The sequence below is a fragment of the Enterobacter cloacae complex sp. IR5401 genome (assembly GCF_049238425.1).
Taxonomy (GTDB): Bacteria; Pseudomonadota; Gammaproteobacteria; order Enterobacterales; family Enterobacteriaceae; genus Enterobacter; species Enterobacter hormaechei_C.
In genome coordinates this window covers 57672-111561 of sequence record NZ_JBMKHN010000015.1, presented here as the reverse complement: position 1 = coordinate 111561, position 53890 = coordinate 57672, and the positions used below count along the sequence as shown (strand labels likewise).

Below are 53890 nucleotides of genomic sequence, written 5' to 3'. Positions count from 1 at the left end.
GTGTTCACTCGTTGAGACTTGGTATTCATTTATCGTCCGAGGACGTTAAGAATCCATGTCACTTTGAGTGCCCACACAGATTGTCTGATAAATTGTTAAAGAGCAGTTGCAACGCGGCTTTCAGCTCATCGTTGCGAGGTCCCGTATATTACGTTTTCCTCATTCAGAGTCAAGCAATTATTTTCACTTTTCTCTGTTGGCGTTCATCTCTGAACCCCGCTGTCCCGGCGGCTTGTAAGCCGTTGTTCCGTGTCAGTGGAGGCGCATTATAGGGAGTTCTCAGACGTTGACAACCCCTCTTTGAAAAAAAACGTTCAACCGTCTCTTTTTTGCTCAAAACCGTGCTACAGCGCCAGTTTTTCGAGCGTTTCGAAGCCATAACGACGTAAAACGGGCAAAAGTTGTTCGGTTTCTTTTGTTATCGCCATACAAAAAGCGATGTTCGCATCCGCGGATTTCGCATCCGGCGCCTCGTGTTCCAGCAACCAGGCCGTCCGACGCGCAATCGCAGCACCGGAATCCACCAGCCGGGTCCCTTCAGGCAGAACCTTTAACAGCTCTTCCTGTAATAGCGGGAAATGGGTGCAGCCGAGAACAACCGTATCCGGTGGTTCCTGCATCCGCAGCCATGGACGCAGAATACGACGCAGCTCTTCAAGCGATACCGTCTCGCCGTGCAGTTTCGCTTCCGCCATTTCCACCAGCTCCGCGGAGCCGAGCATGGCGATCTGGCATTCATTGGCAAAGCGCTCAATAAGCTCACGCGTATAAGGACGTTTTACCGTACCGCGCGTAGCCAGCAACCCCACAATGCCGTTCGCCGTCAGACGCGCCGCAGGTTTGATTGCCGGAACAACGCCCACAACCGGGAACGGGAATTTTTCGCGCAGGGCAGGAAGAGAGACCGTGCTTGCCGTATTACAGGCAATGACCGCCAGCGCCAGGGGATAACGCTTTTGTACCGCGGTGACGATTTCAACCACACGCTCAACAATAAAGTCTTCACTCTTTTCCCCATACGGGAACGCGACGTTATCGAAGGCGTAGATGTAATGGAGATCCGGCAGGAGCTGCCGAATCTCATCATAGACCGAAAGCCCACCGACGCCGGAATCAAACACCAGCACGGTGGGACGCGGATCAGAAGGTGTAGCTGCCAGACAAGGTGTATTCCCGTCCTGCAGTTTGGTAGCCATAAACTGTCTCGTAATTTTTATCGAACAGGTTGGCTATTTTACCACGAACTGTGAGATGAGAGGTGACGGGATATGAAACCGCGACGTCCCACAGGCTGACGCCGCCCATTTTCACGCGTTCTGTTGCATAGGTATTCGGATCAACGGCAACGTCATAGCGAGTGCCCAGATAACGGTACGCCAGATTCCAGTCGAGATCCCACACCTGCCAGTCAAGCTGATACTTAACCTGCTGCTTTGAGCGACGTGCCAGGACTTCGTTGGTTTTCGCATTGCGCGGGTCAACGTAGTCATAGGAAATTTGGTGCCCTACCGGTCCGGTATCGAACTGCGCCGTCACCTCAATCCCTTTGATGCGAGCCTCATCCACGTTGTAATAACGGTAGGTCCGCGGGTCGCTGTTAATCAGGTTATCAATATCATTACGATAACCCGTCACGCGCCAGTTTACCGGCCCCGTCAGGCCTTCAAAGCCGCCTTCCCACTGCTTACTCTCTTCTGGCTTCAGGTCCGGATTGCCGTAATCCTTACTGTGGATCTGGCTCATGGTCGGCGCTTTATACGCTGTGCCGTAAGAACCGATGATGCGATACCCCTCGATGAACTCCCATGCGGCGCTGGTCTGCCAGGTGGCGTGATTGCCAAAATTAGAGTTATCGTCATTACGCGCCGCCGCTTCCAGCGTCACGCTGTTGAACTGCTGCATCGCCGAAAGGAACACGCCGGTATTACGTTGTTCGTAACCTTTTTCCAGATAGCCCGTACCCGCCTGGGTTTTCTGCTTCTGCCAGTCCAGACCCGCGCCGATATTGCCGTGCCCCACTTCAACCGTATTCAGCCACTGGGTGGTGTACTGCTTCACGTCATCCATGGTTGCGGAGTCAGCGTAGCGGCCTTTTTTCGGATCATAGTTCTGATCTTTGCTACGGCCATACCCTGCCACCAGCTGTGACTGGAAAATACCCTGGTTATAGCGCAACCCGGTGTCCCAGTTCTGGCTGTAAACCTGACGCGTGTCCGGCCGCCCATCAATGCCGGTCGCGCCATAGTGATCGTAACCGTCATACGCGGAGCGGTTATCGTAGCCAAAGCCACGGACGAATCCGCTGACGCTGTCGGTAAACTGCTGCTCCACCGAGCCAAACAGCGATTTACTCATAAAACCATCGCGGTCTGGCTGGCGCGGGGCATCTTTTGCGGCAATATCAAAACCACGGGTATAGGTATAATCACCGGCCATGGTGATTTTGGTTTTATCGAACACCTGCTGGAAGGCACCGTTATAGTTTTGATACCCCTTTGAACCGACACCCGCAGAAATTTCCGCACCCGGCTTGTCGCGCCCGGTAATGATGTTAATCACACCGCCAATCGCGTCGGAGCCATACAGCGCCGAACGTGGGCCGCGAATGTACTCAATACGCTGAATCAGCGACGTCGGAATTTGGCTTAAATCGGGAACGTTGCTGATCCCGGCATTATTCAGAGGGATACCATCAATCAGTACCAGAACATGGCGGGATTCCGTACCGCGAATAAACGTTGAAGAGGTCGACCCCATCCCGCCGCTTTGTGCGATGTCCACACCCGGCAGGCGTGACATGATTTCCACAACACTCGTTGCCTGCCAGCGTTCAATATCCTCACGCGTCACGACGGAGGTCGGAGCCAGAACGGTTTTTGCTGGTTGTTCGAAACGGTTTGCTGTCACCACCAACGAGTCGGCGCTTTCCTGCGCCCAGCCCGAAAATGCCGTGACGGAAAACACCGTCAACAGCGAAATTTTTTAATCATTGTTAAAGCATCCACAATATAAGAAGGATGCCGCAGGCCTCACCGATAGCACGCGATGATGAAACCAAATGCGACGTGATCCCGGCAGGTCTTCGGGCTGGGTGGCGTTATACGGATGAAGACTTCCCATTTTCACAGTGTCTACAACTCTCATCCCGCCAGTCTTTACCGCTGCGCGTCAGCTCCAGATTTGCACTGGATTCCCTTTTCACTCTCAGGAGACCGGAAACAGAATGCTACAATTAGACACGTATAGATGTCCAGATAGCTATTAGCCATTAAATCTGGACATCCACTGCACAATCCCTACAATCCCCGCGTAATTCTTTATCACTCAGGACGCATCATGACCCCCGAACACCTCCCGACAGAACAGTACGACGCACAGCTGGCAGAAAAAGTTGTCCGCCTGCAAAGTATGATGACGCCTTTCAACGCGCCGGTTCCCGAGGTGTTTCGTTCTCCGGTCAGCCACTACCGTATGCGCGCTGAGTTCCGCATCTGGCACGATGGCGATGACCTGTACCACATCATTTTCGATCAGCAGACGAAATCCCGTATTCGCGTAGACAGTTTTCCGGCGGCGAGTGAGCTCATCAACCAGCTGATGACGCTGATGATCGACGGTGTGCGCAACAATCCGGTACTGCGCAACAAGCTGTTCCAGATTGACTACCTGACCACCCAAAGCAATCAGGCCATTGTTTCTCTGCTCTATCACAAAGCACTGACCGACGAGTGGCGCGAGCAGGCAGAAGCCCTGCGCGATGCGCTGCGCGCGCAGAATATCAACGTGCACCTGATTGGCCGCGCGACCAAAACCAAAATCATGCTGGACCAGGATTACATCGACGAGCGTCTGCCGGTGGCAGGAAAAGAGATGGTTTACCGTCAGGTGGAGAACAGCTTCACCCAGCCGAATGCCGCCATGAACGTGCAGATGCTGGAGTGGGCGTTGAAGGCGACGGAAGGGTCTAAGGGCGATCTGCTGGAACTCTACTGCGGTAACGGCAACTTCTCGCTGGCGCTGGCGCGTAACTTCGAACGCGTGCTAGCGACGGAAATCGCCAAACCGTCGGTGGCAGCCGCGCAGTACAACATCGCCGCTAACCATATTGATAACGTACAAATTATTCGTATGGCGGCAGAAGAGTTTACCCAGGCGATGAACGGCGTACGCGAGTTTAACCGCCTGCAAGGGATTGATTTGAAGAGCTACCAGTGTGAGACAATTTTTGTCGATCCGCCGCGCAGTGGCCTGGACAGCGAAACCGAGAAGATGGTGCAGGCGTACCCGCGTATTTTGTACATCTCCTGTAACCCGGAGACGCTGTGCAAGAATCTGGAAACATTAAGCCAGACGCACAAGGTTGAACGTCTGGCGCTGTTCGATCAGTTCCCGTATACGCACCATATGGAGTGCGGCGTACTGCTTACTGCACGATAATCTTTAGGCCGGATAAGCGTAGCGCCATCCGGCATTTTTTGGCAGGTGGCGCTTCGCTTACCTGCCCTACAACGACTACAAAACCCTTCTCTACTCCGGCAACTCGCTCTTGCGGCTACGCATGCGAGAGCCAATCCAGAACACCAGCGCCACAGACAGTACCGCAGGCAGGAAGTTAGAGCCAATATCCGGATACTCCGCGCGCACCACCGTGCTATAAAGCAATACACCCAGAATAAAACAGGCTGCGGCCAGTCCCGGTAACCCAACTGGCATCGTGCGGTTCAGATAACGTTGATGCAGACAGTACACCGTCAGCACCAGCGCGATAATCGGGAAAATCGAGAACGGTACAATTGAGCTGAAAACCGCCGCAAACGTACCATTAATGGATAAGCCAGCGATCAATGCCAGCAACAGCGTTCCTTTATCCTGACCTGACTGTTTCATTACTCACCTTCACTCATCGTTTTGATGTGCCAACTTCTCTTGTTCACGGCGATACCAGTAGTACGCACCTTTAGAAATCATCCGCAGCTGCAATACCAGTCGCTCTTCGAGTTGCTTACGTTGTTCAATGCTGACATCCAGCGCTTCAGCACCCGCGCTGAACACAATCGTCACCATCGCCTCAGCCTGTGCTTCAGTAAACGCACGCGGCATATGGTTTTCGAGTTCAAGATAGTCGGCAAGTTCCGCGATGAAATGCTGAATTTCACGCGCGACGGCGGCACGAAACGCGGCTGACGTTCCGGAACGCTCACGCAACAGCAGGCGAAACGCGTTAGGGTTATTGCCGATAAATTCCATAAATGTCGACACGGAAGTGCGGATCACGCTGCCGCCCTTGGCGATACGCTGACGCGCCTGACGCATAAGCTGGCGCAGCATCAAACCGCTCTCGTCGACCATGGTCAGGCCCAGTTCATCCACATCACGGAAATGACGATAGAAGGACGTTGGCGCAATCCCGGCCTCGCGCGCCACTTCACGCAGGCTCAAACTGGCAAAACTCCGCTCAGCACTCAGTTGACTGAATGCGGCTTCCACCAGCGAACGCCGGGTTTTCTCTTTTTGTTGTGCTCTTACGCCCATCACGATAGTTGAATCCTTCCAAAGGCCCGTTGGCACTATACCAGAGAATAAAATTAATCTGTTTACCTGACTTTGTGAATGATTGTTTACGCGCGGTTTGTGCTCCACTGCCCGAAAAAAGCACAACGATAATTGGGTTACCCTGGCAATGATGTTATGATTCTGTTGCTTTTATGTATAAGAACAGGTAAGCCTTGCCATGCCACATTCCTACGATTACGACGCAATAGTTATTGGTTCCGGCCCCGGCGGCGAAGGTGCTGCTATGGGTCTGGTAAAACAGGGAGCCAGAGTAGCGGTTATTGAGCGCTACCATAATGTCGGCGGCGGTTGCACCCACTGGGGCACCATCCCTTCGAAAGCCCTCCGCCACGCCGTTAGCCGCATTATCGAATTTAACCAGAACCCTCTTTACAGCGACCACTCCCGACTTCTTCGCTCCTCCTTTGCCGATATCCTGAATCACGCAGACACGGTCATTAACCAGCAGACGCGCATGCGTCAGGGTTTCTATGAGCGCAACCACTGTGAAATTCTGCAAGGGAACGCGCATTTTGTGGATGAACACACCCTGGCGCTGGAGTGCCACGACGGTTCGGTTGAGACGCTCACCGCTGAAAAATTTGTGATCGCCTGCGGCTCCCGTCCTTACCATCCGGCAGACGTGGATTTCTCGCACCCGCGCATTTACGACAGCGACTCCATCCTCAGCCTGCACCACGAGCCACGCCATGTGATCATTTATGGTGCGGGGGTGATTGGCTGTGAATATGCGTCGATCTTCCGCGGAATGGAGGTCAAAGTTGATTTGATCAACACCCGCGACCGGCTGCTGGCGTTCCTCGATCAGGAGATGTCAGATTCCCTCTCCTACCACTTCTGGAACAGTGGCGTGGTGATTCGCCACAACGAAGAGTACGAGAAAATCGAAGGCTGCGATGACGGTGTGATCATGCACCTGAAATCCGGTAAGAAGCTGAAAGCCGACTGCCTGCTGTATGCCAACGGCCGTACCGGCAACACGGATTCATTGCAGCTGGAGAATATCGGGCTTGAAACCGACAGCCGCGGTCAGCTCAAGGTCAACAGCATGTACCAGACTGCGCTGCCGCACGTTTACGCGGTGGGCGACGTGATTGGTTACCCAAGCCTGGCCTCCGCCGCTTACGATCAGGGCCGCATCGCCGCACAGGCGCTGGTGAAAGGTGAAGCGACGGCGCATCTGATTGAAGATATCCCGACGGGCATCTACACCATTCCGGAAATCAGCTCTGTCGGCAAAACCGAGCAGCAGCTGACGGCCATGAAGGTGCCTTACGAGGTGGGTCGTGCCCAGTTTAAACATCTGGCGCGGGCGCAAATCGTGGGAATGAGCGTGGGTACACTGAAGATCCTGTTCCATCGCGAGACGAAAGAGATCCTCGGTATTCACTGCTTCGGTGAACGCGCGGCGGAAATCATTCATATCGGCCAGGCGATCATGGAGCAAAAAGGTGGTGGCAACACCATTGAGTACTTCGTTAACACCACCTTTAACTACCCGACCATGGCGGAAGCTTATCGGGTCGCTGCGCTGAACGGCTTAAACCGCCTGTTTTAACGCGCTGTCAAAATGGCCATCCATCGCACCGCGGATGGCCTCTGCCAGCTGCTCATAGCGGCTGCGCAGCGGTGACCCCGGACGATAAACCAGACCAATGGTGCGACGCGGCTCCGGCTTAATACACGGCAGATAGACCACGCCATCACGTTTACGCTCGTGCGGCACCGCCAGCGCCGGCAACAGCGTAATACCGCTTCCCGCCGCCACCATATTACGCAGCGTTTCCAGGCTGGTTGCGCGGAAATGGGTATCTTCATCGGCACCCGCTTCGAAGCAGAAGCCCATCGCCTGATCGCGCAGACAGTGGCCGTCTTCCAGCATCAGCAGTTTTTCACCGGCCAGATCGGCCATCGGTACGCGATCGCGGTTCGCCCACGGGTGATCTTCATAAATCGCCAGCATCATCGGCTCATCGAACAGCGGTACTTCAATAAACGCTTCACTCTCTTTAACGAGCGCCAGAATCGCACAGTCGAGCTTACCGCTGTCTAACTGCGCCAGCAGCTGATGGGTTTGCGCTTCATGCAGGTACATTTCGAGTTTCGGGAACGTCTGGTGCAGCATCGGAATGATGTGCGGCAACAGGTACGGGCCAACGGTTGGGATCAGGCCAATATGCAGCGGGCCGGACATCGCTTCCCCCTGCTGGCTTGCCATTTCCTTGAGCACTTTGACCTCGCGCAGTACGGTGCGCGCCTGATCCACCAGCAGCAGACCTGCCTGCGTGAACAGTACTTTACGACTGGTGCGCTCCAGCAGCATCACGCCCAGCTCATCTTCCAGCTTGCGGATCTGACCGCTCAGCGTTGGCTGGCTGACATGGCAGGAGTCTGCCGCGCGGCGAAAATGGCGATGCTCAGCTAACGCTACCAGGTATTCAAGATCACGAATATTCATTATTCATCCTCCGTCGCCACGATAGTTCATGGCGATAGATAGCATAGCAACGAACGATTATCCCTATCAAGCATTCTGTTGAATAATACATCACATAGACGAGGCGGCACGTGTTTGACCCTTGACGTCCCCGCACCGTCAGCGAGTTTCTCTCAAAACTCGAAAAACTAAAGCCAACGTGAACTTTTGCGGACCCCGTGGTCCGCTTTTTTTTGCGTAAAAAAAAGCCCAGCACTAAGCCAGGCTCCGTTTTTCTCCCTCTCCCAGTGGGAGAGGGCCGGGGTGAGGGCACCAGCCCGCACGGTTTAAACCAACCGGTTTTTCGCATCCGCAATCGCCTGCGCTACCTGCTTCGGTGACACGCCGCCTTTCGCTGCACGCTTATCCAGGCAGGATTGCAGGGCCAGAATCGGGTAGACATCATCCCCGATAACCGCGCTGAATTTTTGCAGGTCGGCAAGCGCCAGCTCTTCAAGGGCTTTACCCTGACGAATCGCTTCCACTACCGCTTCACCCACAATATGGTGCGCCTCGCGGAACGGTACGCCTTTCGCCACCAGGTAGTCCGCCAGCTCGGTAGAGTTAGCATACCCCTGCTGCGCCGCTTCCTGGCAGCGCGGACGTTTCACCTGAATGCCGTCCAGCACCAGCGCGCCCATATGCAGACAGTCCAGCCAGGTGTCGAGCGCGTCGAACAGCCCCTCTTTGTCTTCCTGCATGTCTTTGTTGTACGCCAGCGGCAGCCCTTTCAGGGTCATCATCATACCGGTCAGCGCACCCTGCACGCGGCCACATTTCCCGCGGATCAGCTCCAGCGCGTCCGGGTTTTTCTTCTGCGGCATCAGGGAGGAGCCGGACGTCACACGGTCGGACAGCTCCACAAACCCGGCTTCGCCAGAGTTAAAGAAGATCAGGTCTTCGGCAAAGCGCGACAGGTGCACCATCCCGATAGACGCATTTGAGAGCAGTTCCAGCACGTGGTCACGGTCAGAGACGCTGTCCAGACTATTGCGGGTGGCGGAGGCAAAGCCCAGCCAGCCTGCCAGCTGCTCACGGTCAATTTCATAAGCCGTGCCGGCAAGCGCGCCGCTGCCCAGCGGGCTCACGTCCAGACGCTTTAAGGTATCCTGTAAACGGCTCTCATCACGCGCCAGCATCTCAACATAGGCCAGACACCAGTGCGCGAACGTCACCGGCTGCGCGCGTTGCAGGTGGGTATAACCCGGCATCACCGCGTCCTGATTGTTCTGCGCGGTGTCCACCAGCGCGCCCTGCAACTGACGATTCGCCGCCAGCAGTTCGCCGACGGTCTCTTTGCACCACAGCTTCAGGTCGGTCGCCACCTGGTCATTACGGCTACGCCCGGTATGGAGCTTTTTACCCAACTGGCCGACTTTGTCGATCAGTTTGCCTTCCACCCAGCTGTGAATATCTTCAGCATCGCTCTGGAGGATTTGCTGCGGATCCAGACGCACCTCTTCCAGCAGATTGTTCAGCGCCTCTTCCAGCTGCTGCTGTTCGTCTGCGGTCAGCACGCCAACGGTCACCAGCGCTTTGGACCAGGCCACAGAGCCGACAATATCCTGTTCGGCCAGGCGGTAGTCGAAGCGCAAAGAGTCGTTGAACTGTTTGAACCGCTGATCCGCTGCCTGTGTAAAACGCCCACCCCAAAGTGCCATAACGAATTTCCTTAATGATGATATTTTTGCCCGGTGGCGCTGCGCTTACCGGGCCTACAAAATTCACGTAGGCCGGATAAGCAAAGCGCCATCCGGCACAGAAACTTAAGCCAGAATACGCGTACCAATCGGCGTACCGTTAAACAGCGCCGGGAGTTGCTCCGCGTGCCGCCAGGAGGCGATATCCACCGGGCGACCCAACGTGCGGGCCGCATCCAGCGCCGCATTCACTTTAACAATCATGCCGTCGGTGATAATGCCTTGATCGATCAGCTGCTCGGCTTTTGCGGCGGTCATTTCCGCAATACGCTGGCCTTTGCCGTCCAGTATGCCGCTCACGTCGGAGAGCAAGATCAGGTCTGCGCCCAGCGTGGCCGCCAGCGCGGTTGCCGCCTGGTCAGCGTTAACGTTCATCAGCTCGCCCTCTTCGGTCACGCCGATTGAGCTTACCACCGGCAGGAAACCGCCTTCCAGCAGGGTGTTAATCAGCTTAGGCGAACCCGGCTGCGCCAGTCCAACATGGCCAAGCTCTTCGTCGAGCTGGGTCACTTTCACGCTATCGCCATCGCCCAGACAGAGGCCAACGGAGGCGATATGGTGTTTCTTCGCCCACGCCAGCAGCGTTTTGTTCGCTGTGCCCGCCAGCGCGCCGGTAATGATGTCAATCTGGTCGGCAGGCGTCACGCGCAGGCCATTTTTCTTTTTCACCGGCAGGTTGAGCCCTTTCATCAGCTCATCCACCACACAGCCGCCGCCGTGCACAATCACCAGCGGACGTTGGTGTGATTCACGATAGTTCACCAGTGCGTTAAACAGGCGCTCCAGCGCTTCTTCGCTGTCCAGCAGTACACCACCGAGTTTGATAATTAATGGGTTCATCATCACACCTTAAATAAGAGCCTGCGTTTCAGGGAAGCCGAAACGAATATTTGCACACTGCATTGCCTGTGCGGCAGCGCCTTTGAGTAGGTTATCTTCTGCTGCCACCACGATGAGATGCTCACCCTGCACGGCAAAGCCGATATCGCAGAACGGCAGGCCGACCACATTTTTCAGCGCCGGCACGCCTTTGTCGTACAGGCGCACCAGCGGTTTGTCCGCATACGCCTGCGTGAAGACCTCGTTCACCTGTTCTTTGGTCACACCCGGCTTCAGGCGGCAGGTAATGGTTTCGAGGATCCCGCGCGGGAAGCTGCCCAGATGCGGGGTGAAAATGACGTCCGCGCCCAGATGCGTCGTGATTTCAGGATGATGACGGTGGTTAAACACGCCATACGGCTGAAGGCTCACTTCGCAGAAGCTGTTGGAGATTGCCGCTTTGCGCCCGGCGCCGCTCACGCCACTGGTGGCGTTGATCACCGGCCACTGGTTCAGATCCAGCAACCCGGCGTCGATCAGCGGCTTCAGGGAAAGCTGCGCCGCCGTCGGGTAGCATCCCGGAACGGCAATCAGGTTCGCTTCTTTCAGTTTATCTGCGCTCCACTCCGCCAGGCCGTACACCGCTTTTTCAAGCAGTTCCGGATGCTGGTGGGTGAAACCGTAATATTTTTCGTAGAACGCGCCGTCGTTAACGCGGAACGCGCCGGAGAGATCGAACACCACGCATCCGGCTGCCAGGAACTGCGGCGCCAGGTCGTGACTGACCTCGTGTGCGGTGGCTAAAAACACCACGTCAACGCCGTCGGTAAACTCGCTGATGTCAGACATGGGCTGCAAAGGCAAATCAACCACGCCCTTAAGTTGTGGATGCAAATCGGAAATTAACTTTCCGGCATCATTGCTTTGCGCTGACACGGTCAAAGCGGTTATGGTCATATGAGGGTGGCGATTTACGTAGCTTACAAGCTCTGCGCCCGCATAACCGCTAGCGCCTACAATCAGCGTATTCAACATCGGGTTCCTTTATGCTCAACGTTAATGTATTTTTATTCACATTTATTGCATGAATATTGATACTATCACGACCTAAGGTGTGTCAACAATGAAAATGAACTTACCGCCATTTATCGAGATTTACCGCGCCCTGATCGCCACACCCTCCATCAGCGCGACGGAAGAAGCCCTGGATCAGAGCAATGAGTCTTTAATCAATCTGCTGGCGGGTTGGTTTAGCGATCTTGGGTTTAACGTTGAGGTTCAGCCCGTCCCCGGAACACGCCACAAATTTAACCTGCTCGCCAGTACCGGACATGGCGCGGGCGGCCTGCTGCTGGCTGGGCACACTGACACCGTGCCGTTTGATGATGGCCGCTGGACGCGCGATCCGTTCACGCTGACCGAGCATGACAACAAGCTTTATGGTCTGGGCACCGCCGACATGAAAGGCTTCTTCGCCTTTATCCTCGACGCGCTGCGTGACGTGGACGTGACGAAGCTGAAAAAACCACTCTACATTCTGGCGACCGCCGATGAAGAGACCAGCATGGCGGGCGCACGTTATTTCTCTGAAAACACATCGATTCGTCCTGACTGCGCGATCATCGGCGAACCAACCTCTCTGCAACCGATTCGGGCGCACAAAGGCCATATTTCTACCGCGGTGCGCGTACTGGGCCAGTCTGGCCACTCCAGCGATCCGGCGCGCGGCGTGAACGCCATTGAGCTGATGCATGACGCGATTGGCCGCATCATGACCCTGCGCGACGATCTGAAAGAGCGCTATCACTACGAGGCGTTCACCGTGCCTTACCCAACGCTTAACCTCGGCAGCCTGCACGGCGGTGATGCGTCCAACCGTATCTGCGCCTGCTGCGAACTGCATATGGATATCCGTCCTCTGCCGGGTATGACGCTGAGCGATCTGGATGGCTTACTGAACGAAGCGCTGGCACCGGTCAGCGAGCGCTGGCCGGGCCGTCTGACGGTCTCCGAACTGCATCCGCCGATTCCAGGCTACGAATGCCCGCCTGACCATCAGCTGGTTCAGGTAGTGGAAAAACTGCTCGGCGAGAAAACCGACGTGGTGAACTACTGCACCGAAGCGCCGTTTATTCAGACGCTGTGCCCGACGCTGGTTCTGGGCCCTGGCTCCATCAACCAGGCACACCAGCCGGACGAATATCTCGAAACCCGCTTCATCAAGCCCACCCGCGAACTCATTACCCAGGTTGTGCATCACTTCTGCTGGCATTAAAACCGCACCGAAAAGTCCCCTCTCCCTGTGGGAGAGGGTTAGGGTGAGGGCAACAAATCGCATGATCACCGTCACATTTCCATAAGCATCTCTTATCTGACGCAATGCGAATTAAATTTCGTAAATTGCCCGCATTTATTCGTCTGCTGAACCGTTTTCGCAGCAATTGACGACGGGGGTTTTACGTGGCTTTATAAAGGGAGATGACAAAATAATGTCCAGAAGATTTTCGCCTGGGCATAAACAAAAATGATGGGGTGACTGGGTTTTTATGAACGAACAATATTCCGCGTTGCGTAGTAATGTCAGTATGCTCGGCAAAGTGCTTGGAGATACCATCAAAGACGCACTGGGGGAGAACATCCTCGACCGCGTTGAAACCATCCGCAAGATGTCCAAATCTTCCCGCGCCGGTAATGAGGCCAACCGTCAGGAGCTGCTTACCACCTTGCAGAACCTCTCCAACGATGAGCTGCTGCCCGTTGCCCGCGCCTTCAGCCAGTTCCTGAACCTGGCAAACACCGCTGAGCAATACCACAGCATTTCGCCAAAAGGCGAAGCGGCCAGCAACCCGGAAGTCATTGCCCGCACCCTTCGTAAACTCAAAGACCAGCCCGACCTCAACGAAGCGACCATCAAAAAAGCGGTGGAATCCCTTTCGCTGGAGCTGGTGCTGACCGCACACCCAACCGAAATCACCCGTCGTACGCTGATCCACAAAATGGTGGAAGTGAACAACTGTCTGAAGCAGTTGGATAACAAAGACATCGCCGACTACGAACGTAACCAGCTTATGCGCCGCCTGCGCCAGCTGATTGCCCAGTCCTGGCACACCGATGAAATTCGTAAGCATCGCCCAAGCCCGGTCGACGAAGCCAAGTGGGGCTTTGCGGTGGTGGAAAACAGCCTGTGGGAAGGGGTACCCAACTACCTGCGCGAGCTGAACGAACAGCTGGAAGAAAATCTGGGCTATCGCCTGCCGGTCGACTTTGTGCCGGTTCGCTTCACCTCCTGGATGGGCGGCGACCGCGACGGCAACCCGAACGTGACGGCGGAAATCACCCGTCACGTCCTGCTGCTGAGCCGCTGGAAAGCAACCGACCTGTTCCTGAAAGATATTCAGGTGCTGATCTCCGAGCTGTCGATGGTGGAAGCGACGCCGGAACTGCGCGCGCTGGCCGGTGAAGAAGGTGCCAGCGAGCCGTACCGTTTCCTGATGAAAAAACTGCGCGGTCAGCTGATGGCCACTCAGGCCTGGCTGGAAGCGCGCCTGAAAGGCCAGCGCCTGCCGAAGCCGGAAGGTCTGCTGAGCCAGAACGAACAGCTCTGGGAGCCGCTATACGCCTGCTATAAATCGCTCCAGGCCTGTGGGATGGGCATCATTGCCAACGGCGAACTGCTCGACACCCTGCGCCGCGTGAAGTGTTTCGGCGTGCCGCTGGTGCGTATCGACGTTCGTCAGGAAAGTACCCGTCATACCGAAGCGCTGGGCGAGCTGACCCGCTACCTCGGCATCGGCGACTATGAAAGCTGGTCAGAAGCCGACAAACAGGCGTTCCTGATCCGCGAGCTGAACTCCAAGCGCCCGCTGCTGCCGCGCAACTGGGAGCCAAGCAATGACACCCGCGAAGTGCTCAACACCTGTAAAGCGATCGTCGATGCGCCGAAAGGATCGGTGGCCGCCTACGTGATCTCCATGGCGAAGACCCCGTCCGACGTGCTGGGCGTTCACCTTCTACTGAAAGAAGCGGGCATTGACTATGCTCTGCCGGTAGCACCGCTGTTTGAGACTCTCGACGACCTGAACAACGCTAACGACGTGATGACCCAGCTGCTGAACATCGACTGGTATCGCGGCTTTATTCAGGGCAAACAGATGGTGATGATCGGCTATTCCGACTCCGCGAAAGATGCGGGGGTGATGGCAGCCTCCTGGGCGCAGTATCAGGCGCAGGATGCACTGATCAAAACCTGTGAGAAAGCCGGTATCGAGCTGACCCTGTTCCACGGACGCGGTGGCTCAATTGGTCGTGGCGGTGCGCCTGCACACGCGGCGCTGCTCTCTCAACCACCAGGAAGCCTGAAAGGCGGCCTGCGCGTGACCGAGCAGGGCGAGATGATCCGCTTCAAGTACGGCCTGCCGGAAGTGACCATCAGCAGCCTGTCGCTTTATACCAGCGCGATCCTCGAAGCCAACCTGCTGCCGCCGCCGGAGCCAAAAGAATCCTGGTGCCGGATTATGGACGAACTGTCTGACATCTCCTGCGATCTGTACCGCGGCTACGTTCGTGAAAACAAAGACTTTGTCCCTTACTTCCGCTCGGCCACGCCTGAACAGGAGCTGGGTAAACTGCCGCTGGGTTCGCGCCCGGCCAAGCGTCGTCCGACCGGCGGTGTTGAATCCCTGCGCGCCATTCCATGGATCTTCGCCTGGACGCAAAACCGCTTAATGCTGCCAGCCTGGCTGGGTGCCGGTGCGGCGCTGCAAAAAGTGGTGGAAGACGGTAAGCAGAGCGAACTGGAAACCATGTGCCGCGACTGGCCATTCTTCTCTACCCGTCTGGGAATGCTGGAGATGGTCTTCTCGAAGGCCGACCTGTGGCTGGCGGAATACTACGATCAGCGCCTGGTGAAGCCGGAGCTGTGGGCGCTGGGCAAAGAGCTGCGCGAACTGCTGGAAGGCGACATCAAAGTGGTGCTGGATATCGCCAATGACTCCCACCTGATGGAAGACCTGCCGTGGATCGCCGAGTCTATCCAGCTGCGTAACATCTACACCGACCCGCTGAACGTTTTACAGGCAGAGCTGCTGCACCGTTCGCGTCTGGCGGAAGAGGAAGGTAAAGAGCCGGATCCACGCGTTGAACAGGCGCTGATGGTGACGATTGCGGGCGTTGCGGCGGGCATGCGTAACACTGGGTAATGCTTTATGCCGGGCAGGCGTTTTTAGCGCCGCCCGGCACGTTTCGGTAGTCTTCTCATGTATTCCGATATCACCCGAATTTTGACTGACCTGGTGAACCGAACGTTACCGCTGGGCCAGATTCATTTCTCAGCGCTGGCTGAACAGCATCCCCGAACATCTCCCTGCCTCGTCATTACCCTTGCTCCCCCCTGTGAGGCGATATTTTCATCCTTTGGACACATCACGCTTCCACCGCCTAACGCCCTGAGCATACATTTCGGTAAGCAGCAGCTGACTCTCGATTTACAGCGTGACAACGCGCTTTTGCAGCAGCTGCAGGTTCCCCGGCGTGGCCCGAGAACGGGTGCTTTTCTTCTGCAAGCGCTCACCGAATTACAGATGCAGCCAGACGAGCAAGACACAGCCATGCTGGTGGTATTAAGCTTGCTCAGCCACTGCCGGGATCTGCTTGGGAGTGACATCCACACCGCTAACCGCAGCCGGGCGCTATTCGAAGCCGTTCGTAGCTATATCGAAGAAAATTACGCCTCTTCGTTAACGCGCGAATCCGTGGCACAGGCGTTCTACATCTCGCCGAACTATCTTTCCCATCTCTTTCAGAAGATCGGCCACGTGGGGTTCAACGAGTATCTGACACAAACGCGGCTGGAACATGCACGCCAGTTGCTGAAAGGCTACGATCTCAAAATTAAAGATATTGCCGCACGCTGCGGATTTCCTGACAGCAACTACTTTTGTCGCCTCTTTCGCAAGCACACCGAGCGTTCCCCTTCCGAATATCGTCGCCAGTATCACAGCCAGCTTATCGCCAAAAAATAGCATTGTGATCGCTATCGCACTTCGCTAAGGACATTACATTTGTCCAGTATTTGGCAAAATTGACCTGTATCCGCCGCACTCAGCCGGGCCTTACCCTTTATTCAACCTTTCTGACTTAAGGAAAAATAATGGAACTGTATCTGGATACCGCGAACGTGGCGGAAGTGGAACGCCTTGCACGCATCTTCCCCATCGCGGGCGTCACCACCAACCCAAGCATCATTGCCGCCAGCCGTGAATCCATCTGGGACGTGCTGCCGCGCCTGCAAAAAGCCATTGGGCCGGAAGGCATGCTGTTTGCTCAAACCATGAGCCGCGATGCCGAAGAAATGGTGGCGGAAGCAAAACGGCTGAACAATGCCCTGCCGGACATCGTGGTAAAAATTCCCGTCACTGCACAGGGGCTCATCGCGATTAAGGCGCTGAAGAAAGAGGGAATTACCACGCTGGGCACCGCCGTTTACAGCGCCGCTCAGGGTTTACTGGCCGCGCTGGCAGGCGCGAAATACGTTGCGCCGTACGTCAACCGCGTCGACGCACAGGGCGGCGACGGTATTGGCATGGTACAGGAGCTGCAGTCCCTGCTGGAACTGCATGCGCCGGAAAGCATGGTGCTGGCTGCCAGCTTTAAAACGCCGCGCCAGGCGCTGGATTGCCTGTTGGCAGGATGTGAGGCAATCACGCTTCCCTTAGACGTAGCGCAACAAATGCTCGACACACCAGCGGTAGAGTCAGCCATAGAGAAGTTCGAGCAGGACTGGAAAAACGCGTTTGGTAACCTCAACCTCTAAGGGAGAACTGTTATGGACCGTATTATTCAATCGCCGGGGAAATACATCCAGGGTGCAGATGTTCTTACTCGCCTCGGCGACTACCTGAAGCCGCTGGCGAATCGCTGGCTGGTGGTGGGCGATAAATTTGTGCTGGGTTTTGCTGAAGAAACCCTGCGTCAGAGTTTTAAAAAAGCCGGACTCCATGCCGAAATCGCACCGTTTGGTGGCGAATGTTCGCAAAATGAAATCGATCGCCTGAAAAAGCTGGCCGACAGCGCCGACTGCCTGGCGGTGCTGGGTATCGGCGGCGGAAAAACGCTGGATACCGCCAAAGCGCTGGCGCACTTTATGGACGTGCCGGTGGCTATTGCCCCGACCATTGCCTCCACCGATGCGCCGTGCAGCGCCCTCTCCGTGATTTATACCGACAGCGGTGAGTTCGATCGCTACCTGATGCTGCCGCACAACCCGAACATGGTGATTGTCGATACCAAAGTGGTGGCAGGCGCACCTGCGCGCCTGCTGGCCGCCGGGATTGGCGATGCACTGGCAACCTGGTTTGAAGCGCGCGCCTGTTCGCGCAGCGGCGCCACGACCATGGCGGGTGGCAAGTGCACGCAGGCAGCGTTAGCGCTGGCAGAGCTGTGCTACAACACGCTGGTTGAAGAGGGCGAGAAAGCGATGCTGGCGGCAGAGCAGCATGTCGTCACACCGGCGCTGGAACGCATTATCGAAGCCAACACCTATCTCAGCGGGGTGGGCTTTGAAAGCGGCGGGCTGGCGGCGGCGCACGCCATTCACAACGGCATGACGGCGGTGCCGGATGCGCATCATTTTTACCATGGTGAAAAGGTCGCGTTCGGCACACTGACACAGCTGGTACTGGAGAACGCGCCGGTTGAAGAAATTGAGACCGTCGCCGCGCTTTGCCACAGCGTTGGGCTGCCGATCACCCTGGCGCAGCTGAACATCAAAGAGGATATTCCGGCCAAAATGCGGCTGATCGCGGAAGCGTCCTGCGCCGAAGGTGAAACCATTCACAACATGCCTGGCGGCGTCACGCCGGATCAGGTCTATGCGGCGCTGCTGGTGGCCGACCAGTATGGACAGCGATTCTTGCAGGAGTGGGAGTAACGAAAAAAGCCGGGTGGCGCTGCGCTTACCCGGCCTACATGGCACTTTAATTTGTAGGCCGGGTAAGGCGTAGCCGCCACCCGGCACATGGGTTACTTCACGTCAAACCGGTCCAAATCCATCACTCGCGCCCACGCGGCAACAAAATCACGGACGAACTTCTCGTGTGCATCACTGCTGGCGTAAACTTCGGCCAGCGCACGCAGGACGGCGTTTGAACCGAAGACCAGATCGGCGCGGGTGGCGGTGTATTTCACTTCCCCGCTGGCGCGATCGCTACCGGCAAACAGCTCGTTTGAGTCATCGGTCGCTTTCCACTGGGTGTTCATATCCAGCAGATTAACGAAGAAGTCGTTGCTCAGCACGCCCTCGCGGTTGGTAAACACGCCATTCTTGCTGCCATCGAAGTTTGCACCCAGTACGCGCAGACCGCCGATTAGCACCGTCAGTTCCGGCGCGGTCAGGGTCAGCTGCTGGGCTTTGTCGATCAGCAGCGACTCGGTGGTGGACACATCCACCTGCGCACGGTAGTTGCGGAAACCGTCGGCAACCGGTTCGAGCAGGTTAAACATCTCGATGTCCGTCTGGTCCTGACGCGCATCTACGCGGCCTGGGGTAAACGGTACGTTGACGTAAACGCCTGCCGCTTTCGCCGCCTGCTCAACGCCCACAACACCTGCCAGCACGATGATATCGGCCAGTGAGGCTTTATTAGTGGTGCGCTGAATAGCTTCCAGAGCCGGTAACGCCCGTACCGCCGCGGCGTTCACATCCCAGTCGCGCTGAGGCGCCAGCGCCAGACGCGCGCCGTTAGCGCCGCCACGCTTGTCGCCGCCGCGGAAGGTCGATGCCGACGCCCAGGCCACGGAAACCAGCTCGCTCACGGAGAGACCAGAGGCCGCGATTTCCGCTTTCAGGCTTTCAATATCTTCCTGCGTCGGATGGAACACCGGCTGAGGCAGCGGATCCTGCCAAATCAGATCTTCTTTCGGCACTTCCGGGCCGATGTACCGCGATTTTGGCCCCATATCGCGGTGGGTCAGCTTGAACCACGCGCGCGCAAAGGCTTCGTTGAAGGCCTGCGGATCGTTCAGGAAGCGACGGGAAATTTTCTCGAATTCCGGATCAAAACGCAGCGTCAGGTCGGTGACCAGCATGGTTGGCTTGCGTTTTTTCGACGGGTCAAACGGGTCAGGCATAATTTCCGGCGCATCCACGGCTTCAAACTGAATGGCGCCCGCCGGGCTACGCGTCTGCACCCATTCGTATTTGAACAGGTTCTCGAAGAAGTAGTTGCTCCACTGGGTCGGGGTTTGAGACCAGATAACTTCCAGCCCGGAGGTGATGGCGTCAGCGCCAATACCGGTGCCGTGCGTGCTGGCCCAGCCCAGACCCTGCGCTTCAATCGGCGACGCTTCCGGGTCAGTGCCCACATGCGTGGCTTCGCCTGCGCCGTGCGTTTTACCGAGCGTATGGCCGCCTGCAATCAGCGCGACGGTCTCTTCGTCGTTCATGCCCATGTTGCCAAAGGTAGCGCGGATCGCTGCCGCCGCAGACAGCGGTTCACCGCTGGCGTTTGGCCCTTCCGGGTTAACGTAAATCAGGCCCATTTCAGTGGCCGCAAGCGGGCGCTTCGCCAGCGCTTCCGGGTCACGGTGGGTCAGCCAGGCTTTTTCATCGCCCCAGTTCACGTCCAGATCCGGTTCCCAGACGTCTTCACGCCCGGCACCGAAACCAAAAGTGCGGAAGCCGGAGTTCTCCAGCGCCACGTTACCCGCGAGGATAAACAGGTCGGCCCAGGAGATTTTTTGTCCGTATTTTTGCTTAACTGGCCACAGCAGACGGCGAGCCTTATCCAGGCTGACGTTATCAGGCCAGGAGTTCAGCGGCGCAAAACGTTGCTGGCCGCGCCCCGCGCCGCCGCGACCGTCAACGGAGCGATAGGTACCCGCACCGTGCCAGGCCATACGAATAAACAGGCCCGCATAGCTTCCCCAGTCGGCAGGCCACCACGGTTGTGAGTCGGTTAAAAGGGCTTTGAGATCGCCCTTAAGGGCGGAATAGTCGAGCTTGCTGAATTCTTTGCGGTAGTCGAAGTCTTCACCCAGCGGGTTCGAACGGTTGGAATGTTGGTTTAGAAGATCGATGCGGAGTTGTTTAGGCCACCAATCTTTGCTGCCGGTACCTGCACCCGCGCTGTGATCGACGCCGCCCTGGTGGAACGGACATTTGCCGGCGGATGCCGCGTTATTGGTCTCGTCTGACATGCTCATCGCTATGCTCCCTTTACAGTGTTACCGTTACGATATACACCACTAGCGATAAGAGATAGTTGAATTAATCCACAGATTCGATAGCTAATACCTTTTAACTCTCTGTTCGATTAAAAAGCCCTCGTTTTATGAGGGCTTTTTACTTTACAGCGCCGGGCGAACACCGAGCGTATGGCAAATGGCATAGCTCATTTCCGCGCGATTCAGGGTATAGAAATGGAAATCTTTCACCCCTTCGCGGCTTAAAATCTTCACCATGTCCATCGCGATATTGGCCCCCACCAGCTTGCGGGTTTCCGGGTCGTCGTCCAGCCCTTCATACATTTTGGACATCCACAGCGGAATGCGCACGTTGGTCATATCCGCGAATTTCTTCGCCTGTTTGAAGTTCGAGACCGGCAGAATACCAGGGATGATTTCGACATCAATACCTGCCGAGACGCAGCGGTCACGAAAGCGCAGGTAGCTTTCAACGTCAAAGAAGAACTGAGTAATCGCACGGTTAGCACCAGCCTCCACTTTACGCTTCAGGTTGAGCAGATCCGCCTGGGCACTTTTGGCTTCCGGGTGAACTTCAGGGTAGGCGGCCACGGAGATATCAAAGTCGGCAACGTCTTTCAGCAGGCCGACCAGATCGGCGGCAAACATCTCTGGCTTACCGCTGCCTGGCGGGAGGTCGCCGCGCAGGGCCACAATGTGGCGAATGCCGTTATTCCAGTAGTCCTGGGCAATGGCGCGCAGTTCATCACGGGTGGCGTCGATACAGGTCAGGTGCGGCGCCGCTTCCAGACCGGTTCGGTCTTTAATGCCCTTAATGATGCTGTGCGTGCGGTCACGCTCACCGGAGTTGGCGCCGTAGGTCACGGAGACGAACTTCGGCTTGAGGCTGCTCAGGCGATCGATAGAGCTCCACAGGGTTTGCTCCATTTCACTGGTGCGCGGCGGGAAAAATTCAAAAGAGACGTTAATCTGGCCGTTTACTTCGGCCAGGCTCTGGTTCAGTGCTTCCCGCTGGTTGGCGTGAAAAAAGCTCATACCCTACCCCTATCAATCGCGTGTCATTGTCTGTTGTGTTGTGAACTTCTATACGTTTAGACGTCCAGATGTAAAAATGACGGAAAAGCGGGATGACGTCAACAGAAATAATCAACATTAACGGTGAGGTTTGTTCAGGGAAGATGAAGGGCATTCATGATGGGGGTGAGTGCGGTCTGATACCCTCACCCCGACCCTCTCCCACAGGGAGAGGGAAATGCAGACGTTACAGCAGCTTAGCCAGACGATTAATGTCGGACTGAATGGCTCCGGCGGTGACATCGCGTCCCGCGCCCGGGCCACGGATCACCAGCGGGTTATCGCGGTACCAGCGGCTTTCGATGGCGAAGACGTTGTCGCATGGCAGGAGCGCCGCCAGCGGATGTTCAGGACGCACCGCCTCCACGCCCACGCGCGCTTTACCGTTCGCCTCGAAGCGCGCCACGTAACGCAGCACCAGCCCCATCTCGTTAGCCGCTTCCAGACGTTGCACCATCTGCTCGTTCAGCTCGTCGCCGTTCTCGAAGAAGTGATCGACGGACCCTTCCTCGCAGCCCGCAGGCACCAGCGACTCAACGCGTACCTGACCCGGCTCAATGTCGTAGCCGGCTTCACGCGCCAGGATCACCAGCTTGCGCATCACGTCTTTACCGGCAAGGTCAACGCGCGGATCCGGCTCGGTTAAACCCTGCTGCCACGCCTGATCCACCAGGTCGGTGAACGGCACGGTGCCGTCAAATTGCAGGAACAGCCAGGAGAGCGTGCCGGAGAAGATCCCGCTCAGCGCCAGAATGCTGTCGCCGCTTTCAATCAGATCGCGCACGGTATGGTTAACCGGCAGACCTGCGCCAACGGTGGCGTTATACAGCCAGTGACGACCCGTTTTTTCGAACGCGTCGTGGATCTGGCGATATTTATCAGTGCTGCTCGCGCCCGCCAGCTTGTTGGCGCTGATGACGTGGAACCCGTGGCTGGCGAAATCCAGATACTGATCGGCCAGCTGCTCGCTGGCGGTCACATCCAGCACTACCAGATCGTCATACGGGTGCGCACGCATCCACAGGAACAGCGACTCTTCATCTTGCTCGACGGCTTCATCATTAAAGAAGGCCAGCGCGCGGCTGGCATCCAGCCCTTCGTAGTTCAGCAGGCTGCGGCGGCTGTCCACCACGCCTGCGAGAATGAATTCGAACCCGGTACGCGCCGAGAGCGTGACCTGTTCGCGGGCGAACAGCTCCAGCCAGCGGGAACCGATGTTGCCTTTACCAAACAGCACCAGGCCGATGCGTTTTTCCGCACGGAACAGGGAGGTATGCAGGCCCTGAATCAGGCTTTCGGTTGGCCCTTTACGCAGAACGGCAACCAGGCTGATGCCCTCTTCCGACTGCCAGGTAAACTCAACCGGCTGGCCTTTCAGCTGCTGCCAGAAGCGGTGGCAGTGGAGCGGGTTACGGGTGACGCCCGCGCCCACCATCGCCACCAGCGCCAGCCCCTGACGCAGGCGAAGCTCGCCCGGCAGGCCCGCTTCATCCAGAATTTTCAGGGCGCTGTCCACCACTTCGGCGGTATAGCAGAACTGCAACAGCTGGCGATCGTTATGCACGCCAACGGCCAGCGGACGCACCTGAGCACGTTTCAGGATGGTGTCGATATCTTTGTGCGCCAGTTTGAAATCCTGGCCCGCAGGCACCTGGAACTCAATCAGGCAGATGTCATCGTGGCTGGTGACAATGCGCGCGCCCGTACCGGATGCCAGCACGCGCTCGATGCGGGTGGAACCCTGATCCGGCGTGTAACTACAGCGTAGTTGCAGGTCGATGTCGCTGCCGGAAACCGGCTGTAGCGTGCGCGCGTGCAGCACCGGGGCCGCCAGACGCGCCAGCTCGCTCGCTTCGTCGAGACGCAGCAGCGGCAGCAGGCAGGCATCTTTCACTTTGCGCGGGTCCGCGCTGTACACACCGGCCACGTCGCTCCAGATGGTGACGCGGGACACACCCGCCAGGGCACCAATCTGTGTTGCCGAGTAGTCAGAGCCGTTACGGCCCAGCAGAACGGTTTCGCCGGCATTGCTGCGGCTGATAAAGCCGGTGACGACAATACGTTTACCGGGATGTTGCACCAGCAGCTGTTGCAGCAGTGGGTAGGACAACCCTTCGTCCACCTGCGGCTGCGCGGCACGTTCGGCACGCAGGAAATCACGCGCGTCGAGCCAGGCGGCTTCCACACCCAGGTGTTGCAGCACGGCGGCCATCAGGCGCGCAGACCACACTTCACCGTGGCCAACCACTTCGGCATACACCGCATCGGTAATGCCGCTGTCCAGCAGAGCGGCCAGACGCTCAAGGTCGTGCGTAAAAGCGCTAATCAGCCCGTCCGCCACGTCCGCAGGCAGCAAACCGGCAATCAGTTCGCTCTGGTAACGACGTAAGGACTGTTGCACCTGATGCGCAGAGAGGCGATCGGTCTGGCTCAGTTTCAGCCAGCTAATCAACTGGTTGGTGGTGCTGCCTGCCGCAGAGACAACCATCATGTCCCCCGGCTGTGAATACTCGGTCATGATCCCTGCGACACGCAGGTAACATTTCACATCAGCAAGACTACTACCACCAAACTTGTGCAGCTGACGACCCTTCGCCCCTGCCTGCGCTATCACACTCATGATTACCCCTTGGCTGCGACCCGGAAGCCATTTTCCAGATCGGCAATTAAATCTTCAGAATCTTCAATACCGGTCGAGATACGCAGCAGCGTCTCGGAAATCCCGGCGGCGGCACGTGCTTCGGGTGCCATACCTGCGTGCGTCATAGTTGCGGCGTGGGAGATCAAGCTTTCTACTCCCCCTAAGGATTCCGCCAGCGTAAACAATGACAACCCGCTCAGGAAGCGACGCAGCGTTTGCTCGTCACCGTCCAGTTCAAAACTTAACATCGCGCCAAATCCTTTCTGTTGGCGCGCGGCAATCTCGTGCCCCTGGTTTTCCGGCAGCGACGGGTGATAAAGCTTTTTCACCAGCGGCTGGTTTTTCAGGAAATCCACGATCGCCTGGGCATTACGCTGCGCCACGTCCATACGCGGTGATAGCGTGCGAATACCGCGCAGCAGCAAATAGCTGTCGAACGCGCCCGCGGTGACGCCAATGTTATTGGCCCACCATGCCAGTTCGGTGACAACGTCGGGATCTTTGGCAATCACCACGCCCGCCACCACGTCAGAATGGCCGTTCAGATATTTCGTGCATGAATGCAACACCAGATCGGCACCCAGTGCCAGTGGGTTCTGAAGGGCCGGACTGAGGAATGTATTATCCACTACACTTATCGCTCCCGCATCCCTTGCGAGCTGACAAATTTTCGCAATATCGACTACGCGCAACAATGGATTGCTTGGACTTTCCACCAGAACCAGCTTCGGCTGCTCGGCAAGCGCCTGTTTCAGCGCCTGTTCGTCGTTTTGATCGACAAACAGCACACGGTAGCAGCCACGTTTCGCCAGGCTATCAAACAGACGATAGCTGCCGCCGTAACAGTCGTGTGGTGCCACCAGCAGATCGCCAGGTTTCAGGAACACTGTGGTTACCAGGTGAATGGCAGACATGCCGGTATTGGTTAATACCGCCCCTGCGCCGCCTTCCAGTTCCGCCAGCGCGCGCTGGGTGACGTCGCGCGTAGGATTGCCGCGACGCGAGTAGTCATGCGCGCGAGGTTCATTAAATCCGGTGAAATTATAGGTACTGGAGAGATGAATTGGCGGGACAACGCAGCCGTACTGCTCGTCATCATTCAATCCGCTACGCACTGCGATGGTGGCCTGTTTACGCGTCATGGTGAGGCTTCCTGGCGAATGAGGTGAAAAGTCAGGCACCAGAGTAAACATTGAAAGTATGGACGTCAATACATCTGGACATCTAAACTTCTTTGCGTATAGATTGAGCAATGCGCAAATAGCCGTTAAAATTATATGCTTTAGGACACGCTACAGCGGCAATATCCGTGCCTCGGTATCGTCTCTACGGTAAACTACGCAAGATTACGGTTCAAAACTGATGGTTACGGGTTTTGCACCTTTAGATTAATGACTGAGAGGATTAAAGGTATCTCATGGCTGAATGGAGCGGCGAATATATCAGCCCATACGCTGAGCACGGTAAGAAGAGTGAGCAAGTCAAGAAAATCACGGTGTCCATTCCTCTGAAGGTGTTGAAGATCCTCACCGATGAACGTACGCGTCGTCAGGTGAACAACCTGCGTCACGCCACTAACAGCGAACTGCTGTGCGAAGCGTTCCTGCATGCGTTTACCGGCCAACCGTTGCCGAACGATGACGATCTGCGTAAAGAACGCAGTGACGAAATCCCGGAAGAGGCGAAGGTGATCATGCGTGAACTGGGTATCGACCCGGAGACCTGGGAATACTAACAGCGATGCGGTCCCGCTGAGGGTGCTCAGCGGGATGGTTTCTCAGAAGTTGTAACCTAAGCCGACACGCAGACGCGTTTGTCGGTCGTCAGTGGTAGCAGTGTTATAGCCGGAAGAGACATTACCCACCTCCACGAATGGCACCCACGAATCGATGTTATACGCCACGCGGAAGTTATATTCGTAATCCTCTTTTTTGTTGTTATACAGATCTTCGTTGTCGGCGAATTTATAAATTCCGTTCAGCTCAAACATCCAGTTATCAATATTATATCCCAGCCACATTTCCGGGCGATATACCAGTCTGTCATCTTTACCGTCTGCATTACGGCGGGTATATTCGGTACGATAACGGAACGCCGCCCACCAGCTTTCATTAATATTATACTGTACGCGTAAATAGGGTTTATAAATAGCCATGTCGTCACCCATTTCAACCGCGACACCCGGCTGCCAGATAAATCCCTGCCAGGTAAACTGGTAGCTGGCAGTATATTCGTTGCTGTTACTTTCCATATTATTGAGCGCATCATTAGATTGCTTTTCGTCTGAGCGTGAGACGGCCTCTACGGCCACACCAAAGCCCGTCCCGAAACGGTGTGACATGTACACACGGTCATAGTTACGTCCATCGTCGTAATACTCGTGTCGGTAATCAACATATCCCGCCTGCGCCGCGCACGATAGTAATGGAAGCACGAATAAAAGTTGCTTCAGTTTCATCCTTTTTCCCTCAAAGTAAATACACCCTGAAAGCCATCGCTGTTGAAATGGCAAATAAGAATTTATGTCGAGCGCAGTGTAATTTTACACCCAGAGGGAAACCTTTTATTTATTGCCATATCCGGCAATAAAATGGCAAACAGGCCAAGAATACAGAGATAAAGCTCACTATCCGTATAAATAGGAATATATTAAGACACGGTGATTATTTTTCGGAAAAATTAAAATATATATTTGAAGAGAAAATATAAATACAGAATTAATTCAGGAGAGATATTACAGGCACAAAAAAACCGCCCGGAGGCGGTTTCTTCTGGATGCTTATTTAGCGCCCGGGATGCTGAAACGCTTGTTGAAGCGGTCAACACGGCCACCGGTTGCAACATCACGCTGCTTACCAGTGTAGAACGGGTGGCATTTGCCGCACACGTCCAGGTTCAGATCGTGACCCACGGTAGAGCGGATCTGGATAGAGTTACCGCAAGAGCAGTTTGCAGTAATCATTTCGTATTTCGGGTGAATATCTTTTTTCATGGGAGAACCTCAGTTAAGGCCGCGTCGCTCTTCCAGCCCTAACGCCAGACACCACGCGATGTTGAATGTAAGTTCTTTGGCGTAAAATACACCAAAGGCGGCGAATCATACAGAATTTGACCAACGTATGCAAACTGATCCGCACGCCGCTTTCACTAATGTGTATACTAACGCGCCACTTTTCAAGTCAGGAAGATTCGATGCCCGTCGCTCACGTTGCCCTGCCCGTTCCGCTTCCCCGCACCTTTGACTACCTGCTGCCCGACAGCATGAGCGCCAAAGCGGGCTGTCGCGTGACCGTGCCGTTTGGCAAACAGCAGCGCGTGGGGATCGTGGTGTCCGTCAGTAATAAAAGCGAACTGCCGCTAAACGAGCTGAAATCGGTTGTTGAGGTGCTGGACAGCGAGCCGGTTTACTCCACCAGCACCTGGCGACTGCTGCTGTGGGCGGCAGATTATTATCATCATCCGATTGGCGACGTCCTGTTCCATGCCCTGCCCATTATGCTGCGCCAGGGTAAGAGCGCCAGCCACGCGCCAATGTGGTACTGGTTTGCCACCGAGCAGGGCCAGGCGGTGGACATTAACAGCCTGAAGCGCTCGCAAAAACAGCAGCAGGCGTTGGCCGCGCTGCGCCAGGGAAAAATCTGGCGCCATCAGGTCGACGAGCTTGAGGTAAGCGAAACCGCGTTGCAGGCATTAAGGAAGAAAGGGCTGAGCGAGCTGGCCAGTGAAGCACCTGCCCTTCACGACTGGCGCGACGGCTTTTCCGTCTCGGGCGATCGTCTGCGTCTGAATACCGAGCAGGCCACCGCCGTAGGCGCGATTCACAGCGCTGCCGATCGTTTTTCCGCCTGGCTGCTGGCGGGCGTCACCGGCTCCGGTAAAACCGAAGTGTATCTGAGCGTGCTGGAAAACGTGCTCGCGCAGGGCAAACAGGCGCTGGTGATGGTGCCGGAAATCGGCCTGACGCCGCAAACCATCGCGCGTTTCCGTGAACGTTTTAATGCGCCCGTTGAGGTTCTGCACTCCGGCCTGAACGACAGCGAGCGCCTCAGCGCCTGGCTGAAAGCGAAAAACGGCGAAGCGGCGATTGTGATCGGCACCCGTTCATCGCTGTTTACGCCGTTTAAAAATCTCGGCGTTATCGTGATCGATGAAGAGCATGACAGCTCCTATAAACAGCAGGAAGGCTGGCGCTATCACGCCCGCGACTTAGCCGTGTACCGCGCCCACAGCGAGCAAATCCCCATTATTCTCGGGTCTGCCACCCCCGCGCTTGAAACGCTGCACAACGTTCGCCAGCGTAAATACCACATGCTGCGCCTGACGCGCCGCGCGGGAAATGCCCGCCCGGCCATTCAGCATGTGCTGGATCTGAAAGGTCAGCAGGTGCAGGCCGGGTTAGCGCCTGCGCTGATTAGCCGCATGCGTCAGCATTTGCAGGCGGGCAACCAGGTGATCCTGTTCCTGAACCGCCGCGGCTTTGCGCCTGCGCTGCTGTGCCACGACTGCGGCTGGATCGCGGAGTGCCCGCGCTGCGATCACTACTACACCTTCCACCAGGCTCAGCGCCATTTGCGCTGCCACCACTGCGACAGCCAGCGTCCGGTCCCCCGTCAGTGCCCGTCCTGCGGCTCAACGCACATCGTGCCGGTCGGTCTGGGAACGGAACAGCTTGAACAGGCGCTCGCGCCCTTCTTCCCGGATGTGCCCATCTCCCGTATCGACAGGGATACCACCAGCCGTAAAGGGGCGCTGGAGCAGCAACTGGCGGAAGTACATCGTGGCGGCGCGCGTATCCTGATTGGTACTCAGATGCTGGCGAAAGGGCACCACTTCCCGGACGTGACGCTGGTCGCCCTGCTGGACGTCGACGGCGCGCTGTTCTCCGCGGATTTTCGCTCCGCCGAGCGTTTCGCCCAGCTTTATACCCAGGTTGCCGGTCGCGCTGGTCGAGCGGGTAAGCAGGGCGAGGTGGTGCTGCAAACGCACCACCCTGAACATCCGCTGCTGCAAACCCTGCTGCACAAAGGCTATGACGCCTTCGCGGACCAGGCGCTGGCCGAACGTCAGACGATGCAGCTTCCCCCGTGGACCAGCCACGTTATCATCCGTGCGGAAGACCATAATAACCAGCAGGCGCCGCTGTTCCTGCAACAGCTGAGAAACCTCCTGCAAGCCAGCCCACTGGTGGATAATCAGCTGTGGATTTTAGGCCCGGTACCCGCGCTCGCCCCGAAACGCGGCGGCCGTTTCCGCTGGCAACTCTTACTTCAGCACCCCTCGCGTATCCGTTTACAGCAGATCGTCAGCGGCACGCTGGCGCTGATCAATACCCTGCCGGAAGCGCGAAAAGTGAAGTGGGTTCTGGACGTCGATCCGATTGAAGGCTGAAGACGGATCGAAAAATTTAATGCGCCTCACACTTTTTATGAAAATTCTGTAACCGATTCCATTAACTATCTGTAAAAATGGTGCGGTCCGCAGTTCGGTGTTCAGGCGAGGAGAAGACGTTGAAGTCCAGGAAAGAGGTTGCCTCGGCGACCATGAAAGACGTTGCCGAGAAAGCACAAGTCTCAACAGCAACCGTGTCCCGCGCATTGATGAACCCTGACAAAGTCTCCCAGGCGACCCGAAACCGGGTTGAAAAGGCGGCGCTTGAGGTCGGTTATTTTCCGCAAGCCATGGGGCGTAACGTAAAACGCAACGAATCCCGCACCATCCTGGTGATCGTGCCGGACATCTGCGATCCCTTCTTCAGCGAAATCATCCGCGGCATTGAAGTCACGGCCGCCGCCCAGGGCTATCTGGTGCTGATTGGCGATTGTGCCCACCAGAACCAGCAGGAAAAAACGTTCATCGACCTGATCATCACCAAGCAGATTGATGGCATGCTGCTGCTTGGCTCACGCCTGCCGTTTGATGCCAGCATTGAAGAACAGCGCAATTTACCGCCGATGGTCATGGCGAACGAATTCGCGCCGGAGCTGGAGCTGCCAACCGTTCATATCGATAACCTCACCGCCGCGTTCAACGCCGTGAACTATCTTCAGGAACTGGGGCATAAGCGCATCGGTTGTATCGCCGGACCAGAAGAGATGCCGCTGTGTCATTACCGCTTGCAGGGCTACGTTCAGGCGCTGCGCCGTACCGGGGCTATCGTCGATCCGCACTACATTGCGCGCGGTGATTTCACCTTTGAAGCGGGCGGGCAGGCGCTGGAAAAATTGCTGGCCTTGCCAGAACCGCCTACCGCGGTCTTCTGCCACAGCGACGTGATGGCGCTAGGGGCGTTATCCTACGCCAAACGTCACGGCCTGCGTGTGCCGCAGGACCTGTCGATAATCGGTTTTGATAATATTTCGCTTTCGGAGTTTTGCGATCCGCCGCTTTCGACCGTTGCACAGCCGCGGTATGACATTGGCCGGGAAGCGATGCTGCTTTTGCTGGATCAGCTGCACGGTCAAACAGTTAGCAGTGGGTCACGGCTACTGGATTGTGAGCTAATTGTGCGCGGCTCTACCCAGGCATTAACTTAAAGTAAATACCTTTCGACACCCTTATCTGGTCAAAGCCCCGTCGCTTAAGTAACATGGCGGGCTGACGAACGAATAAATACAGCGAAACGATAGTGGCACAACGAGATTATGTACGTCGCGGCCAGCCGGCACCTTCGCGACGCAAAAAGAGTAGTTCAAAAAGCAAGCAACGTAGCCTGTCTGCTGTCTCCCCAGCCATGGTCGCCATTGCTGCGGCCGTGCTGGTGGCCTTTATTGGCGGCCTCTACTTCATTACGCATCATAAAAAAGAAGAGTCTGAAGCCCTTCAGGGTAACAAGGTCCTCGGCAACGGCCTTCCTCCTAAGCCTGAAGAGCGCTGGCGCTACATTAAAGAGCTGGAAAGCCGCCAGCCTGGCGTACGTGCGCCTACCGAGCCTTCTGCCGGGGGTGAAGTGAAGAATGCCGATCAGCTGACGGACGAACAGCGTCAATTGCTCGCTCAGATGCAGGCGGACATGCGCCAGCAGCCTACGCAGTTGAACGAAGTGCCGTGGAACGAACAAACCCCGGCGCAGCGTCAGCAAACATTGCAGCGCCAGCGTCAGGCTCAGCAGCAAACGCAACAGCAGCAGTGGACGCAGACGCAGCCGGTACAGCAGCCGCGTTCACAACCGCAGCAGCAGACGCGTACCGTACAAACTCAGCCTGTCCAGCAGCAACCGAAGGCGCAGCCGCAGAAGCAAACGGCACAGCCGTATCAGGATCTGTTGCAGACGCCTGCGCATACCACTGCGCAACAGCCAAAAACGCAGCAGGCTGCGCCGGTCACCAAAGAGACCGAGGTGCCGAAGCAGACGGCTGAGAAAAAAGATGAACGCCGCTGGATGGTTCAGTGCGGTTCGTTTAAAGGCGCCGAACAGGCAGAAACGGTGCGTGCTCAGCTGGCATTTGAAGGATTTGACTCACGCATTACCACCAATAACGGCTGGAATCGCGTAGTGATTGGACCGGTCAAAGGCAAAGAAAATGCCGATGGCACCATTTCCCGTTTGAAAGTGGCTGGCCACACAAACTGCATTCGACTCGCCTCCGGGGGTTGAAACCCCCAAAATCCCCCCCATCTATCATTTAATTCAGCCCTGAGCACAGGCTCAGGGCTTCTGTTTCCCGAATCTGTAACCAGGGGGTCTGCTCGTGACAACAATAGTAAGTGTACGCCGTAACGGCCAGGTGGTAATTGCCGGTGATGGCCAGGCCACGCTGGGTAATACCGTCATGAAAGGCAACGTGAAGAAAGTACGTCGTCTTTATAACGACAAAGTGATCGCCGGTTTCGCAGGCGGCACGGCTGATGCCTTCACGCTGTTTGAACTGTTTGAACGCAAACTGGAAATGCATCAGGGTCATCTGGTGAAAGCCGCCGTTGAGCTGGCAAAAGACTGGCGTACCGACCGCATGCTACGCAAGCTCGAAGCGCTGCTGGCCGTGGCTGACGAAAACGCCTCGCTGATCATCACCGGTAACGGCGACGTAGTTCAGCCTGAAAACGACCTGATTGCCATCGGCTCTGGCGGCCCGTACGCCCAGGCCGCAGCCCGTGCGCTGTTGGAAAATACCGACATGAACGCGCGCGATATCGCGGTGAAAGCGTTGGATATTGCAGGTGATATCTGCATCTATACCAACCACAATCACACCATCGAAGAATTACCGTCTAAAGCGTAAGGATCGCCCATGTCTGAAATGACCCCACGCGAAATTGTCAGCGAACTGAACAAACACATTATCGGCCAGGACAATGCCAAGCGCTCCGTGGCTATCGCACTGCGTAACCGCTGGCGTCGCATGCAGCTCGACGAAGAGCTTCGCCACGAAGTGACGCCAAAAAATATTCTGATGATCGGCCCGACCGGTGTGGGTAAAACCGAAATCGCCCGTCGTCTGGCGAAGCTGGCTAACGCGCCGTTCATCAAAGTTGAAGCCACTAAGTTCACCGAAGTGGGCTATGTGGGTAAAGAAGTGGACTCTATCATCCGCGATCTGACCGATTCGGCGATTAAGATGGTGCGCGTCCAGGCGATTGAGAAAAACCGCTATCGCGCCGAAGAGATGGCCGAAGAGCGTATTCTCGACGTGCTGATCCCACCGGCAAAAAACAACTGGGGACAGGCTGAACAGCAGTCTGAACCTTCTGCTGCGCGTCAGGCATTCCGCAAAAAACTGCGCGAAGGCGAGCTGGACGATAAAGAGATTGAGATCGATCTCGCTGCCGCGCCAATGGGTGTGGAAATTATGGCGCCTCCGGGCATGGAAGAGATGACCAGCCAGTTGCAGTCCATGTTCCAGAACCTGGGCGGGCAAAAGCAGAAAGCGCGTAAGCTGAAAATCAAAGACGCGATGAAGCTGCTGATTGAAGAAGAAGCCGCGAAGCTGGTTAACCCGGAGGAGCTGAAACAGGAGGCTATCGACGCGGTTGAGCAGCACGGTATCGTGTTTATCGACGAAATCGACAAAATCTGTAAGCGCGGCAACGCGTCCGGCCCGGATGTCTCCCGCGAAGGCGTTCAGCGCGACCTGCTGCCGCTGGTGGAAGGGTGCACCGTCTCCACCAAGCACGGCATGGTTAAAACTGACCACATTCTGTTTATCGCCTCCGGTGCGTTCCAGATTGCCAGCCCGTCTGACCTGATCCCGGAACTCCAGGGTCGTCTGCCAATCCGCGTTGAGTTGCAGGCGCTGACCACCGAAGATTTCGAACGTATCCTGACTGAGCCAAACGCTTCTGTGACCGTACAGTATAAAGCGCTGATGGCGACCGAAGGCGTGAACATTGAATTTACCGATGACGGTATCAAGCGCATCGCCCAGGCCGCGTGGCAGGTCAACGAAACCACCGAGAACATCGGTGCGCGTCGTCTGCACACCGTGCTGGAACGCCTGATGGAAGACATCTCTTATGATGCGAGCGACCTTAACGGTCAAAGCATTACCATTGACGCAGACTATGTGGGCAAACACCTGGATGCGTTAGTGGCAGATGAAGATCTGAGCCGTTTTATTCTATAATCGCGTTCAATGCATTTTCATCACTGTTGATGGGGGCTATGGCCCCCATTTTTATTGGCTAAATAACTATGACTGATATCAGCCGTACACAGGCGTGGCTCGAAAGTCTGCGCCCTAAAACGCTTCCTCTGGCTTTTGCCGCCATTATTGTCGGTACCACGCTTGCCTGGTGGCAGGGTCATTTCGATCCGCTGGTAGCAGGCCTGGCGCTTGTCACCGCCGGGCTGCTGCAAATCCTCTCTAATCTCGCAAATGATTACGGCGATGCGGTAAAGGGCAGCGACAAGCCTGACCGTATCGGGCCACTGCGCGGGATGCAAAAAGGGGTGATTACCCAGGCACAGATGAAACGGGCGCTGATTATCACCGTGGTATTGATTTGCCTGTCCGGGCTGGCGCTGGTGACGGTCGCGTCGAAAACCACCAGTGATTTCATTGGCTTCCTGGTGCTGGGCTTGCTTGCCATTATTGCAGCCATTACCTATACCGTCGGGACGCGTCCTTACGGGTATATTGGCCTGGGCGACATCTCCGTGCTGGTGTTCTTCGGCTGGCTGAGCGTGATGGGAAGCTGGTACTTGCAGGCGCATACGGTGATACCTGCCCTGTTCCTGCCGGCGACCGCCTGCGGTCTGCTGGCGACGGCGGTGCTGAATATCAATAACCTGCGCGACATCGACAGCGACCGCGAGAACGGTAAAAACACGCTGGCCGTGCGTCTGGGTCCGGTGAATGCACGCCGCTATCACGCCTTCCTGCTCATCGGCGCGCTGGTCTGCCTGGCACTGTTCAATCTGATCTCTCTGCACAGCCTGTGGGGCTGGCTGTTTGTGCTCGCCGCACCGCTGCTGATTAAGCAGGCCCGCTATGTCATGCGTGAACGCAGCCCGGCCGCCATGCCACCGATGCTGGAACGTACGGTAAAAGGCGCGTTACTGACTAACCTGCTGTTCGTCATCGGGATTGTCTTAAGCCAGACGCTGAGTTAGCTGACAAATATCAATTAACAATTGATGATTTTGCCAACAACGCATTTCGCACGATATACTGAACACATTCGCAGCAACAGAGCGTTAAACCTATGAAATACGATACCTCCGAGCTTTGTGACATCTACCAGGAAGATGTCAACGTCGTTGAACCCCTGTTCTCCAACTTTGGTGGACGGTCGTCGTTTGGCGGACAAATCATCACGGTGAAATGTTTCGAGGACAACGGGTTGCTGTACGATCTGCTCGAAGAGAACGGTCGTGGCCGCGTTCTGCTAGTGGATGGTGGCGGTTCAGTGCGCCGTGCACTGATCGATGCGGACCTCGCCCGCCTTGCGGTGCAAAACGAGTGGGAAGGGATTGTGGTCTACGGCTCCGTGCGCCAGGTGGACGATCTGGAAGATCTGGATATCGGTATTCAGGCCATTGCCGCCATTCCGGTTGGCGCAGCGGGTGAAGGCATCGGCGAAAGCGACGTGCGCGTTAACTTCGGCGGCGTGACCTTCTTCTCGGGTGACCACCTTTATGCTGACAATACCGGCATTATCCTTTCTGAGGATGCGCTGGATATTGAGTAGTTAATCGGTAAGCGAGATGCATAAAAAAGCCGGGTGGCGGCTACGCCTTACCCGGCCTGTTCAATTCATTCCCAAGGAAATCAGACTTCTTCCATACGTCCCAGCAGCGCCTGCAAGCGTTCCTGCCAGCCGTTCTGCTGTTCGCGCAGCTGGTTGTTTTCGCGCTCCAGTTCTTCGCGGCTGTGCTGAGCATTCTGAACTTCCTGAGACAGGGAGTTGTTCTTCTCTTTCAGCTCTTCAATTTCCATTTGCAGCAGCGTGATGGTGTCAATCGCCTGCTGTACTTTCGATTCCAGTTTCTCAAACACTTCTAAAGACATGATCCTACCTCTCCTGAATTGCAAGGCGACGCTTTAACGTAAACGCGCACAACATATGTTCCGATTGTATGGAGCGCCGTCGCCCCTGTCCAGCGGCATGCCACGCAGATCGCGGTTTGCAACACTTTTCGGCCTCGTCCTGGTGCGTTCGCCGCATATACCCCTAAGTTGTTAACCCATAAGTTAAAGAAATGATTCAACCCACAATCATTACCTGATGCAAAAACGCGCCTTATGGCGCGAAAACGCTCATTTTATTGACACAGACCACACATTTCGATTTCGATATTTCTCGTTTGTGCTCGTTAACGATAAATTAACACTATGTCTACAGGGCATCGTGACTGTCACGGGCGGTCACGCAAACAATAAACATTACTCTTTTGCAGGATTCCGATTATGAGTCAGACATCAACCTTAAAAGGCCAGTGCATTGCCGAGTTCCTGGGTACCGGGTTGTTGATATTCTTCGGAGTAGGCTGTGTCGCTGCACTGAAAGTGGCGGGTGCCAGTTTTGGTCAGTGGGAAATCAGTATTATCTGGGGTCTGGGCGTGGCGATGGCCATCTACCTGACCGCAGGGGTTTCCGGCGCACATCTTAACCCGGCGGTGACCATCGCGTTGTGGCTATTCGCGTGCTTTGAAGGACGCAAAGTTGTTCCTTTCATCATTTCGCAATTTGCCGGCGCCTTTTGCGCAGCGGCGTTAGTTTACGGGCTTTATTACAATCTTTTCATCGACTTCGAACAGACGCATCATATGGTGCGTGGCAGTGTCGAAAGTCTGGATCTGGCAGGCATTTTCTCTACGTATCCGAATCCGCATATCAATTTTGTGCAGGCGTTCGCAGTTGAAATGGTGATTACCGCTATTCTGATGGGCGTCATTATGGCGCTGGGCGACGACGGAAACGGCATTCCGCGCGGCCCGCTGGCACCACTTCTGATTGGCCTTCTGATTGCGGTGATTGGCGCATCCATGGGTCCGCTGACCGGTTTTGCGATGAATCCGGCGCGTGACCTGGGTCCAAAAACCTTCGCCTTCTTTGCGGGATGGGGCGATGTCGCCTTCACGGGCGGCAAAGACATTCCTTACTTCCTGGTTCCGCTGTTCGGGCCAATTGTAGGGGCGGCACTGGGCGCATTCGGCTATCGCAAATTAATTGGTCGCCACTTACCGTGCGACACCTGTGTGGAAGAGGAAAAAGAGACAACTTCCACCACACAACAAAAAGCTTCGCTGTAATCTGACTACGGGACACATACCATGACCGAAAAAAAATATATCGTTGCGCTCGACCAGGGCACTACCAGCTCCCGCGCTGTCGTAATGGATCATGACGCGAACATTGTCAGCGTGTCTCAACGCGAATTTGAGCAAATTTATCCGCGTCCAGGCTGGGTTGAACACGACCCGATGGAGATCTGGGCGTCACAAAGCTCCACGCTGGTGGAAGTGCTGGCGAAAGCCGACATCAGTTCTGACCAGATTGCCGCTATCGGTATCACCAACCAGCGTGAAACGACTGTGGTCTGGGAGCGCGAAACCGGTAAGCCCATCTACAACGCCATCGTCTGGCAGTGCCGCCGTACGTCAGAGATCTGCGAACAGCTGAAGCGCGACGGGATGGAAGAGTACGTGCGCAGCGCCACCGGCCTGGTGGTTGACCCCTATTTCTCCGGCACCAAAGTGAAGTGGATCCTCGACCACGTGGAAGGTTCACGCGAGCGCGCACGTCGTGGCGAGCTGCTCTTCGGTACCGTCGATACCTGGCTTATCTGGAAGATGACTCAGGGACGCGTTCACGTCACCGACTACACCAACGCCTCGCGCACCATGCTGTTCAACATCAACACTCTGGAGTGGGATGACAAGATGCTGGACGCGCTGGACATTCCGCGAGCGATGCTGCCAGACGTGCGTAAATCTTCAGAAGTGTACGGCCAGACCAACATTGGCGGTAAAGGCGGCACGCGTATTCCTATCGCCGGTATCGCCGGTGACCAGCAGGCAGCCCTGTTCGGCCAGCTGTGCGTAAAAGAAGGGATGGCGAAGAACACCTACGGCACCGGCTGCTTTATGCTGATGAACACGGGCGAGAAAGCGGTGAAATCAGAAAACGGTCTGCTGACCACCATCGCCTGCGGCCCGCGCGGCGAAGTGAACTATGCCCTGGAAGGCGCGGTATTCATGGCGGGTGCCTCCATTCAGTGGCTGCGCGACGAGATGAAGCTGATTAGCGACGCGTTTGACTCCGAATACTTCGCGACCAAAGTGAAAGACACCAACGGCGTGTACGTGGTGCCAGCGTTCACCGGTCTGGGCGCACCGTACTGGGATCCGTACGCCCGCGGCGCGATTTTCGGCCTGACGCGCGGCGTGAACTCAAACCACATCATTCGCGCGACGCTGGAATCCATCGCCTACCAGACGCGCGACGTGCTGGAAGCGATGCAGGCTGACTCTGGCATTCGTCTGCACGCCCTGCGCGTGGACGGCGGTGCAGTAGCCAACAACTTTCTGATGCAGTTCCAGTCCGACATTCTGGGCACTCGCGTTGAACGTCCTGAGGTGCGAGAAGTGACGGCGCTGGGCGCGGCGTATCTGGCAGGTCTGGCGGTTGGCTTCTGGCAAAACCTCGACGAGCTTCAGGAAAAAGCGGTTATCGAACGCGAATTCCGTCCTGGCATCGAAACCACCGAGCGCAACTACCGCTACAGCGGCTGGAAGAAAGCGGTGAAACGTGCTCTGGCGTGGGAAGAGCACGACGAGTAAGCCTATATTCCCTCTCCCCTGGGGAGAGGGTTAGGGTGAGGGGCTCCAACCGCACCGGTCCCCTCGACCCTCCCCACTCTGTGATAAACTTCGTGCAATTCCTTTTGATTGTACGAGTACCTCATGAAACGTGAACTTGCTATCGAGTTTTCCCGCGTCACCGAAGCTGCCGCCCTCGCAGGCTACAAGTGGCTGGGCCGTGGCGACAAAAATACCGCAGACGGCGCAGCCGTCCACGCCATGCGCATTGTGCTTAACCAGGTCAACATCGACGGCACTATCGTCATCGGTGAAGGCGAGATCGACGAAGCGCCGATGCTCTACATCGGTGAAAAGGTCGGGACCGGCAAAGGCGATGCGGTGGATATCGCGGTCGACCCGATCGAAGGCACGCGCATGACGGCGATGGGCCAGGCCAACGCGCTGGCGGTACTGGCGGTGGGCGATAAGGGCTGCTTCCTCAACGCGCCCGATATGTACATGGAAAAGCTGATCGTCGGTCCTGGCGCTAAAGGCGCTATCGACCTTAGTCTGCCGCTGGACGCCAACCTGCGCAATATCGCTGCGGCGCTGGGTAAAGCGCTCAGCGAACTCACCGTGACCATTCTGGCGAAACCGCGCCACGACGCCACCATCGCGTACCTGCAAACGCTTGGCGTGCGCGTATTTGCTATTCCGGATGGCGACGTTGCCGCCTCTATTCTTACCTGCATGCCTGACAGCGAAGTCGACGTGCTTTACGGCATCGGCGGCGCGCCGGAGGGTGTGGTCTCTGCGGCAGTGATCCGCGCGCTGGACGGCGATATGCAGGCGCGTCTGCTGCCACGCCATGAGGTCAAAGGCGACAGCGACGAGAACCTTCGCATTGGTGCAGACGAACTGGCGCGCTGCGCGGCGATGGGCATCGAGGCCAATAAAGTGCTCGCGCTGAACGAGATGGCCCGCAGCGATAACGTGGTCTTCTCCGCAACCGGCATCACCAAAGGCGATCTGCTGGACGGCATCACCCGCAAGGGCAACATGGCCACCACTGAAACCCTGCTGATCCGCGGTAAATCCCGCACCATTCGCCGCATTAAGTCCATTCATTATCTCGATCGTAAAGATCCGGACGTACAGACGCACATTCTGTAAAACCGTTTGATCGATAGAGCTTTCCGGCCCGAATGGGCTGGAAATGTTTCCCACAAGTACGGAAGATAGAAGAGAGAAACAGCACAGGAGAAGATCATGGCGGACTGGGTAACAGGTAAAGTCACAAAGGTACAGTTCTGGACCGATGCGCTATTTAGCCTCACGCTGCACGCTCCCGTTCATCCGTTTACTGCCGGGCAGTTTGCCAAACTCGGGCTGGATATCGACGGTGAACGCGTACAGCGCGCCTACTCTTACGTTAATGCGCCTGATAACCCGGACCTTGAGTTCTATCTGGTCACCGTCCCGGACGGTAAGCTCAGCCCACGCCTCGCCGCGCTGAAGCCGGGCGATGAAGTGCAGATTGTCTCCGACGCGGCGGGGTTCTTCGTGCTGGATGAAATCCCCGACTGTGACACGCTCTGGATGCTGGCGACCGGCACGGCCATCGGCCCGTATCTTTCCATTCTGCAATACGGCAAAGATCTGGAGCGCTTTAAAAATATCGTGCTGGTTCACGCCGCGCGCTACGCCGCAGACCTGAGCTATTTGCCGCAGATGCAGGCGCTGGAACAGCGATATGGCGGAAAGTTAAAAATTCAGACGGTGGTCAGCCGCGAAACCGCAGCTGGCTCGTTAACCGGTCGCGTTCCGGCGTTGATTGAAAGCGGCGCGCTGGAAGAGGCGGTGGGTTTACCGATGAATACCGAAACCAGCCACGTGATGCTGTGCGGCAACCCGCAGATGGTGCGCGATACGCAGCAGCTGCTGAAAGATACCCGACAGATGACGAAGCACCTTCGCCGCCGGCCGGGCCACATGACCGCTGAACACTACTGGTGATCAGCGGTACTTCACCTCAAGGGTATCTTTTCCATATTTGTTCTCGCTCTGGGTGCCGATAAACGCGCCCAGCTCGACAACCATCATTACAAAGATAACCGTCGGCAGCAGTCTGCCCACCACCCATGGGAGGATTGAGGGCAGCAATGACCAGTTCCCCGCCACCAGCATCCACGCCAGAATAATCAGGAAAGCCCATGCGCCGGAGCGGCCACGATCGTGCAGACGTTTCACCACCACGGCGGCGGTTGGCCACAGTAAACAGACCAGCGCAAATGCCGCGGTTTGCGTGCTCAGCCATGCGTTGTAGGCAACAAAAAACAGAAGCAGCATGGCGACAACCCACGTTGCAATCCAGATCCAGAAGTCACGGCGCCCAATACGCCCTTTGAATGAAAACAGCCACTGCTGTATGGTCATGTAAGGTTCCTTATTATTGTTTAGCCCGCATTTTACCCTGGAGTTGTGACCTTTTGACAAGCCGACCAGATATCGTTTTAATCATGGGCAATGACGGCCAGGGGCAATGTTGATGAAAAGTTCGGCACACTCTCTTTATTTGTGTTTAGCGATGCTGAGCGCCAGTTTTTCCCTGTACGCCACGGAAACGGCTTCCCCGGTCACCGCCCCCTATCTTCTGGCGGGCGCTCCCTCTTTCGATCAATCTATCAGCCAGTTCCGCGAAGCCTTCAACAAAGAAAACCCCTCACTTCCGTTGGGAGAGTTCCGAGCGATTGACAGCGCCCGCGATACGCCGACCCTGACCCGCGCGGCCAGCAAAATTAACGAGAATCTGTATGCCTCTACCGCCCTTGAGCGCGGAACGTTAAAAATCAAAAGCATGCAGATCACCTGGCTGCCGATTCAGGGCCCAGAGCAGAAAGCGGCGAAAGCGAAAGCGCTGGAGTACATGAGCGCTATTCTGCGCGCCTTTACCCCCACCTTCACGAAAGCACAAAGCCAGCAAAAGCTGCAAAAACTACTTACCGCGGGGAAAAACAAACGCTATTACGCCGATACGGAAGGTGCCGTTCGCTATGTCGTCGCAGATAACGGCGAAAAGGGGCTGACCTTCGCGGTTGAACCGATTAAGCTGGCCCTATCAGACGCACTCGAGGGGGCGAATTAATGACAAAAAGCAAAGCCTTTCGAGGGAAAATCTCTATACTGATTCACAGACCATGCTGCCCTTAAGGGTGGCCATATTCCTTAATTCGCTTATTGAGCGTGGAGAATTGAAATGCGACATCCTTTAGTGATGGGTAACTGGAAACTGAACGGCAGCCGCCACATGGTAAACGAACTGGTTGCTAACCTGCGTAAAGAGCTGGCTGGCGTGACCGGCTGCGCGGTTGCTATCGCTCCGCCGGATATGTACCTGGATCTGGCTAAACGTGCCGCTGACGGCAGCCACATCATTCTGGGCGCGCAGAACGTTGACGTTAACCTGTCTGGCGCGTTTACCGGTGAAACCTCCGCTGAAATGCTGAAAGACATCGGCGCGAAATACATCATCATCGGCCACTCTGAGCGTCGCACCTACCACAAAGAATCTGACGAGTTCATCGCGAAGAAATTCGCTGTGCTGAAAGAGCAGGGTCTGATCCCGGTTCTGTGCATCGGTGAAACCGAAGCAGAAAACGAAGCGGGTAAAACCGAAGAAGTGTGCGCACGTCAGATCGACGCTGTGCTGAAAACCCAGGGCGCGGCAGCGTTCGAAGGCGCGGTTATCGCTTACGAGCCAGTCTGGGCGATCGGTACCGGCAAATCTGCAACTCCAGCGCAGGCACAGGCGGTGCACAAGTTCATTCGTGACCACATTGCAAAAGCAGACGCGAAAGTGGCGGAGCAGGTCATCATCCAGTACGGCGGTTCCGTTAACGCATCAAACGCAGCTGAGCTGTTCACCCAGCCAGACATCGATGGCGCGCTGGTTGGTGGCGCATCCCTGAAAGCAGACGCTTTCGCGGTGATCGTTAAAGCGGCAGAAGCGGCTAAGCAGGCGTAATTGCCTTTGGGGCGGGTGGCGCTTCGCTAACCCGCCCTACAAAACCACTACAAACGTCCTAATACGCTAAACCACAAATAATCCAGCGGCAGCAGCACCAGATACGTCGCAATCGCCAGCGCCAGGCAGAGCAGCATCCCCGCCTTCGCAGGCACTTTCCCTAAGCCCATCGCCACCACAATCGGCGACGCCTGATACGGCAGCAACGGTGTGGAATACCCCAGCACCTGAATCATGATCACCGACAGCAGCGGGAAGCCGGTCGCGTCGGAGAAGCTCTGCGCCAGCGTGGTGTACAGCGCCGGAACGCCATTGGCGGTCATAATGAAGTTGAGCGCCGTGGTGATCCCCGTCAGCGCCAGGAAGCTGGTAAACGGGCGATCTGCATCCAGCGGCATGATATGGAGCAACGCTTCACCTACGGTCGAACCGATACCGGTCTGCGTTACCGTAATGGCCAGCCCGAGTATACCCGCGACGTAAATACAGGTACGCATATTCACCCCCGCCGAGAACTCCTCCCCGGTGATAAAACCTATACGCGGCAGCATAACGACGACCGAGGCCGCCAGCCCTGTCCACGCTGGGCCCACGCCGTGCCAGCTCTCCGTCACCCACATCGTCAACACCACCGCCAGCAGCCAGGCGAGCCGTTTTTCGTCACGCCCCATCGGTTCCGATGGCCCGAGATCCTTCGCCGGTTTCGGGTTGCCGGGGAACAGCCAGCAGATCAGGCCAATCAGAATCAGGCCTTTGAGAATACCCAGCACCGGGGTGTGCAGCAGCAGATACGGAACATAGTTCAGGTGGATGCCGTATGAGCCTTCCGCCGCGCCGCTCATCACCAGGTTGGGCACGTTGGCGGGCAAAATAGTGGCCGAGAGCTGGAAGGTGCCAAACCCGACCGCCAGCGCCAGGCCAAACCAGGCCCGCGAGCCATCAGGAATGCCGGCCCGCTTCGCCATCGCGGCGACAATCGGCATCAGAAGCGCAATACGTCCCATGTTCGACGGCATCACGAATGCCAGGGCATAGCTCAGTAGCACAACGCTTGCCACCATCAGCACCCAGGAGTCGGTAAGCTTTGCCGACAGCGCCCGGGCGGCCCTGTCCGCCAGGCCGGTTTTCCGAATCGCCACACCCAGCACAAAGCCGCTGAACACCAGCCAGAAGGCAGACGAGGCGAAGCCGCCGAAGATTACTTCCGGCGGGGCGATTCTGGCGGTCATCGCCGCCGTGAAAAACAACAGCGCGGTGATAAATTCGGGCAACAGCGACGTCGCCCACAGCACGATGGTGACGCCGACGATCAGCGAGGGAAGCAGCAGAGGATGCGTTAACCAGAGCGACATACCTGTCTCCTGTAGAATTTTTCAGCAAGTCTACGGCGACAGGCAGGGCGAGTAAACGCTATTTATGGTGGGGTCACTTCAGGATATCGCATTGATGATCCTGCAATTCCTCAGCTGACGCGCGGTTAAAGGTAAGCAAATTACGCTCTGTCGCCAGCAATACAAACGAGCCGTCTGACTGCTGCGCCATCGCCAGCGCGAAGCGTCCCATATGGTCGCGCGCTTCTGGCAGCTCTTCCGCCAGCATCATAAACGGGCTGCGCTGCACCAGTTCGTTCTCCGTCACCCGACGGGCAAGGTATTCATGCCCTTCCAGCCCGCCCGGAAGCGGTAACCACTGGGTGCTGATTTGCCCCTGCGACGCGTTCAGCTTCTCGCGCACGTCTGGGCGCAGACAGGAGATGTGGATATGAAAATGGTTTTGCGTGCGCCCGGTCGGGGAGTTGATGGTTAGCGAAACGGCGCTGTCAGGCACGTCGGCCCCTCGTTTCATGCTCATAAAATGACGAGACTGCCATGCCAGCCAGAAGAAATTCGGTGTCTGCGGCTCTGTCAGCAGCGGGCTTTCAGTGCCGTTGATACGGTACGTGGGCATCAGCAGGTATTGCAACGGTCCGTTGCGGTCTTTGAACACCACGTAGCCCGCATCTGGCTTCACCTGCGCGCACGGTGCCGGGTTACGGTTATGCAGCTGGTTGGGCACACACTGGTCGAGAACGATATGACGCAACGCATTCGGATTACCCGCTTTCATCCAGTACACGCCGCCTGCGGCAAGGGCGATAACGATCAGAATCAGTAAGATAATTTTTTTCACAACGCGTTCCCTGTTTTCAATAGAGGCAAAAGAGTAACGCAAAATGATGACCAAATAAAAAACCCGGCGGATTTCTCACACCGGGTTACCGTGTCGTTCTTTGTAAAACGCTTAGCGCTTGCTGATCTGGTCGAAGGTGCCGCCGTTAGAGAAGTGCTCTTTCTGCGCTTTGGTCCAGCCGCCAAAAACATCATCGATAGTAAACAGCTTCAGTTTCGGGAAGGCGTTTTCGTATTTCTTCGCGACGGCCTCATCGCGTGGGCGGTAGAAGTTTTTCGCCGCAATTTCCTGCCCTTCCGGTGAGTAGAGGTACTTCAGGTAGGCTTCCGCCACCGCTTTGGTGCCCTTCTTATCAACAACCTTATCGACGACGGAGACGGTCGGCTCAGCGAGGATGGATTCGCTCGGGGTGACGATCTCGAACTTGTCTTTACCCAGCTCGTTGGTCGCCAGCAGGGCTTCGTTTTCCCAGGCGATCAGCACGTCGCCGATGCCGCGCTCGACGAAGGTGTTGGTTGCGCCGCGCGCGCCGGAGTCCAGCACTTCGACGTTTTTAAACAGTGCTTTGACGAAGTCCTGTGCTTTGGCCTGATCGCCGTTGTTGTGGTGCAGCGCGTAGCCCCAGGCCGCCAGGTAGTTCCAGCGTGCGCCGCCGGAACTTTTCGGGTTCGGGGTAATGACAGACACGCCAGGCTTAATCAGGTCGTTCCAGTCTTTAATCTGTTTCGGGTTGCCTTTGCGCACCAGGAAGACGATGGTCGAGGTGTATGGCGCAGAGTTGTCCGGCAGGCGCTTGATCCAGTTTTTGTCGATACGGCCACGCTCCGCGATCGCATCCACGTCATAAGCCAGCGCCAGGGTCACCACGTCGGCTTCGATACCGTTGATCACCGATGTCGCCTGCTTACCGGAACCGCCGTGAGACTGGCGAACCACCACGTTATCGCCGGTTTCCTGTTTCCAGTGCGCCGCGAAAGCTTTGTTGTACTGGTCGTACAGTTCACGCGTCGGATCGTACGACACGTTCAGTAACTGAATGTCCTTTGCCAGAACGCTGGTTGATGCCAGCAATAATGTTAACCCCACGCCCCATTTATTCATCGCCCAGCTCTCTTGTGTAGTGTTTTGATGAATGCAGCGTGCCAGAAAGCTAATCGATGATTAAAGAATAAAAAAAGATTGGCTATAACGTGAAGGAATAAAAAAATGAATGAGCGGCCTGATGCCCTCACCCCAACCCTCTCCCACGGGAGAGGGAGCAACCATAAAAAACGGTAACCCAAGGGTTACCGTTTTGCATTTACCTTGCCGCCACCGGGCAACAGAGCCAATCAGTACAGTTTTTTCGCGCAGTCCAGCCAGTCACCTTTGAACGGACGCTTCATGTTTTCAATGGCGTCGATGATGTCATGGTGAACCAGTTTCTCGTTCTGGATACCGACGCAGCGGCCGCCGTGGCCCTGTAGCAGCAGCTCGATCGCGTACGCGCCCATGCGGGACGCCAGGATACGGTCGTACGGGCCTGGGGAACCGCCACGCTGAATGTGACCTAGAACGGTCGCGCGGGTTTCGCGTTTGGTTTCGGTTTCGATGTACTTCGCCAGCTCGTCAACGTCACAGATGTGCTCGGTGATGGCAACGATCGCATGTTTTTTGCCTTTCGCGATACCAGCTTTGATTTCAGCGACCAGATCTTCACGGCTGAATTCCACTTCCGGCACCACCACGAACTCACAGCCACCGGCAATTGCCGCCGCCAGAGTCAGGTCACCGCAGTAACGGCCCATCACTTCAACAATGGAAATACGCTGGTGAGAGGAAGAGGTGTCACGCAGGCGGTCAATCGCTTCCACAACGGTACCCAGCGCGGTGAAGTAACCGATGGTGTAGTCGGTGCCTTTAATGTCGTTGTCGATGGTGCCAGGCAGGCCGATGCACGGGAAGCCCATTTCAGTCAGACGTTTTGCACCCATGTAGGAGCCGTCGCCGCCGATAACCACCAGCGCATCCAGACCCCGTTTTTTCATGTTTTCGATAGCCACTTCACGGATGTGTTCGTCACGGAATTCCGGGAAGCGTGCAGAACCGAGGAAAGTACCGCCACGGTTGATCATGTCAGACACGCTGTAGCGGTCGAGCTGAACCATGCGGTCTTCATACAGACCCAGGTAACCGTCATAGATACCAAAAACTTCCAGACCTTCCGTCAGCGCTGCACGGACAACCCCACGGATTGCCGCGTTCATGCCCGGCGCATCACCGCCGCTTGTCAACACACCGATTTTCTTAATCATGACTACCTCTGAACTTAGGAATGCAAAATTGAAATCTGCTGCCGGAAGAAACTGTTCAACCGTCGAATACTGCAAATAGTATATCAATCCCTTCCAGCTGAATTGATTCAGGTCAGGCCATATGGTGGTAATTTATCCACAAAATGCTGCTCTGGCTCACTTTTTTACAACGAATTACGAAAGCTCAAAACGCCCTGGGTACGACAGAGCATGGGTCCTGGTGAATAATGACGTCTGACCCAGGGAAACGCTGCAAAATCGCCTGCTCCACCTGTTCAGCGACCATATGCGCCTGAACCAGTGGCAGGTTGTCTTCCATTTCCAAATGAATCTGAATAAAGCGGGTCGGCCCTGACTGCCGCGTACGAAGATCGTGAGCACCACTGACGCCGGGCCAGTTGGTCACGATGGCATAAATTTCATCACGTTCTGCATCCGGAAGCGCACGGTCAAGAAGCGACTGTACCGCGTCATACCCCATCCGCAAGGCGCTGTATAAAATATAGATCCCTATCCCTAACGCAAACAACGCATCGGCCCGATGCCAGCCATACCAGGCCAGACCAAGCGCAATAAGAATAGCCCCATTCATCATAACATCAGACTGATAATGAAGCATATCGGCCCGTACAGCCTGGCTTTGTGTTTTGCGTACAACCCAGCGCTGGAACGTTACAAGAACAAGTGTGCTTATAAGTGCAACTACCGTTACGACCACGCCAACGCCCGGATCGTTCATTGGTGACGGCGAAACAAGATGCTGAATGCCTGTCAAAAACAGGAAAAGCGCAGAGCCCGAAATAAACATGCTTTGTGCCAGCGCGGCCAGCGATTCCGCTTTGCCGTGGCCAAACGTATGCTCTTCATCCGCCGGTTGCAGCGAGTAGCGCACCACCAGCAGGTTGGTCAGCGAGGCGGCAATATCCACCAGTGAGTCCACCAGCGCCGCCAGAATACTGACCGATCCGGTGTACCACCACGCGAAAATTTTAATGATCAGTAAACACGACGCCATCACCGTCGCGGCTATTGCGGCCCGGCTTACCAGCCGTCCATAGGATTGATTCATAAACACTCCTGTCATGCCATGGCGCTAGTATAACGGATGGTGGTGGAGTGAAAGGATGAATAAAGCGTTAACAAACCGGAACGATGGGCAAAAAAAACCCCCACATCATGTGGGGGAAGACAGGGATGGTGTCTATGGCAAGGAAAACAGGGTTTACTGGTTACTACGGGTACTGCTATTGCTACTGAAAAGCGTCATATCTGAGCTTCGCTGCATCCGTGCAACCTCACGCAACTGGTTCATACGTTGCTGATGTTTGGTATTCAAAACCGCTTGCTGCTCGGGCGTTAGCAGGTGGAACATCTGGTTGCGAACCTTCGCCATCTCTACCTGGCGGGCAACCTGTTCCTGCGCCATTTTTTCGGCCTGAGCGCGTACAGCGCTTTCGTCAAAATTTTCTGCGGTGACAAGGCGATGCATTGTCTCCATTTCGCTAACATTAACAGGGGGCTGGTCGTGTCTTGCCCTCTGCATCAGATCTCGCATCTGTTGACGCTGATGTTCGGTTAAACTTATGCCGTCAAACATATGGCTTTGGCTGCTGTGCTGCGTTGCGCCCTCTGCTGAGGAACCGTTATCGCTGATGATAGCTACAGCAGCCTGGCTAAACGCACTGAAGGCCAGCGTTGAGGCCATGACGGCAGCGGTAACTTTGCGCATCACTTGCTCCCAAAATCTTTCGTGTCGCGATTCAACGAGAGACAGTCTACGATTCAGGCTGCAAACATGCGTCAGGGGGTGTAAAACAACGTAAAGTCATGGATTAGATAGCCTTGATGTCGTAATTTCTGCCTCGGAGGTATTTAAACAATGAATAAAATCCTGTTAGTTGATGATGACCGAGAGCTCACATCTCTTTTAAAGGAGTTGCTCGACATGGAAGGTTTCAACGTCCTGGTTGCCCATGATGGCGAGCAGGCGCTGAGTCTCCTTGACGACAGCATCGATTTACTTTTGCTCGACGTCATGATGCCGAAGAAAAACGGTATTGATACGTTGAAAGAGCTTCGCCAGACACACCAGACCCCCGTCATTATGCTGACCGCACGCGGCAGCGAGCTTGACCGCGTACTCGGCCTTGAGCTGGGTGCGGATGACTATTTACCTAAGCCGTTCAACGACCGTGAACTGGTGGCCCGTATTCGCGCGATCCTGCGCCGCTCTCACTGGAGCGAGCAGCAGCAGAATACCGACAACAGCTCACCTACGCTGGAAGTGGACTCCCTGAGCCTGAACCCGGGCCGCCAGGAAGCGAGCTTCGACGGTGAAACGCTGGAGCTAACCGGCACCGAGTTCACCCTGCTGTATCTGCTGGCGCAGCATCTCGGCCAGGTGGTGTCGCGTGAACACTTAAGCCAGGAAGTGCTGGGCAAACGCCTCACCCCGTTTGACCGCGCCATCGACATGCATATCTCGAACCTGCGCCGTAAGCTGCCGGAGCGTAAAGACGGTCATCCCTGGTTCAAAACCCTGCGTGGTCGCGGTTATCTGATGGTTTCCGCTTCATGATAGGCAGCTTAACCGCCCGCATCTTCGCCATCTTCTGGCTGACGCTGGCACTGGTTTTAATGCTCGTTTTGATGTTGCCAAAACTCGACTCACGCCAGATGACGGAGCTACTCGACAGCGAGCAACGTCAGGGCGTGATGATCGAGCAGCACGTGGAAGCGGAGCTGGCAAACGATCCGCCGAACGATTTAATGTGGTGGCGCAGGTTGTTTCGCGCTATCGACAAGTGGGCGCCCCCCGGACAACGTCTTTTACTGGTCACCAGCGAAGGTCGCGTGATTGGAGCCGATCGCAATGAAATGCAGATTATCCGCAACTTTATTGGCCAGGCGGATAACGCCGATCACCCACAGAAAAAGAAATATGGTCGGGTAGAGATGGTTGGTCCTTTCTCGGTTCGGGACGGGGAAGACAATTATCAGCTCTACCTGATTCGCCCTGCGAGCAGTTCCCAGTCCGACTTCATCAACCTGCTGTTTGACCGTCCGCTTTTGCTGTTGATTGTCACGATGCTGGTCAGTTCCCCGCTGCTGTTATGGCTGGCGTGGAGCCTGGCGAAACCGGCGCGTAAGCTGAAAAATGCGGCGGACGAAGTGGCGCAGGGCAACCTGAGGCAGCATCCGGAGCTGGAATCCGGGCCGCAGGAGTTCCTGGCCGCCGGGACCAGTTTTAACCAGATGGTGAGCGCGCTCGATCGCATGATGACGGCCCAGCAGCGCCTGCTGTCGGATATCTCGCACGAACTGCGTACCCCGCTCACGCGCTTACAGCTGGGTACCGCCCTGCTGCGTCGCCGCAGCGGAGAAAGCAAAGAGCTGGAGCGCATCGAAACCGAAGCGCATCGTCTGGACAGCATGATCAACGATCTGCTGGTCATGTCGCGCAATCAGCAGAAAAACGCGCTGGTGAGCGAAACGGTGAAAGCCAATCATCTGTGGCATGAGGTGCTGGACAACGCGGCGTTTGAAGCGGAGCAGATGGGCAAATCCTTCACCGTTAACTTCCCGCCGGGGCCATGGCCGCTGTACGGTAACCCCAACGCGCTGGAAAGCGCGCTGGAAAATATCGTGCGTAACGCCCTGCGCTACTCGCACACGAAGATTGAGGTGGCGTTCTCGGTGGATAAAGACGGGATCACCGTCATCGTCGACGACGACGGTCCTGGCGTCAGCCCGGAAGACCGCGAGCAGATATTCCGTCCGTTCTACCGCACCGACGAGGCGCGCGACCGGGAATCGGGCGGTACGGGACTGGGGCTGGCGATTGTGGAAACCGCCATGCAACAGCACCGTGGCTGGGTGAAAGCCGATGACAGCCCGCTGGGCGGGCTCAGGTTAACGCTGTGGCTGCCGCTGTATAAGCGTTCGTAACCGTATGTGCCGGGTGGCGGCTTCGCCTTACCCGGCCTACTTTCTGCGGGAACTATTTCCCCCATAATCTCCGCGAACTGCTCTCGATCTTGCCGCTTATCCGCCGCTTCTGCATCGTTCTGGTCCAGCTGGTGGATAATCCCGCCGCTGACAGCAGACGGTGATACTGATCGTCATCAAACGGCATATGCCAGGCAATTGCGCAGGCCTCGTACACCGACACCTCACTCAAACGCGAAGCCAGCTCAAGCGGCGCATCCGCCGAAACCTGTCCCGCCTGCACAACGCGATACAGCCAGCCGGTTTTACCCGCGTTTTGCAACTGGGCCGACATATCCTGAATGCCGAAATGGTAATTAAGCTTAAAGCACGGTGAGCGCGGCTGGGTGACCTGAATCAAAGCATCGCCCCAGCGGTAAATATCGCCGATAAAGACGTTCTTCTCCGTCAGCCCCTCCGTTGAGAGATTTTCGCCAAACGCGGGGGCGACGAAGAGGTCAGCCTGTTCAGGAAATTCGGTTTTCCAGTGCTGATAGTGCTCGCGCGGATAATGGCACAGCGCGCGATCGGGCCCGCCGTGGATTTTCTTTTCAGCCTGCTGGTCACCCGCAAGCCCGAGATCGGTCAACGTCAGCTCACCGTCGACCTGCACTTTGGCGATGGCACTCGGGCGGCTGCCTTCGTACTCCCTTACCTTGCCTGTAAACACATTCACCGGGTAATGCATCTCCACTCCTTCAGATACAAAAAAAGCGAGTCATCAGACTCGCTTCTCACAGGCGTCAATGCAACCTTATTTTTTAGCGGCGAAACGCGCTGCTGCTTCGTCCCAGTTCACTACATCCCAGAAGGCTTTGATGTAGTCAGGGCGACGGTTCTGGAACTTCAGGTAGTAAGCGTGTTCCCACACGTCCAGACCCAGAATTGGGAAGCCGGATGCGCCAGAGATAGCTTCACCCATAAGCGGGGAATCCTGGTTAGCGGTAGAAACGACCGCCAGTTTGTCACCTTTCAGAACCAGCCACGCCCAGCCAGAGCCGAAACGGGTTGCAGCGGCTTTTTCGAATTCCGCTTTGAAGTTGTCAACGGAACCGAAGTCACGCTCGATAGCCGCTTTCAGGTCGCCCTGAAGGGTGGTGCCGGTTTTCAGGCCTTTCCAGAACAGGCTGTGGTTAGCGTGACCGCCCGCGTTGTTGCGCAGCACGGTTTTCTTGTCTGCTGGCAGCTGGTCCAGTTTGGTGATCAGCTCTTCAACAGGCAGATTAGCGAACTCTGGCAGGCTTTCCAGCGCAGCATTCGCGTTGTTCACGTAGGTCTGGTGGTGTTTAGTGTGATGGATTTCCATCGTCTGCTTGTCGAAATGCGGTTCCAGTGCGTCGTAGGCATACGGCAGGGATGGCAGTGTATAACTCATAATCCTCTCCATTATTGTCGGGCGGCACAGCTGTTAATGCCGCGTAAGCAGTTGGTTCATTATAGTTAATTAAATGATATTGAAAATGATTATCAATGCCGTAGTTTTTATAAGGTTATTCGGTTTTTGAGAAATGAAGGAATTGTGAGTCTGCTCACGCGGTTAACGTGCTGATTGCCATTCAAAACAAAAGTGCGGCAACCTTCTGAAGGTTCCCAAACCGCCTCATTTTTACACTCATCAAGTCGGCGGGAAGCCTCCGGCTATAAAAACGATGAGGATGTAAAAATGAATCATGCGATTACGATGGGTATCTTCTGGCATTTGATAGGCGCGGCCAGTGCAGCCTGTTTCTATGCCCCGTTTAAAAAGGTGAAAGGCTGGTCATGGGAAACCATGTGGTCCGTTGGCGGTACCGTGTCCTGGCTGATTTTGCCGTGGACAATCAGCGCCATGCTGCTGCCCGATTTCTGGGGCTACTTCTCCTCCTTCAACGCCTCCACCCTGCTGCCGGTATTCCTGTTCGGCGCGATGTGGGGCATCGGTAATATCAACTACGGCCTCACCATGCGCTACCTCGGCATGTCGATGGGGATTGGCATCGCGATTGGCATAACGTTGATTGTTGGCACCCTGATGACGCCAATCCTCAACGGCAACTTCGATGTGCTGATCAACACCCAGGGAGGGCGAATGACCCTGCTGGGCGTGCTGGTGGCGGTGATCGGCGTGGGCATCGTCACCCGCGCGGGCCAGCTGAAAGAACGCAAGATGGGCATCAAAGCCGAAGAGTTCAACCTGAAGAAAGGGCTGCTGCTGGCGGTGATGTGCGGCGTCTTCTCGGCGGGCATGTCGTTCGCCATGAATGCCGCCAAACCGATGCACGAGGCCGCTGCGGCGCTGGGCGTCGATCCGCTGTACGCTGCCCTGCCAAGCTACGTGGTGATCATGGGCGGCGGCGCGCTGGTAAACCTCGGCTTCTGCTTTATTCGTCTGGCAAAAGTGAACAACCTGTCGGTAAAAGCCGACTTCTCGCTGGCAAAACCGCTGATCGTCACCAACGTCCTGCTCTCCGCCCTTGGCGGCCTGATGTGGTATCTGCAATTCTTCTTCTACGCCTGGGGTCACGCCAGTATTCCGGCGCAGTATGACTACATGAGCTGGATGCTGCACATGAGCTTCTACGTGCTGTGCGGCGGGCTGGTTGGGCTGGTGCTGAAAGAGTGGAACAACGCCGGGCGTCGTCCGGTTGGCGTGCTGAGCCTGGGCTGCGTGGTGATTATCATTGCGGCCAATATCGTCGGCCTCGGCATGGCGAACTGATTACGCTGCCTTTCGACTGCGATGACGCCACTGAACCGGCGTCATCCCCAC

The 53890-nt window shown here is 56.2% G+C and carries 49 protein-coding genes and 1 riboswitch (1 of these 50 running past the window's edge); of the genes, 24 read left to right on the top strand and 25 right to left on the bottom strand.

The annotated features are described in order from the left end of the window. Positions 1-344: 344 nt before the first annotated feature. The gene (gene murI / locus ACOTX1_RS19420; protein WP_003862067.1) at positions 345-1196 is read right to left on the bottom strand and encodes a glutamate racemase; all 852 of its coding nucleotides are present in this window, start codon (positions 1194-1196) and stop codon (positions 345-347) included. After that, positions 1141-2979 carry a TonB-dependent vitamin B12 receptor BtuB gene (gene btuB / locus ACOTX1_RS19415; RefSeq protein ID WP_421766864.1) on the bottom strand — a complete coding sequence of 613 codons (1839 nt, stop codon included), beginning with the start codon at positions 2977-2979 and terminating at the stop codon, positions 1141-1143. The genes murI and btuB overlap by 56 nt, the downstream gene beginning before the upstream one ends. A gap of 77 nt (positions 2980-3056) precedes the next feature. Next, positions 3057-3232: riboswitch (cobalamin riboswitch) on the bottom strand. A gap of 104 nt (positions 3233-3336) precedes the next feature. On the opposite strand from btuB, the gene trmA reads away from it, so the two are divergent. After that, positions 3337-4437 (top strand): tRNA (uridine(54)-C5)-methyltransferase TrmA, encoded by a 1101-nt coding sequence (trmA, locus tag ACOTX1_RS19410; protein WP_003862063.1) that lies wholly within the window; start codon positions 3337-3339, stop codon positions 4435-4437. A 90-nt stretch (positions 4438-4527) separates the two neighbouring features. Here trmA and ACOTX1_RS19405 read toward each other — a convergent pair whose 3' ends face one another. Both ACOTX1_RS19405 and fabR read right to left on the bottom strand, forming a co-directional pair. After that, the gene (locus ACOTX1_RS19405) at positions 4528-4887 is read right to left on the bottom strand and encodes a YijD family membrane protein (RefSeq protein ID WP_003862061.1); all 360 of its coding nucleotides are present in this window, start codon (positions 4885-4887) and stop codon (positions 4528-4530) included. A gap of 9 nt (positions 4888-4896) precedes the next feature. Beyond that, positions 4897-5535, bottom strand: a complete 639-nt coding sequence (fabR, locus tag ACOTX1_RS19400) for an HTH-type transcriptional repressor FabR (RefSeq protein ID WP_003862059.1) — start codon at positions 5533-5535, stop codon at positions 4897-4899. 196 nt (positions 5536-5731) lie between these two features. On the opposite strand from fabR, the gene sthA reads away from it, so the two are divergent. Beyond that, positions 5732-7132: a Si-specific NAD(P)(+) transhydrogenase gene (sthA, locus tag ACOTX1_RS19395; protein WP_003862057.1), complete on the top strand. Its 1401-nt coding sequence runs from the start codon at positions 5732-5734 to the stop codon at positions 7130-7132. Here sthA and oxyR read toward each other — a convergent pair. From oxyR to argC, 4 genes are all read right to left on the bottom strand, one after another. After that, positions 7115-8032: a DNA-binding transcriptional regulator OxyR gene (gene oxyR / locus ACOTX1_RS19390; protein ID WP_008501786.1), complete on the bottom strand. Its 918-nt coding sequence runs from the start codon at positions 8030-8032 to the stop codon at positions 7115-7117. The two genes, sthA and oxyR, sit on opposite strands and share 18 nt — an antisense overlap. 305 nt (positions 8033-8337) lie before the next feature. Further along, complete coding sequence (gene argH, locus ACOTX1_RS19385) at positions 8338-9711, bottom strand: argininosuccinate lyase (protein WP_003862053.1); 1374 nt, start codon at positions 9709-9711, stop codon at positions 8338-8340. A gap of 105 nt (positions 9712-9816) precedes the next feature. Next, positions 9817-10593: an acetylglutamate kinase gene (argB, locus tag ACOTX1_RS19380; RefSeq protein WP_086527949.1), complete on the bottom strand. Its 777-nt coding sequence runs from the start codon at positions 10591-10593 to the stop codon at positions 9817-9819. Between the two features lie 6 nt (positions 10594-10599). After that, positions 10600-11604, bottom strand: coding sequence for an N-acetyl-gamma-glutamyl-phosphate reductase (gene argC / locus ACOTX1_RS19375; RefSeq protein WP_023315030.1), 1005 nt, complete (start codon positions 11602-11604; stop codon positions 10600-10602). A gap of 88 nt (positions 11605-11692) precedes the next feature. On the opposite strand from argC, the gene argE reads away from it, so the two are divergent. From argE to gldA, 5 genes are all read left to right on the top strand, one after another. After that, the gene (argE, locus tag ACOTX1_RS19370) at positions 11693-12844 is read left to right on the top strand and encodes an acetylornithine deacetylase (RefSeq protein ID WP_003862050.1); all 1152 of its coding nucleotides are present in this window, start codon (positions 11693-11695) and stop codon (positions 12842-12844) included. A gap of 271 nt (positions 12845-13115) precedes the next feature. Next, entirely contained in the window at positions 13116-15767 is a 2652-nt protein-coding gene (gene ppc, locus ACOTX1_RS19365) for a phosphoenolpyruvate carboxylase (protein ID WP_023315031.1), read from the top strand. Between the two features lie 57 nt (positions 15768-15824). Next, positions 15825-16589, top strand: a complete 765-nt coding sequence (locus ACOTX1_RS19360; protein WP_023315032.1) for a helix-turn-helix transcriptional regulator — start codon at positions 15825-15827, stop codon at positions 16587-16589. Positions 16590-16717: 128 nt separating this feature from the next. Further along, positions 16718-17380, top strand: coding sequence for a fructose-6-phosphate aldolase (gene fsa / locus ACOTX1_RS19355; RefSeq protein WP_023315033.1), 663 nt, complete (start codon positions 16718-16720; stop codon positions 17378-17380). Between the two features lie 12 nt (positions 17381-17392). After that, positions 17393-18496, top strand: a complete 1104-nt coding sequence (gene gldA, locus ACOTX1_RS19350) for a bifunctional L-1,2-propanediol dehydrogenase/glycerol dehydrogenase (protein WP_023315034.1) — start codon at positions 17393-17395, stop codon at positions 18494-18496. Positions 18497-18588: 92 nt separating this feature from the next. Here the strand turns inward: gldA and katG are convergent, their stop codons facing one another. The 4 genes from katG to metB all read right to left on the bottom strand — a co-directional run bounded on the left by katG (position 18589) and on the right by metB (position 25626). After that, positions 18589-20769, bottom strand: a complete 2181-nt coding sequence (gene katG / locus ACOTX1_RS19345; protein WP_023315035.1) for a catalase/peroxidase HPI — start codon at positions 20767-20769, stop codon at positions 18589-18591. Between the two features lie 144 nt (positions 20770-20913). Further along, complete coding sequence (gene metF, locus ACOTX1_RS19340) at positions 20914-21804, bottom strand: methylenetetrahydrofolate reductase (RefSeq protein WP_003862045.1); 891 nt, start codon at positions 21802-21804, stop codon at positions 20914-20916. Positions 21805-22030: 226 nt separating this feature from the next. Continuing rightward, a complete protein-coding gene (locus tag ACOTX1_RS19335; protein ID WP_003862044.1) occupies positions 22031-24463 on the bottom strand; it encodes a bifunctional aspartate kinase/homoserine dehydrogenase II in 2433 nt (810 codons plus the stop codon). Positions 24464-24465: 2 nt separating this feature from the next. Next, positions 24466-25626: a cystathionine gamma-synthase gene (metB, locus tag ACOTX1_RS19330; protein WP_003862043.1), complete on the bottom strand. Its 1161-nt coding sequence runs from the start codon at positions 25624-25626 to the stop codon at positions 24466-24468. Between the two features lie 275 nt (positions 25627-25901). Here metB and metJ point away from each other — a divergent pair, with 275 nt between their 5' ends. Further along, complete coding sequence (gene metJ, locus ACOTX1_RS19325) at positions 25902-26219, top strand: met regulon transcriptional regulator MetJ (protein WP_003862042.1); 318 nt, start codon at positions 25902-25904, stop codon at positions 26217-26219. A 42-nt stretch (positions 26220-26261) separates the two neighbouring features. On the opposite strand, the gene ACOTX1_RS19320 is transcribed toward metJ, so the two are convergent. Further along, a complete protein-coding gene (locus ACOTX1_RS19320; protein ID WP_023315036.1) occupies positions 26262-26942 on the bottom strand; it encodes an oligogalacturonate-specific porin KdgM family protein in 681 nt (226 codons plus the stop codon). Positions 26943-27263: 321 nt separating this feature from the next. Then, positions 27264-27476: a 50S ribosomal protein L31 gene (gene rpmE, locus ACOTX1_RS19315; protein ID WP_003862040.1), complete on the bottom strand. Its 213-nt coding sequence runs from the start codon at positions 27474-27476 to the stop codon at positions 27264-27266. A gap of 200 nt (positions 27477-27676) precedes the next feature. Between rpmE and priA the strand changes: the two genes are divergently transcribed. From priA to rraA, 7 genes are all read left to right on the top strand, one after another. Then, positions 27677-29872 (top strand): primosomal protein N', encoded by a 2196-nt coding sequence (gene priA, locus ACOTX1_RS19310; RefSeq protein ID WP_023315037.1) that lies wholly within the window; start codon positions 27677-27679, stop codon positions 29870-29872. A 119-nt stretch (positions 29873-29991) separates the two neighbouring features. Beyond that, positions 29992-31017, top strand: coding sequence for a DNA-binding transcriptional regulator CytR (cytR, locus tag ACOTX1_RS19305; protein WP_003862038.1), 1026 nt, complete (start codon positions 29992-29994; stop codon positions 31015-31017). Between the two features lie 92 nt (positions 31018-31109). Further along, positions 31110-32078 carry a cell division protein FtsN gene (gene ftsN, locus ACOTX1_RS19300; RefSeq protein ID WP_032634335.1) on the top strand — a complete coding sequence of 323 codons (969 nt, stop codon included), beginning with the start codon at positions 31110-31112 and terminating at the stop codon, positions 32076-32078. A gap of 94 nt (positions 32079-32172) precedes the next feature. Next, positions 32173-32703 carry an ATP-dependent protease subunit HslV gene (gene hslV, locus ACOTX1_RS19295; protein WP_003862036.1) on the top strand — a complete coding sequence of 177 codons (531 nt, stop codon included), beginning with the start codon at positions 32173-32175 and terminating at the stop codon, positions 32701-32703. Positions 32704-32712: 9 nt separating this feature from the next. Then, positions 32713-34044, top strand: a complete 1332-nt coding sequence (gene hslU / locus ACOTX1_RS19290; RefSeq protein ID WP_023315039.1) for an HslU--HslV peptidase ATPase subunit — start codon at positions 32713-32715, stop codon at positions 34042-34044. Between the two features lie 68 nt (positions 34045-34112). Next, the gene (gene menA, locus ACOTX1_RS19285; RefSeq protein ID WP_022652060.1) at positions 34113-35033 is read left to right on the top strand and encodes a 1,4-dihydroxy-2-naphthoate polyprenyltransferase; all 921 of its coding nucleotides are present in this window, start codon (positions 34113-34115) and stop codon (positions 35031-35033) included. A gap of 92 nt (positions 35034-35125) precedes the next feature. Further along, on the top strand, positions 35126-35611 hold the full coding sequence (rraA, locus tag ACOTX1_RS19280; RefSeq protein WP_003862032.1) for a ribonuclease E activity regulator RraA: 486 nt from the start codon (positions 35126-35128) through the stop codon (positions 35609-35611). Between the two features lie 80 nt (positions 35612-35691). Here rraA and zapB read toward each other — a convergent pair whose 3' ends face one another. Beyond that, the gene (zapB, locus tag ACOTX1_RS19275) at positions 35692-35931 is read right to left on the bottom strand and encodes a septal ring assembly protein ZapB (RefSeq protein WP_003862031.1); all 240 of its coding nucleotides are present in this window, start codon (positions 35929-35931) and stop codon (positions 35692-35694) included. 399 nt (positions 35932-36330) lie between these two features. Here zapB and ACOTX1_RS19270 point away from each other — a divergent pair, with 399 nt between their 5' ends. The 4 genes from ACOTX1_RS19270 to fpr all read left to right on the top strand — a co-directional run bounded on the left by ACOTX1_RS19270 (position 36331) and on the right by fpr (position 40683). Then, a complete protein-coding gene (locus tag ACOTX1_RS19270; protein ID WP_023315040.1) occupies positions 36331-37176 on the top strand; it encodes an MIP/aquaporin family protein in 846 nt (281 codons plus the stop codon). A 21-nt stretch (positions 37177-37197) separates the two neighbouring features. Then, on the top strand, positions 37198-38706 hold the full coding sequence (glpK, locus tag ACOTX1_RS19265) for a glycerol kinase GlpK (RefSeq protein WP_003862028.1): 1509 nt from the start codon (positions 37198-37200) through the stop codon (positions 38704-38706). A 123-nt stretch (positions 38707-38829) separates the two neighbouring features. Then, positions 38830-39840 carry a class II fructose-bisphosphatase gene (gene glpX / locus ACOTX1_RS19260; RefSeq protein ID WP_023315041.1) on the top strand — a complete coding sequence of 337 codons (1011 nt, stop codon included), beginning with the start codon at positions 38830-38832 and terminating at the stop codon, positions 39838-39840. A gap of 96 nt (positions 39841-39936) precedes the next feature. Next, entirely contained in the window at positions 39937-40683 is a 747-nt protein-coding gene (gene fpr, locus ACOTX1_RS19255) for a ferredoxin--NADP(+) reductase (RefSeq protein ID WP_003862024.1), read from the top strand. On the opposite strand, the gene ACOTX1_RS19250 is transcribed toward fpr, so the two are convergent. Beyond that, positions 40684-41103, bottom strand: coding sequence for a DUF805 domain-containing protein (locus ACOTX1_RS19250; RefSeq protein ID WP_003862022.1), 420 nt, complete (start codon positions 41101-41103; stop codon positions 40684-40686). It abuts the gene before it with no gap. 112 nt (positions 41104-41215) lie between these two features. Here ACOTX1_RS19250 and ACOTX1_RS19245 point away from each other — a divergent pair, with 112 nt between their 5' ends. Together ACOTX1_RS19245 and tpiA are read left to right on the top strand one after the other, a co-directional pair. After that, on the top strand, positions 41216-41812 hold the full coding sequence (locus ACOTX1_RS19245) for a DUF1454 family protein (protein WP_003862020.1): 597 nt from the start codon (positions 41216-41218) through the stop codon (positions 41810-41812). Positions 41813-41923: 111 nt separating this feature from the next. Beyond that, positions 41924-42691: a triose-phosphate isomerase gene (gene tpiA, locus ACOTX1_RS19240; RefSeq protein ID WP_003862019.1), complete on the top strand. Its 768-nt coding sequence runs from the start codon at positions 41924-41926 to the stop codon at positions 42689-42691. 47 nt (positions 42692-42738) lie between these two features. Here tpiA and ACOTX1_RS19235 read toward each other — a convergent pair whose 3' ends face one another. The 6 genes from ACOTX1_RS19235 to cpxP form a co-directional block, all read right to left on the bottom strand. Further along, entirely contained in the window at positions 42739-44043 is a 1305-nt protein-coding gene (locus ACOTX1_RS19235) for an SLC13 family permease (protein WP_023315042.1), read from the bottom strand. A 73-nt stretch (positions 44044-44116) separates the two neighbouring features. Next, entirely contained in the window at positions 44117-44860 is a 744-nt protein-coding gene (locus ACOTX1_RS19230) for a CDP-diacylglycerol diphosphatase (protein ID WP_003862014.1), read from the bottom strand. 111 nt (positions 44861-44971) lie between these two features. Continuing rightward, positions 44972-45961, bottom strand: coding sequence for a sulfate ABC transporter substrate-binding protein (locus ACOTX1_RS19225; protein ID WP_003862012.1), 990 nt, complete (start codon positions 45959-45961; stop codon positions 44972-44974). Positions 45962-46191: 230 nt separating this feature from the next. Next, entirely contained in the window at positions 46192-47154 is a 963-nt protein-coding gene (gene pfkA, locus ACOTX1_RS19220) for a 6-phosphofructokinase (RefSeq protein ID WP_003862009.1), read from the bottom strand. A gap of 184 nt (positions 47155-47338) precedes the next feature. After that, the gene (gene fieF, locus ACOTX1_RS19215) at positions 47339-48223 is read right to left on the bottom strand and encodes a CDF family cation-efflux transporter FieF (protein ID WP_022652064.1); all 885 of its coding nucleotides are present in this window, start codon (positions 48221-48223) and stop codon (positions 47339-47341) included. Between the two features lie 153 nt (positions 48224-48376). Next, positions 48377-48883, bottom strand: coding sequence for a cell-envelope stress modulator CpxP (gene cpxP, locus ACOTX1_RS19210; RefSeq protein ID WP_003862006.1), 507 nt, complete (start codon positions 48881-48883; stop codon positions 48377-48379). A gap of 150 nt (positions 48884-49033) precedes the next feature. Between cpxP and cpxR the strand changes: the two genes are divergently transcribed. Together cpxR and cpxA are read left to right on the top strand one after the other, a co-directional pair. Then, positions 49034-49732 carry an envelope stress response regulator transcription factor CpxR gene (gene cpxR, locus ACOTX1_RS19205; protein WP_003862004.1) on the top strand — a complete coding sequence of 233 codons (699 nt, stop codon included), beginning with the start codon at positions 49034-49036 and terminating at the stop codon, positions 49730-49732. Further along, positions 49729-51102, top strand: a complete 1374-nt coding sequence (gene cpxA / locus ACOTX1_RS19200; protein ID WP_003862003.1) for an envelope stress sensor histidine kinase CpxA — start codon at positions 49729-49731, stop codon at positions 51100-51102. Before cpxR ends, cpxA begins: the two co-directional genes overlap by 4 nt. A 52-nt stretch (positions 51103-51154) precedes the next feature. Here cpxA and yiiM read toward each other — a convergent pair whose 3' ends face one another. After that, a complete protein-coding gene (gene yiiM / locus ACOTX1_RS19195; protein ID WP_003862001.1) occupies positions 51155-51829 on the bottom strand; it encodes a 6-hydroxyaminopurine reductase in 675 nt (224 codons plus the stop codon). Positions 51830-51895: 66 nt separating this feature from the next. Next, complete coding sequence (sodA, locus tag ACOTX1_RS19190; protein ID WP_003861999.1) at positions 51896-52516, bottom strand: superoxide dismutase [Mn]; 621 nt, start codon at positions 52514-52516, stop codon at positions 51896-51898. 288 nt (positions 52517-52804) lie between these two features. Here sodA and rhaT point away from each other — a divergent pair, with 288 nt between their 5' ends. Further along, positions 52805-53839 carry an L-rhamnose/proton symporter RhaT gene (rhaT, locus tag ACOTX1_RS19185; protein WP_023315043.1) on the top strand — a complete coding sequence of 345 codons (1035 nt, stop codon included), beginning with the start codon at positions 52805-52807 and terminating at the stop codon, positions 53837-53839. Here rhaT and rhaR read toward each other — a convergent pair whose 3' ends face one another. Next, positions 53840-53890 carry the end of an HTH-type transcriptional activator RhaR gene (gene rhaR / locus ACOTX1_RS19180; protein WP_022652067.1) on the bottom strand. 798 nt of this gene lie beyond the right edge of the window, so 51 of the gene's 849 nt are visible here — the last part of the coding sequence; its start codon lies beyond the right edge, outside the window; it ends in the stop codon at positions 53840-53842.

What these genes read in the sequence shown, in the direction of transcription:
- argC (WP_023315030.1), bottom strand. Translation starts at nt 11,604, where the DNA reads ATGTTGAATACGCTGATTGTAGGCGCTAGCGGTTATGCGGGCGCAGAG.
- yiiM (WP_003862001.1), bottom strand. Translation starts at nt 51,829, where the DNA reads ATGCATTACCCGGTGAATGTGTTTACAGGCAAGGTAAGGGAGTACGAA.
- trmA (WP_003862063.1), top strand. Translation starts at nt 3,337, where the DNA reads ATGACCCCCGAACACCTCCCGACAGAACAGTACGACGCACAGCTGGCA.
- murI (WP_003862067.1), bottom strand. Translation starts at nt 1,196, where the DNA reads ATGGCTACCAAACTGCAGGACGGGAATACACCTTGTCTGGCAGCTACA.
- rpmE (WP_003862040.1), bottom strand. Translation starts at nt 27,476, where the DNA reads ATGAAAAAAGATATTCACCCGAAATACGAAATGATTACTGCAAACTGC.
- argE (WP_003862050.1), top strand. Translation starts at nt 11,693, where the DNA reads ATGAAAATGAACTTACCGCCATTTATCGAGATTTACCGCGCCCTGATC.
- rhaT (WP_023315043.1), top strand. Translation starts at nt 52,805, where the DNA reads ATGAATCATGCGATTACGATGGGTATCTTCTGGCATTTGATAGGCGCG.
- fieF (WP_022652064.1), bottom strand. Translation starts at nt 48,223, where the DNA reads ATGAATCAATCCTATGGACGGCTGGTAAGCCGGGCCGCAATAGCCGCG.
- metJ (WP_003862042.1), top strand. Translation starts at nt 25,902, where the DNA reads ATGGCTGAATGGAGCGGCGAATATATCAGCCCATACGCTGAGCACGGT.
- rraA (WP_003862032.1), top strand. Translation starts at nt 35,126, where the DNA reads ATGAAATACGATACCTCCGAGCTTTGTGACATCTACCAGGAAGATGTC.
- gldA (WP_023315034.1), top strand. Translation starts at nt 17,393, where the DNA reads ATGGACCGTATTATTCAATCGCCGGGGAAATACATCCAGGGTGCAGAT.
- tpiA (WP_003862019.1), top strand. Translation starts at nt 41,924, where the DNA reads ATGCGACATCCTTTAGTGATGGGTAACTGGAAACTGAACGGCAGCCGC.
- ACOTX1_RS19270 (WP_023315040.1), top strand. Translation starts at nt 36,331, where the DNA reads ATGAGTCAGACATCAACCTTAAAAGGCCAGTGCATTGCCGAGTTCCTG.
- katG (WP_023315035.1), bottom strand. Translation starts at nt 20,769, where the DNA reads ATGAGCATGTCAGACGAGACCAATAACGCGGCATCCGCCGGCAAATGT.
- metF (WP_003862045.1), bottom strand. Translation starts at nt 21,804, where the DNA reads ATGAGCTTTTTTCACGCCAACCAGCGGGAAGCACTGAACCAGAGCCTG.
- fpr (WP_003862024.1), top strand. Translation starts at nt 39,937, where the DNA reads ATGGCGGACTGGGTAACAGGTAAAGTCACAAAGGTACAGTTCTGGACC.
- sthA (WP_003862057.1), top strand. Translation starts at nt 5,732, where the DNA reads ATGCCACATTCCTACGATTACGACGCAATAGTTATTGGTTCCGGCCCC.
- ACOTX1_RS19320 (WP_023315036.1), bottom strand. Translation starts at nt 26,942, where the DNA reads ATGAAACTGAAGCAACTTTTATTCGTGCTTCCATTACTATCGTGCGCG.
- ACOTX1_RS19405 (WP_003862061.1), bottom strand. Translation starts at nt 4,887, where the DNA reads ATGAAACAGTCAGGTCAGGATAAAGGAACGCTGTTGCTGGCATTGATC.
- cpxA (WP_003862003.1), top strand. Translation starts at nt 49,729, where the DNA reads ATGATAGGCAGCTTAACCGCCCGCATCTTCGCCATCTTCTGGCTGACG.
- zapB (WP_003862031.1), bottom strand. Translation starts at nt 35,931, where the DNA reads ATGTCTTTAGAAGTGTTTGAGAAACTGGAATCGAAAGTACAGCAGGCG.
- oxyR (WP_008501786.1), bottom strand. Translation starts at nt 8,032, where the DNA reads ATGAATATTCGTGATCTTGAATACCTGGTAGCGTTAGCTGAGCATCGC.
- sodA (WP_003861999.1), bottom strand. Translation starts at nt 52,516, where the DNA reads ATGAGTTATACACTGCCATCCCTGCCGTATGCCTACGACGCACTGGAA.
- cpxP (WP_003862006.1), bottom strand. Translation starts at nt 48,883, where the DNA reads ATGCGCAAAGTTACCGCTGCCGTCATGGCCTCAACGCTGGCCTTCAGT.
- priA (WP_023315037.1), top strand. Translation starts at nt 27,677, where the DNA reads ATGCCCGTCGCTCACGTTGCCCTGCCCGTTCCGCTTCCCCGCACCTTT.
- ACOTX1_RS19360 (WP_023315032.1), top strand. Translation starts at nt 15,825, where the DNA reads ATGTATTCCGATATCACCCGAATTTTGACTGACCTGGTGAACCGAACG.
- ACOTX1_RS19245 (WP_003862020.1), top strand. Translation starts at nt 41,216, where the DNA reads ATGAAAAGTTCGGCACACTCTCTTTATTTGTGTTTAGCGATGCTGAGC.
- cpxR (WP_003862004.1), top strand. Translation starts at nt 49,034, where the DNA reads ATGAATAAAATCCTGTTAGTTGATGATGACCGAGAGCTCACATCTCTT.
- hslU (WP_023315039.1), top strand. Translation starts at nt 32,713, where the DNA reads ATGTCTGAAATGACCCCACGCGAAATTGTCAGCGAACTGAACAAACAC.
- glpK (WP_003862028.1), top strand. Translation starts at nt 37,198, where the DNA reads ATGACCGAAAAAAAATATATCGTTGCGCTCGACCAGGGCACTACCAGC.
- fsa (WP_023315033.1), top strand. Translation starts at nt 16,718, where the DNA reads ATGGAACTGTATCTGGATACCGCGAACGTGGCGGAAGTGGAACGCCTT.
- glpX (WP_023315041.1), top strand. Translation starts at nt 38,830, where the DNA reads ATGAAACGTGAACTTGCTATCGAGTTTTCCCGCGTCACCGAAGCTGCC.
- argH (WP_003862053.1), bottom strand. Translation starts at nt 9,711, where the DNA reads ATGGCACTTTGGGGTGGGCGTTTTACACAGGCAGCGGATCAGCGGTTC.
- argB (WP_086527949.1), bottom strand. Translation starts at nt 10,593, where the DNA reads ATGATGAACCCATTAATTATCAAACTCGGTGGTGTACTGCTGGACAGC.
- pfkA (WP_003862009.1), bottom strand. Translation starts at nt 47,154, where the DNA reads ATGATTAAGAAAATCGGTGTGTTGACAAGCGGCGGTGATGCGCCGGGC.
- ACOTX1_RS19225 (WP_003862012.1), bottom strand. Translation starts at nt 45,961, where the DNA reads ATGAATAAATGGGGCGTGGGGTTAACATTATTGCTGGCATCAACCAGC.
- ppc (WP_023315031.1), top strand. Translation starts at nt 13,116, where the DNA reads ATGAACGAACAATATTCCGCGTTGCGTAGTAATGTCAGTATGCTCGGC.
- metB (WP_003862043.1), bottom strand. Translation starts at nt 25,626, where the DNA reads ATGACGCGTAAACAGGCCACCATCGCAGTGCGTAGCGGATTGAATGAT.
- ACOTX1_RS19335 (WP_003862044.1), bottom strand. Translation starts at nt 24,463, where the DNA reads ATGAGTGTGATAGCGCAGGCAGGGGCGAAGGGTCGTCAGCTGCACAAG.
- menA (WP_022652060.1), top strand. Translation starts at nt 34,113, where the DNA reads ATGACTGATATCAGCCGTACACAGGCGTGGCTCGAAAGTCTGCGCCCT.
- ACOTX1_RS19250 (WP_003862022.1), bottom strand. Translation starts at nt 41,103, where the DNA reads ATGACCATACAGCAGTGGCTGTTTTCATTCAAAGGGCGTATTGGGCGC.
- ACOTX1_RS19235 (WP_023315042.1), bottom strand. Translation starts at nt 44,043, where the DNA reads ATGTCGCTCTGGTTAACGCATCCTCTGCTGCTTCCCTCGCTGATCGTC.